Raw genomic sequence first — 55364 nt, 5'->3', positions numbered from 1 at the left:
AAACACTGACCCGCATCGCAAATGGCTGGCCAGCCTCTGATATCGAGCAGCTCATGCCGTGGAACTTCAGCGCAGACGCTATCGGCTAACCGCTTACATTGAAAGCGACCGGCAGAAACCGGAGGGCACACCCTTCGGCGTCACCGCCCAGGAGCGGCGCATCACATCGATTGGGTCCAATATCGAATTCGCAAAAAATGAACTGCAGACGGTTCAAGCCTATATTGACGTCGTTTACGCGGGAACAATCACGGTGATGGCGGATGATAGCAGCGAATTGCCAATCAACTCGCTCGCGCACCTTGGTAGCGTCCTGTCAAACTACGAGCAGATGCTGTTCGATCAGATCGCGAAGCTCGAATATGAGCAGGAGATGCTGCTCTTTCCACCAGACCAGGACGAGGAGTGCGAATATGGCGAAAATATCGGATAATCAAGACGCCTGAACCCACAATGAGCGACCTACCAACCGGCACCATCAATCGACGTGGGCGGTTTTCGCCAGGCTAATGCTCTTGCTCATGATCTACTTCACGGGCGCTGAAGAAGGAGCGACCTCGCATGTGTCTGGTTCCTACGTGCACGAATTCGTTCACGATGGTCGACATCTACTCGGCTTTCCCTGCCGCTGAAGACGCTAAAAAACAAACATCTATACCTTTGTCGAGCCGCCGGCCCGCTTCAGGTTTGGCGGCAGAAATTTGTCGATTTCGCCATCATTGAAACTGTATGTGGGGTGCCGATTTATAGATCGAGGCCAGAGCCGCCTGGTGCTGGTCGCGTTTGTCCGTCGTCTAATGCAAGGTTATCGCAGGCGAGCGCAGCGGTGGCATTGCGAACATGGAAATCTTCGCTCTCGACTGCGCCCTTTTCAAAATCGTCTCGAACAGCTTGGGCGGACCGGGCTTTCTCATGCACTATAGCCATCTTTTTGACGGGGTTGATCCACGACAAGTCGCCGCAGCCCTAAAGATTGGGCACACACTCGCGGATGCAGTTCAAGGCCAGTATATCGTTACCATGAATAGCGATGCCTTCTCTAAGCTGTCGTTTCCTTCGGAATTCAACGCAAGTGCAAAGTGCTTGCCGATCGTTTTAGATGACTCGGAATCCGGCGGCCTCTTCGGGTTCAGATTTGATTGACCTGTCGCCGAGCAACAAGCGCAACCGTTGACCGAACGGCCGTTGCACAAGCCCTCGCCTTACGTCTTGCCCGCAAGCCGCGCTTCTAAGCGAAATCCCTATCCCTTGGATAAAATCCCGTTTTGTTTGAATTGCGCCGCCTTCAAATGCAGTGTCGCAACGGCGTGCGAGCGGCGTCAAATGATTGAAAAACGATAGCAGCCCTAAGGCATGCGATTCGAAAATCGCAATAGCTTTCAATTTGCGGCGCAATCTCTTGGCTGCAAAATCGCAATTTGTTGGTTTCTACATGCTTTCTGTCCTCGAACGAAAGCCCGCCAACATTCGATCGTTCAAGAATTCTAATGACAGCTATAAGATCTATTCGCTTGATTGATGCGTGAACCACTCCCATATTAGCTCGCAAAGGTCGCGACCTTTCGGGCGTCAAAGAACCGAAAGGAACCTGGAAATGACGACGATTACCTACAGAGATAGCGGCAGGATGCGGAGCACGCTTCCGTCGAGCAGCGGTTTTGTGCAATTCGCCACCCGGATTGCCGATCGTTGGCAGCGGTGGCGCACCGAGCGCGAACTCGAGTCCCTTTCAGACGATATGCGCAAGGACCTGGGCTGGCCGGCCGCTGACGAAACCAATGATCCCAAGGCTACCCGATGATTGCGATATCTCATAAATTCTGAAGGCGACGCTCAATCATGACGAGTGTCGCCTTTCGGACATTTATGCATCTAAACGCGTATTTGGTTTTATCTTGATTACCACCCATATATATATTTGGTTGCTTCTGGAAATTGCTTACCCGCCTCGTCAGCTTTCTTTATAGCGACAATTTTAGTGAACTTGCACAAATATCCCTTTGCGGCCGCTATTATCTATGCCAGTGTCGCTATTAGACCATCTGTCCGGCGCATTTGACGCAAGGTTACGGGATGGTCCTGGAGGGTGGATTTTCCTGATATGAGCAAGACTCCGATTAAGACGCGTTCCCTGGTTTTCTTCCTCGTTCCCCATTTCACCATGCTGCCGTTTTCCGCTGCGGTCGAAACGCTGCGTATCGCAAACCGCATGCTTGGTTATTCCGCCTACACCTGGCGGCTCGCCTCGACCGACGGTCAGAAGGTCTATTCCTCCAGCGGCATCGGCCTAGAGGTCAACACGTCACTGGCCGACGAGCGCCGAAATCTCGGCGGTGAAAACCGGCCGAACATGGTGCTCGTCTGTTCCGGCATCTATGTCGAGGAGTTCCACAACAAGTCGGTCAATGCATGGCTGCGCGAGACCTATAATCGCGGCGTCGCGGTCGGCAGCCTCTGTACGGGGGCGCATGTGCTGGCGCAAGCCGGTCTCCTGAACGGGAAGCGCTGCGCCATTCACTGGGAAAACCTGCCTGGCTTCTCCGAGACCTTTCCACAGGCTGAAGTCTATGCCGATCTCTACGAAGTCGACAGCAATCTCTACACTTGCGCCGGTGGCACCGCTTCGCTCGACATGATGCTCAATCTGATCGGCCAGGATTTCGGCGAAAACCTCGTCAACCGCGTCTGCGAGCAGCAGCTGACCGACCGTGTCCGCAGCCCGCATGACCGCCAGCGCCTGCCGCTACGCGCCCGCCTCGGCGTCCAGAACGCCAAGGTGCTGTCGATCATCGAGCTGATGGAAAGCAATCTCGCCGAGCCGCTGTCGCTGCTCGAGATTGCCGACGATGCCGGCCTGTCGCGTCGCCAGATCGAGCGCCTGTTCCGCCAGGAAATGGGTCGCTCACCTGCCCGCTACTATCTTGAAATCCGCCTCGACCGCGCCCGTCACCTGCTGGTGCAGTCCTCGATGCCGGTCGTGGAAGTCGCTGTTGCCTGCGGCTTCGTTTCCGCGTCGCATTTCTCCAAGTGCTATCGCGAACTCTACAATCGTTCGCCGCAGCAAGAGCGCGCCGAACGCAAGCTCACCATGTCGTCCAACCGTACGGGCGTCGTCGTCTGATACTGGCCGATGAAGCGGCTATTCCGCCGCTTCATCCGTCATCTTGATGTCGGAATAGACCTGATTACGGCCCTTGTGCTTGGCCATGTACAAAAATTGGTCGGCGGCGTTGAGGTAGTTTTCGAACGCCTCATAGCCTTCAATTTCGGCGACGCCGATCGACACGGTCACCGACAGCTCCTCGTCATCTGCGTTCACTTTCAGGTTCGAAAGATTGACGCGTACCTCGTCGCAAACCGCGGTAGCGGCGCGTGAATCCATCTCGGTGAAAAGGATAGCGAACTCCTCGCCGCCAAGCCGGGACAGCAGGTTTTCGCTGCCTTCGAACAAGGAATGAAGCCGGCGGGCGACGGCCTTCAACACCTGATCGCCGATCTCGTGGCCATAGGTGTCGTTCAGATGCTTGAAATGATCGATGTCGAGGATCGCGACGGAGGTCGGCCGGTGATGGCGCAGGCATTCGTTCACGATCCGCGGGCCATGATCGTAGAAATAGCGTCTGTTATAGAGCCCGGTCAGATAATCGCTTGCTGCAGCGGCGCGCAATTGCTTGATCTGCATCAACGTTTCGACGTTGATCGCGATACGGCATTGCAGCTCTTCGGCCACGAACGGGCGATAGATGAAATCGCTGGCGCCGGCCTTTAGAAACATCGCCGACAGCAGCCGGTCGGTCGAAGAGGATATGCCGATGACCCGCATCCGATCCGAGCCGTAGCGATGGCGAATACGCCGGGTCAGTTCATAGCCATCCATATCGGGCATATGATGGTCGGTCACGACCACTTCAATGTCGCCATATTCGTCAAGGACAGCCAGGGCTTCGACGCCAGTACCCGCTTCGGCGACCTTAAACTGCTGTGCCTCCAGGAGTTCCACCAGCACGCGTCGCGCCGACGGCAGATCATCCACCACCAGCACCCGTGTGCTGCGATTGGAGATGGCACGCCGCACGGTGGAAACGAGAGTGTCGAGGGCGAACTCGTTGTCCTTCAGAACATAGTCGACAATGCTGCGCTCCATGATGCGGTTGCGCATGTCCATGTCGAAAGACGCCGTGAAGACGATGGTGGGAATATGGTGGGCGATGGCAACATCCAACGCCTCGCCATGGGGTGAATCCGGCAAATTGAGGTCGACCACCGCCATGGTGAAGCCATGCTCGCCGACTGCCAGCTCTTGATTCAATTGCTTCAGCGAGGCGCAGTGGGTGACGCTCAGACCGAGTTCGGTTTGGAAGCGATGAGACAGGACGGAAGAGAACATACGCGAATCTTCAACCAGAAGTATATTCTGGCCGCCACAGCGATGGCTATTGCCATCGCTGAGGAAATCCGCGCGAAACACCATTCCCCTTAAGTCCTCCCAGACCACACGGTACACACCGATCGTCGCTGCACGTTGTGAGCGAAACAACATCGCCCGTCAGTTCCATCGTGAACAGGATTCGTGAAGAAATTGGAACCATAGATTGCAGAAATCTTGCACAAAAGATGAATTATCCTCATATTTTGTATTTCTGAATATCGGTCGATCCCTCTTCCGGCACGTCAGGCGCTCAGCTTTAGCTGCCGCATCGACTGTATCTGCAGCAGCGTGTCGAGATTTTGGTTCACGCGGCAATAGAATTCTTCGTCAATGAACGGCCGCAGAATGAAATCATTGCCGCCCGCCTTGAGAAAGCGCGCCGATAACAGCCGGTTCGTGGAAGACGAGACACCGATGATGCGCAACTCATGCGAGCCTACGCTTGCACGGATACGGCGCGTCAATTCGAAACCGTCAATATCGGGCATGTTGTAATCGGTGACCATCAGGCCGATGTCGCGATTGGCCTTCAAGATCTCCAGCGCCTTGGTGCCGTTCTCGGCCACGCTGACGCGGAAATTATAGCGCTTCAGGCGGCTGGACAGCAGCGCACGTGCCGTGGCGCTGTCGTCGACGATCAGTACGTGATGCTGATGATTGGTAAGGAAGCGGCAGATCGATTCCGCCAGCAGATCGACCGCAAAGATATTGTCCTTTAAGATGTAGTCGACAATGTCCTTCGCGATCAGTTCATCGCGCATGCCTTCCTGAAACGTGCCGGTGAAGACGATCGTCGGAATGCTGAGATCGACCAGATATTCCAGTGCCTCGCCCTTTTCCGCGCCTGGCAGATTGATATTGGAGATCGCCAGCCGGATCGGCTCGGACGATTTATCATAGGCAAGCTGCAACTCATCGAAATTCCTGCAGATTTCGATGTCGATATCGAAGAGTTCTTTCAGCTTCGTGCTGATCATCGACGTGAAGACATTGGAATCCTCGGCGAGAAGAATGCGCGCTCCAGCAAGCGAGCCGCCGGAATATTGCATTCCCGAAATACCCAAAAATGGCATGATAAAACCTGCTAATAGAAAATCGTCCCCAGCTCAATTTTCTAAAGCAAAGCGCTTGAATTTTTATTAAGTGGACTGGTTTCCTATTCATGAAAAGGCGACCACCGGGTCGCCTCCTCGATACTTTGGCTGACATAACGAGGACGCCGACCTTTCTGTGGATTGACATGCGGGAAATCGCTTTTTTCGTATTTTCATGCGGCTCGGACGAGGATGGTTCACCATCCTCGTCCGTTGCCAGACAATGGATTTGTCGCGATCACCTTACTGGGCAGACGCCCTGCCGCGACGACGGCCAATGCTCTTAGTCTCCTGCGGTAATTCTTCTTCTGCCGGTGGAGCGATGTCCGGCACGACAGTTTCGCTTCCGACTTCCGGTCCATCCGCCGAATCGACGAGATTGGTGCTCGCCAGCAGATCGGTCTGCCTGCCTCGCCTACCGTCGCGAACGATGTGCAACTCCTGATGAGGATAGGGAATGGCAATCCCCTCCTCGCGAAAACGTTTCAGGATATCGATGCGCAGATTGTTGCGGATCTCCATGCCGTCGGACAGATCGGAGAGATAGAACCGCATCTCGAAATCGAGCGCGGACGGACCGATGCGCAGGAATTCGACATGCGGCTCCGGATTTCTGAGCACCTTCGGGATGGCGCGTACGAGCTCGAGCAGAATATCCATCACCTTCCGCGGATCGGAATCGAAACTGACGGAAATCGGGATTTCCGAGCGCGCCAGCCGGTTGCGGTGGGTCCAGTTGCCGACCGAGCCGTTGATCAGCTCCGAATTCGGCACGATGATCGACTGTTTGCGGAAGGTTTCGATCTCGGTCGCGCGCACCGAAATGCGCTTGACGATGCCTTCGGAGGTACCCGATACGATCCAGTCCCCGACCTTGAAGGGCCGCTCGACCAGAAGGATCAGGCCCGAGACGAAGTTCGACACGATATTCTGCAGGCCGAAACCAATACCGACCGAGAGAGCACTGGCGACGAGCGCCAGGCTCGACAGGTCGATGCCGGCCGCTGAAATCGAGATGATCGCCGCTACGGCGACGCCGAGATAGCCGATGCCGGTCTTGACCGAGTTGCGGACGCCCAAGTCCACCTGACCGCGCGCCATGACGTTGCTGTCCAGCCAGCGCTGGAACCAGCGCGTCACCAGATAGCCGCCCGCAAAGAGCAGCACGCCCGCGAAAATTCCGACCAGCGAAATCGACATATTGCCGATGCGGATCTCGGTGAACAGCCGATAGGCAAGCAGCTCCAGATCCTGGATGTGGAACCCCCAGGACAGCAGGATCAGCGGAATGCCCGTCAGAAGCGCGACCGCGTAGGTCGCAAGGCCTGCGCCAAGACCGGCCTGATCGAGCGCGACGTCACCGAGCTCGAAGCGGTTTTCGAGGAAACGTCCGATGGCCGTCTCGGCAAAAACGCCTTGCCGCGATACCGACTTGCCGAGCTGGAAGCCGAGATACATGGTCACCAGAACCGCGCTGGTGACGATCAACTGCGTTGCGATGAAGCGGGCCAGGCCGACATAGCCGATAAAAGCCGTGAAGATCAGCAATATGCCGAGCACCCGCAGGATGATCGCCATGCCATGCGGCCAGTGACGACCGGGAGCATCGGGGTCACCGTTCTTTGCGAGGATCGGCGAGCCGAAGGAAGCAGCAATCAGAATCAGCCCGATCAGCAGGGCCGCAAAGAAGCTCTTGGCCACCGTGACGACAACCGGAGAGCCCATGGATTCGCTAACACGGTCGAAAACGTAGTCAAGACCATTGACCACAGCCATGGCCTGCATGCACCAAGTCAGAGAGCGGGCTCCCTTGTTGGACAGTTTAACGAGGCGCCAATGCGGCCTGAAGGGCGCGAAAACGGCATTGGTTAGACGCCCGACGAAATAGACCAGTCCGATGAAGCCGAAGAGAGCAGCCAGTATCGGCGCAATGTCCGGCCGCAGCACGTTGAAATTGGACAGGAAAAAAAACGACGTCACGAGGAACGCGACGAGCGACAGCGTGCGGATCAACGTCGACCAGAAGGCGACCGAGAGGCGGCTAATATAGGGCGGATTTTCGATGTTCTCGTCCCGCACATAGTACCTGCGGAACAGCCGGTAGCCTCCGGAAAGGAAAATCAACGCCGCACCAAGCGACAGGAGGAGAGCGGTCAGGAGCGAACCAAGCTTGGCCTTAACAACGAAGCCGATCCAACTTGTCACGGCATCGCGGAATTCGATGCCCTCGTTACCCAGCGCAGCGCCCGCATCCTCGAACGTGCCGGCAGAGATTCCGGTACGCTTGAACAGCGTCTCGGCAAACAGTTTGCGACGCACTTCGATCAGCTGCATCGCGACACGGTTGGCCGCAGCAACCAGATTGTCGGCATCGACGCTCACAGCGCTGATTTGCGAACGTTCCGCGGCGAGACGGTCGCGCTCCTGGGTGACGATCGCCGCTTCCGGCGGCTGACCATCCTTGGGTGGCGGGCCGAGCTGCGTCAGGCGCGCATCGATCTCGGTGGAGCGCGGCTTCAGCCGCGTCGAAATTGCCGCTACGGAACGGCTGAGCTCATCCACCCGTCCGGAAAGCGCCACCAATGCGCTGTCATCAGCGCCGTCTTCCTTGGCTTCCGCCTCGATCGAGGCAAAGTCCTTCTTGGCCTTGCTGAGGTCGGCAACGGCGGCGTCCAGCAGACCATTGGCAAGCTGTGGCGACTGCGGCGCCTGACCAGAAGGCTGTTGTTGCGTTTGCTGAGCGGGCTGCGCTTGCTGCTGATTTTGCGCGAAGGCGTGCCCAGCCGCCAAAGGACCAGCCGCCACGGCGGCGCTCAATCCCAAAAGGAGCGCGGACAAAAATCGGAGACGGTGTTTCAGCAGGCGCAAGCAAAGCTCCTCGTCGCAGATAAACTCGCCGGCGGCTGATTAAACGGTTTTGCCGCACGAAAAAATGGAAAACGGGGTCTTCCCATACTGTAATAGCGAATTTCACATTCCCTACGCGTACGCCTTGTAAGGCAAAGAAAGGCGACACAAAGGCATTTATACCTTTATTCCTTCAGAATCCTGCTCCGGGTTGTGCAAGATAGTCTTCCTCGGCCCTCGTTGATGCGCGTCCAAGGATGGAGTTGCGATGCGGAAAGCGGCCATAGGCAGCAATAACGGCATGATGCCGGAGCGCATAGTCGATCTGTTCTTCGAGACCGAGCGCGCTGAAAAGAGAAACGGCCCGATCCTGTTCTGCAATGTCCTCCGCATGCTCGAACGGCAGGTAGAAGAATATCCGCCACTGTGCCGGTAAACCGCGATCCGCGCCGACCTCCACAGCGTCTTTCGCTTCCTGCAGCGCCAAACCATCTGTCGCAAAAGCAAGCGGTGTGCCGCGATAGATATTGCGGGCGAACTGATCGAGCACGATAACCGCTGCCAGGCGCCTTTCGGGCGTTGTCCGCCAATGATCGGGCACCCCCGCAGCCAATGCCAAATGCGTGTCGCGAAACCGACGGCACATCTCTTCGTCCAGAGCAGCGGTCGAGCGGAACCAATCCTCGTTCGTGCACTCCTCGAACCAGAAGCTCAAGACCTCTTCAGGTGTGCAAACAATCGGACTTGCGGCCATTCCTTCCCCCCGGTATCACCGTCGGGAAATAGGTCCATCGGCGACGAACGACAATGGCGAGACCGTTCGTTGCTCAGCTTTTTCGCAGAATCAGAATGAAAGCGACACCCCCGACCAGACCGGTGACAATGCCGATTGGCATGTCCTGCGGCGCCATGATCAATCGCGCGGCGATATCGGCCCAGATCAATGTCAGCGCTCCAAAGGCGGCGCTGAGCGGCACGACGCGGACGTTGTCGCCGCCGACGAACAGCCGGACGAAATGCGGCACCATCAGCCCGATAAAGCCGATCGCTCCCGAAAAGGCGACCATGACGCCCGTCAGCAGCGCCGTGACAACGAATAGCAGGAAACGGAATTGCCACACGGCAATGCCCAGCGTCGCTGCCGTCTCGTCACCCATGACAAGCGCATTCAGCTCCCGTGATTTTATGATCAGCACGACAAGGCAGACGAGGAGCACGCCGGTCGGATAGATCAGATGCTGCCACTGCGCCAGCCCGAGACCGCCGAGCATCCAGAAAACGACCGCATTTGCTGCCCTGGGGTCGCCGAAGAAAATCAATAGATTCCCGAGTGCGGTAAAGACAAAGGCGACGGCGACGCCTGACAGCACCAGCCGGTCGGCTGAACGTGAGCGCGTCAGCCTGGTCACCAGCGCCACGGCGGCCGTTGCGAGCAGCGCGCCGGCGAAAGACAATAACGGCACGGTCAACTGCCCGAGGACGAGCCCCGTGTGCAAGAGAGCCAGGATCGCACCGAAAGCGGCGCCTGAAGAAACGCCGAGAAGATGTGGATCAGCCAGCGGATTTCTGGTCAGCGCCTGAAGGACCGCGCCGCTGACCGCAAGTCCGGCGCCCACCAGCACGGCCAGAATGACACGCGGGAAGCGCACGTCCCAAACGATGCTCTCCAGTCCGCCTGACCACGTGACCGGAAACAAGCCGGCGTGCAGCTTGTTGGCGACGATCGACCAGACGGTCGCAAATGGAATGGGTGCTGCGCCGAACGAAACGCCAGCGGTGATCGACATGGCGAAGAAGGCAGCAAGGAGAAGAATAAGGTTCGGAAGGCCAAGGCGCATGCGAAAATCCAAGAGACAAACCGATCCGTCCAGTGATCGACTGGACGGATCGGCATCATCGTTCGTTACATCGCTTCCGGATGAAAAGCCTTCGCCAGCGTGGCGACGGCCTCGATGTTGCGCGGTCCTGGTGTGGCCTCGACATAGGGGAGCACGACGAAGCGGTCGTTCTTCACGGCGTCGATACTCTTGAAGGCCGGATTGCCCTTCAGAAATGCGATCTTCTGGGCGGCGATGACTTCCCCGTAGTCGACAATGACAATGACTTCCGGGTTCTTCTCGATGACCGGTTCCCAGGAGACCTCTGTCCAGCTCTTTTCGACATCGTCCATGATGTTTGTGCCGCCAGCCGCTTCGATCATTGCCGTCGGGATGCCATAGCGGCCTGAGGTAAAAGGTTTCTCCTCGCCGGAATCATAGACGAAGACGCGTGTCGGACGCTCGGCGTGGTTGATCTTCGACTGGATGTCGCCGAGCTGCTTGCGATAGCCGGCAACCAAGGCCTCGGCCCTATCCTCGACACGGAAAATCCTGCCGAGGTTCAGCAGGTCGGCGAACATATCGTCCATGGTCGGCTTGTTCTTCTGCATGACGAAGACGCAGGATTCGGTGAGCTCATAGACCTTGATCCCAAATGGCGCCAAAGTCTCCGGCGTCACTTCGCCGCCCACTTTCATACCGTAGTTCCAGCCGGCGAAATAAAAATCGGCATTGGCGCCGAGCAGCACCTCCTTGGTCGGATATTTCGGCGACAGTTCCGGCATTTCCTTGATACCGTTGCGCAGGGTCTCATCCAGCGTCTTCCAGCCGGAAACGCCGGTATATCCCACCATGCGGTCCTGCAGCTTCAGTGCCAGCATCATTTCGGTGAGGTTTACATCGTTGGAAACGGCGCGCTCCGGCGCCTTGTCGAAGGTGACGTCGCGATTGCAGCTACGCACGGTGACGGGTTCGGCCAAAGCAGCGACGGCAAAGAGCGTGCCGGTTAAAAAGGCGGTAGCGGGCAAGGACATGCGCAAAGACATGAAGGGCTCCAAAATTATCGAAGAGAAAAAGTAAAACGGTGGTCGCCGATTTCCTGGCGGCTGGCTTCGACGCGAAAAGCCGACGAGATGCGCTCGGGGGTTAAAATTTCGGTTGGCAGGCCATGACCGGTCAGACGTCCGGAAGCAAGCACCGCAACATGCGTCGCAAAATCGGCGGCGAGATTGATGTCGTGCAAGGTAGTAATGATCGTCCGGCCGAGGCCTTTCAACAACTCCAATATCTCCAGTTGATGGCGGATATCGAGGTGATTGGTGGGCTCGTCGAGGATGATCAGCTCTGGTTCCTGTGCCAGGGCGCGGGCGATCAATACCCGCTGTTTCTCGCCGCCCGAAAGTGACGAAAATTGCCGGAGCGCCAGATCCTTGAGCTCCAGGCGGGCAAGTGCTGCCGCAGTTGTCGCATGATCCTCTTCGCTCCAACGCGCCATCCCCTTGCGATGGGGAATGCGGCCCATCATCACCACGTCACGGACGCTGAAGGGGAAATCGCCCGGGCTCTCCTGCAGGACGACGGCGATACGTCGTGCCGCCTCGCGCGGGCCGATCGACCAGAGATCGATGCCGTCGAGACGCACCATTCCGCGTTGCGGCCGGACACCACGATAGAGGCATCGCAGCACGGTCGATTTGCCCGCCCCATTCGGGCCGATAATCGCCAGCCGATCACCAGCTTTGACGGATAGGCTGATGTCTTCGACGATCGGCTTGCCCCTATGCGGCCCCCAGGTGACGCCGTCAGCTTCCAGTCGCACGCATTTTTCCAGCATGATCCGCGCCCTATTGCAAAAGTGTTGCTTGGCGTTCGGCCGAAACGATGGCGGCCGGAATGCGCGCCAAAGTCTTGCCGCCAAGCGCTCTTGGACGTTCGCCTTCGCGCGTCATGCCATCGGGACGATCACGATAAAGCTCGGCGAAGGAGACGAGCGCGCCGATATCGGCCTTTCCGCCGATGTCGCCGAAGAGGTAGGTCGCCTTCGCCGTTGCCTGGAAGGCGACCGTGCAGGGTCGATCACAGCCGGCCATGCAAACGCTGCCTTGCAAGCTGAAGTCGTCTGAAAGTGCCGCGCCCGCCTTTGCGATGGCGGCCTGTAGATGCTTCAGCAGATCGAGACCGGGACGGCATGGCGCGCCGGTGTGGCGGCAATCCGTGCACACGGTGATCCGATGCGTCTGGTCGTTTGTGTTGTCCATGAAATGCCTCCCCGAGATCTCGCCGGAGGCAAAGTCAATATAGGGCCTGCGGACGCAAATGCGCCCTTGCCCAACCACTGAATTTCCATCGGAACACCCCGTCCGTTGCGGTTGACGTTATCGATGGCAGGTCTCCTGGCTCGCGGGTCACAACCCGTTCGCACCTTCCCGGCATGACGCCAGTGGCATATCGCGAACGCGCTCTCCGCTTACAGTTGCGGGGGCAGCCACGGTTTTGGCCCCTGATGGGTAATCCGCACCGTGTTCCCTTTTCAGCCGCCCACCGGATGATTCCGGCGGCAGCACCATCGGCATCGTTCATCTCACAGAAAATCGAAACGGGCAATGCCGGTGTCATCAATGTCTGCACTTGTCCCCTAGTCCCAACTTGCAACAACCAATGCAAGATCGTTATGTTATTACATTACATATTTCAACCCAAAAATTCGGAATTTACCGCGGACAGCAAGCTGCGTTTACGAGAGCCAAGGTGAATGTCGAGCGCGACACCTCCTGTCAGACCGCTTTGCACTCTGGATAAAACCGCGTCGCTACACCTTCGGCGGCAGCATAGGCCTGCGTGACGATCTCCGGTACGAGATCGATATCCGGCAAGCTTCCGAGTCCGAGTGGGCCGATGGCAAAAAGCCCTTCGGTCGTGCGGCCATCGACGGAAAGCGCGCCCGTTGCTTCGACAGCCAGGCCGAGGCCGAGTTCGTCCGGTGTGGCGAGGCCTGCGCTGATCAGGCTCCGCATCAATGGCGTGTCGAGATCAGGCTCCTGGCAGCGACAGTCGATCACTTCATCGGCATAGATCTGCTCCGCGCCCTGCTGACCGGCCGGCTTCAGTGCAAGTCCGGTCGGAGTCCGCCGCAGGAACTGTCCGCGACGCAGCAGCGTATTGCCTTCCGCCAGCTCCTGTTTCAGGCGGACATGGAGCGCTTCCGGCAGGCGATTGCGGTGGCTGTCGTAAAGCGCACGCAGATGGCGGTTGAATTGCTGCTTTTGTCCCGCCGGCAGCGAGCGCCAGAGCGAGCGCGCATGTTTACGCAGGCCGTTCATGACGGACTGCCAGCTTTGCCCACTCGCCTCGGCACTCTCGCAAGCTCGCCGGATAAAGCGCACGATCTCGCTGAGACGACCAGGCATTGCCTCTGCCGGAAAGACCGGATCGGCATTGCTGCGGGTATGGCTTTGCGGCAGAAAGCCGTTTTTTGAGACGATGGTGATCTGCCCGCCATAACCATTGTCGCGCATCTGCAGCAGCCGGTCGACGACGCGCAGACCGCTGCCGAGCAATACCTTATGCGGACGCGACACCAGGCGGCGGGCGCGGACAGCCGAAGGCGTCGCCACGGATTCACCACTTTGTGGCTCGCGATCGGACATGCCGTAACCGGTCGCCAGGATCACCGTATCGAACAGCAGATTGGAAGCGCCGGCGCTTTCCACCAGAAAGCGGTCGCCGTGGCTGCGGCGAAGGCCGACAACCGTTTCGGCGCTGACTTGCACGGCAATGTCGCGCCGTAAGGACAATGCCTCGGAAAAGCGCTGATAGACATAATCGCTGAAAATGCTCTTCGGCACGAAAATCTGCAGGAAACCTGGAATTGCCGCCGGCACCGCGCTGCGGAACGTTGCATTGCTGCAGAGCCAATCATTGAAATCGTCAGGATCGCCAGCTGAAACCGAGAGATCGCGTACACGGCTGTTCAGGATTTCGCTGCTGCGGCCGGAAGCCAAGGCCTGACCACCGCTGACACTAGAATTGGGATCGAAAAGCTGCAGATGAAACGGTGTCCGCACCGTCTTCATCAAGGCGATCGCCATCATCATGCCCGAAAAGCCGCGGCCGATGACGGCGATGCGCGGCATCGCATAGGCCTGTGCCGAGGCACTTGCCTTGCCCGAAAATAGTCCCTGAACCGTCATATCAACTCCTGAGGCAAGAGGTGGTCGATCATGCATTTCTAGATACTTTTGCTTGTGAACCGCACGTGTCGCGGCCATCAAACCCTGGCCGCCAAAGCGCCGCCCGTCCGTAAACGCACACGGGCCGCCCTGGTTCTTGAACCCGGAGCATCGTTTCGGTTTCGGTATTCCACCTGAAAGCCGGATGCTCCGGGCGGGTTCCGCCTCAAGCGAGAAACCCAGTTCCCTTCGACAACTTATCGCCTTGGGCCAAATGAGGCCTGCAAGATCCAATTGCTGCTATTGTCTACTTATTTAGTCGTATATGAAAGCGCGAAAATGCGCCGGTAGCAAGCGCTTTCTTGCGACCGGTGTTTTGATGGCAGTTGATGCTTAAGACAACGCCGCGCACGAGATGTTCTGCAATTGCGGTCTCACCGGCCCGGCTTGCTGATTTTCGACCCTCTTGGCGAAGGCCGAAAACAATTGGTAGCCCTGCTCCCATCGGCCAAAACCACTGGCGATATTGATGTGGCCGGCAAGGCCGAGATCATGAAATTCGCCGCCCCATCGTGCCGCATGCTGGCGAAGTTCTGTGAAATCCATATAGGGATCGTCGCGGCTGCCGACGACAAGGCTCGGAAATGGCAGGGTTCTTGTGGGCATAGCGCCGAAATCGATGGCGCCGGGATGCAATCTCTCCGTTCCAACGAGATCGCAGGGCGCGACGAGAAAGGCGCCCTTCACATGCCGCGCGGCAGGACGATTGGCGAGATTGGCTGCAAGGAGGCACCCAAGACTATGAGCAACAAGCCAGGCCTCTCCCGCCCGTTCCAACTCGATTTCCAGCGTTGTCAGCCAATTCTTGAGGACCGGTCGCGACCAGGAAGCCTGACGGACGATCGTCGCCAAGGCGGTCTCGCGCGCCCAATGACGCTGCCAATGACCCTCAGCGGAGCCATTCAAACCGGGAAGGATCAGTGTCGCGACCATGGCGCTCTCCTGGATGGCAAGCGATGGCTGCAGCGAGCCGCACGCTTACAATTTTTCCATTCAACGCCTATTATGGCCGGGACCGAAATCGGGATAAGCAAAGAAAATCTAATGTATAGTACATCTATAGAATTTACGAGCTTATCGGTTTCATACAGCTAAGTCACTGATATGCCGTCCGCTGATGGAGTGATGGATGGGAACGGTTTCGCAGTTGCACGAGCGCACTAGGCCGCTCGCACATCGCATTCAAAGCGACGAGGAAGCGCTGGAGATCGCGCGATCGCTGGCCGCCAGTTTTGCCCAGCAGGCAAGCGATCGCGATATAAACCGCGTGCTGCCCTACGAGGAGCTGGAGGCCCTGTCGCAATCCGGATTGCTTGGCATCACCGCTCCAGCCGAATATGACGGCCTCGACATCTCCAATTCCGTTCTCGCCGAAATTGTCGCAATCCTCGCCGAAGCGGACCCTTCGATCGCCCAGATTCCGCAGAACCATTTCTACATACTCGAAGCATTGCGCATCAATGGCAGCGAAGAGCAGAAGAATTTCTTCTTCACCAGGGCACTAGCCGGCGACCGTTTCGGCAATGCGTTCTCCGAGGTTGGCACGAAAACCGCCGGTCAATACAATACCCGCTTGACGCCGGACGGACTTGGCCATCGCATCAATGGCCGCAAATTCTATTCAACCGGCGTGCTTTTCGCCGACTGGATCGCCATTTTTGCGCTCAACGCTTGGGACGAGCTCACAATGTCTCTGGTCCCACGCGACGCAGAAGGCATCCAGGTCATCGATGACTGGGACGGTTTCGGTCAGCGCACATCTGGCAGCGGCACGACCATCCTGCACAATGTCTACGTCAACGCCGACGCTGTTGTCTCGCATCACAAGGGCTTCGAGCGGGCGACAACCATCGGCTCGGTCGGTCAAATCATCCATGCCGCCATTGATCTCGGCATTGCTCGAGCTGCCTTCGCGCAGACCGTGGAATTTGTGAAGACCAGTGCCCGCCCCTGGATGGACAGCGGCGTCGAGCACGCGGCAGATGATCCTCTGACCATCGCTAGGATCGGCCAGATCGCCGTTCGCATCGAGGCCGCCGCCGCGATGCTCGAACGCGCCGGCAAAAAGATCGATATCGCCCAGGTCAATCCGACGGAAGATCACGTGATCGAAGCCACGATTGCCGTGGCGGCCTTAAAGACATTGACGACGGAAATAGCCATCGAAGCCGCAAACACGCTGTTCGAGCTCGCCGGCACCTCTTCCACGCGCATCGGCCTCAATCTCGACCGACACTGGCGCAACGCCCGCACCCATACGCTTCACGACCCGCTACGCTGGAAATATCATATCGTCGGCAACTATTATCTCAACGGCGTGGCGCCGCCGAAGAACTGGACGCTCTAAAAATGCAAACCGCCGGCTCGAGACCGGCGGTAACGTCCAGAACGTTCAAAAAGACAGCTCAGCCGATATTCGAAGCGCGAACATCTTCCTGTTCTTCGATCTCCAATCCCGGTCCGCCTCCGGCGACGAACTGTTCCAACGTCATATTGTCGAGGATGGCCGCGATCGCGTCGCGGACTTCCGTCATGGAGCGGCGCACATGACAGTGCTCCGGATCGGCGCAATCGTCGCAGGCTTCATAGGCCGTGCGGCTGGCGCAGCGGATCGGCGCAAGCGGACCATCGAGCGTGCGGATGACATGGCCGATTCGGATGTCGGAGGCAGGACGCGACAGTGAATAACCGCCGCCCGGTCCCTTCTTCGAGCGCAGAACGCCGGCATTGCGCAGTTCCAAGAGGATGGTGTCGAGGAATTTCTTAGGGATATTGTTGCGGGACGCAATGTCGTTGATGAACGCAGTCTGGCCCGGCCCGAGGCGTGCCAAATCCACCAGCGCTTTCAACCCGTATTTTCCTTTTTTCGTGAGCATCGCTGTCCGCTTTACTGCAAGGTCTGTTGTTGGGAGGCCGGCATGATTTGGTCAAGCTACGACCGGCCGGTCCTGTTCGGCACGGACCACGGAAGTAACGCCGTCGCCCCGTATGAACAAGACAATAACTCACAAATTGTATAGTTTATATGAGTAAATTTAGGCAATTGTACCGCCCAAGCAACGATTTTGCAGTTTTCTATGGCTTTGCGCCCATATCGCTGTCGAGTTTCGGCCTTTCGTGTTTGCGCCTGGCGTGGTCGGTTAAAGCAGATGCCACCTGCTCGGCGACGAAGACCGCATGCTCGACGACCTCGGGCAGGCCCATAAGTTCGCCGAACGTGCCACGCGCCAAGGGCCCGGAAATGAACAATGATGGCGCCACCTTACCGTCGGCTCCAAGTGCCATTGACGCCGTGTTGCAGGCAAGGCCGAGTCCGGTGGCATCGATGGCAAGATAGCCGGCATCTGCAAGGGCCCCGATCCAGCTTTGCGAGTTCAAGATACCGCGGTGACCCGGCCCGGTCGTGACCACTACCGCATCGAATTTACGATCGAGGCTCTTGCCCGAACGGCTGAGGTGAAGGGTGCAGCCGATCATCCCGTCCTTGACCTCTACCGAGGCGACAGAGGCCGCGAGCACCTCCAGCCGGCCGGCGCTGATCGCCTCCTCACTGATCGCTTCCACCTGCGGCGCAACGCGGAAACGGTGTACATCCCAGAAGGGCCGCAAATGCCGCACGACACGCCGGCGCTCGTCGACCGGCATTGCCCGCCATAAATCCCCTCCCTGCATGCGTACCTGATCGATGACCGCATGCCAGGTCCACCCCTCGCCTTCCGCTTCGCGAATGGCGCAACGCACGCGACGCAGAAGGTCGAGCGCTCTCCGTGACGGGTGACTGACGAAATCGCCGAACAATTCCTGCTTCAGCCGCGCATGCCCACGCGAGCGCAGACCGTGTCGGGAAATGGCGGTGATCGGTCCCTTGTGACCGCGCAGAGCGAGGGAGGCGATGACGTCGGCAGAGGTCAGGCCATTTCCGACCACAAGCACATTGTCGTCGGCGCGGATGGCATCGAGCGCATCTGGCCGCGTTGGGTCCGCGACAAATCGCGGATGGCCCGCAAGTGCATTTTGAAGCGGTTGCGGCGGCTGGGGCGATGGATGGCTTGTGGCAATGACGAGGATGTCCGCCTCAAGGCGCCGCCCCGCCTCGCCCGCAATGACCCAGCGCCCATCCAGACGCCGGACATCTTCAACTCTCTCGGCAATGTGGGTGACGGCGCCGCTATCGACGAAGGGCTGCACCATGGTGTTGATATAGTCACCAAAAACCGCGCGCCGCGGAAACAGGCCGCCATTTTCCGCGACGGCCGTCTGATCACCCGCCAACACATCGTCTTCCTGTAGCCAGCGCTGGAAATGTTCGACATCGTCCGGCAGCAGGCTCATCTTCGCAGCCGGCACGTTGATGCGGTGCGCTGGATCCTGGGTATCGTAGGCAAGCCCTTTTCCGAGGCTTGCGCGCGGCTCGAAAATGAAGAGCTGACCGGGCTGCAGCGACTGATATTGCAGAAGGTGAAAGGCAACCGCTGTTCCCGAGACGCCGCCGCCAATGATTGCGATGATTGGCCGATCACGCGATTGATCTTGAGAATAAGTGGTCATCGCCAATTCCTTCCAGATCGATCGATTACGCTGTGGCTCCCAGCCGTCGTTCGTGCCTGCCCTAACGGCACAGCAATATACTCTATAAATTTTATTGACAATAGAAAGCGCTTCACAGCGAGCGGTTCCCGAAAAACAGGCGGCCGCAATTCAAGCCGACATCGCCTTTGCAAACAAAGACTTGTTTGTGCCCCGCACAACGGTGCTATTGCACCGCAGGATGTAAAAATCTTGGCATGCACCAAACAAAAGCACATACTGAAAATTGTTCTGGTTCATGTTCTCTGGGAGGAGAAACAACATGGAACTACTGCATCTGCTAACTCCCTTCGACTACACGCTGATCCTGGTTCTCGCAGCCATATTCGTCTTCAGCGTCATGGAAGGCGGCGGGCATAAAAGGCATTAGATAAGCGCCGACTTACTCGGCGCAATGCATCTGAAATGCAACGATGATGAGTTGAAAGTCGTGTGCGATTCATCGCCACTCCTGCCATTTTTTCCCAGCAAATTTTAACGCCCCTGCCCGCGTCTTGCACCACCTCAAAAGGATGTTTCACTACGGATCGCGCGAAATTCTGCGCCGCGGTGCGAACCTCTATTTTCGTGGGCAACAGACGGCCCCATTTTATTGCAGCCACATTTGACACGGGAAAGTGTGGGCCGCGCTGATGAAGAAAAAGCCCGGAACGGGTCCGCGCTCCTGATTAGGCAGCTTTAGGAACAAGATGATAAGGTTGTATGAGGCAATCAGCCGGGATATCCCATTCCTTATGCAGTTTGTGGATCATTTCGATTGTGAGAGCACGCTTCTTGTTCAGTACCTCGGATGCTCGTGAACGCGATCCGAAAAGCTCGGCGAGATCCTTTTGCGTGCGGCCCGACATTTCCATATGAGCCTTGATCAGTTCAATGGGTTCCGGCGCTTCAATGGCATAGTGCTTGTCCTCGTAAGCCTCGATGAGGCATCAAGCGCCACCACAGCCTCTTGTCGCCGAGGCCAGCGGAACTTGTCTTCGGTCAGCGCTTTCAAAATTAGCACAAAGCCTGATCGATCAAAAAAAAGCAATTTCATCCGGGTTCTGCGACGATTGCAGAAGGCAAACACCGCCCGCTCGAACGGGTTGAGGCCCATCGACTGCTCGACCAAAATCGCCAGGCTGTTGATCCCGGCCCTAAAGTCGATCGGTTCCCGGTGAAGATAGACGCGCAGATCATCAGCCAGCCGGAACATCGCAACGCCCCAACGCTTCGATCATTGCCGACAGAACCTGCGCATCCGCATCTTCAAGCTCAAGCCGCACGCCGTTCGGTAGCGATGCCTTCAAGCGCATTCGTGGCGATGTCGGAGCCGACGGGGCCGGCGGTCGTCCAGTCGGCGATGCCGCAACCACCGGAACGAAGGCCAGAGGCGCGCTGTTCGCCATACCCGACAACTTTCTCTCCGCCGACCGCTCCCGGCGAAGCTTGACCCAGTTGCGCAGCTGATTGGCATTGATCCCATATGCGAGCGCCAGGCCTGCAATCGATATCCCCGGCTCAAGGGCCGCATCGATCAAACGCTCCTTTTCGACAGGATCAAACCGCCGCTTTCCGTTGCGAAGAACCTTCGTCACCCGAAGCGACCCCGATGAGCCCACGCCAGTCAATGTCATTATGTCCACAGTCTCCGTTGTGGACACAGAATCAATCAAGGCGCTCCCAATGAACAGGTGCAGGGATTTGCGCGCTTACTCTCGATCGCCAGCGAACTCAGCAAGACCCGCAACGACATGATCCGCATGGGACGAAAGCCATTCGAAAATGATCGGAGCCAACTTTGCTATGAGCGATGACGATGGACCCACGACGACTGGACTGCCGCGTAAGCCATAGTCATCATAGTTGCCTGATGGCCCAAAAGCAGAACATCAGGTCTTATCGGTGCCTGCGCCTGTCCAATTTGCAGGTTGGAAGGTCACGGAGACCGGGGTTAGCGTTTTGAGGCAGTGATCGCTACCGCTGGCGTTGAACGTGACCGCAAAGCCGACGAAAGCCAATCCGGGCGTGGGTGGCCATGGATTCTGTGGAGCGGCCTTGTGGGGTGTGCGCGGCCAAGTGGCTATCAACCCCTTGTTCGTCGTGACGGTAAGCTGGTTGATTAGAGCGCCGGCAGTGACGGAGACCGTTGCCACCCGTTCACCCTCCTCGGGTTGAAGCGGCCAGGATTTCGCGGATCCGCCTTCCTGCCGTCCGAGCAGAATCGGGTCGGAGAGATTGGTGTACTTCATCTGCACATAGTTGACCTCGGCGCCGCCGTCGATTGTCAGGGCCTCAAGAACATTGCCGCCCAAGATGATGGACGAATCCACATAGGTGGCGGCATCGCCGGGTCCGCTTGAGCCTCCCCACAGCGGCGGGGTCTGGGGGCTCATGAAATAATTGAGCATCGGCACACCGTAGCTGAGGGAGCCAGGCGGGATGGCACCCGGGTTGCTCGGCGGATCAAGAGGATTCAGGGTCAGTTCCTGGATCTGATTGACAAGTTCTTGCCAGTCCGTGGACATCGCCTGAGCCCATGTGCCAATCGTGCTAATTGTCCCGATTTTCGTGTCGCCAGCATATCCGTATGCGTCATAGATCGCGACAACTGCATTGACCTGATCGATGCGCGCCTGGAGCTTGTCAGCCCATGGCGCGAGTTGTGCGTACGTTATGCGATTGGCCGGAAGCTCGGTCTCTTTGATGAGGGGCAGAAATCCGTTGATGTTCTCGTAGGGGAGGCCGCCATAGGCGATGATCCAACCGGAATTTTGCGCGGTGGTCCGCGTTACCATAGTAGCAATCTGGCCCACATCTAAAAGGTTGCTTGCGTCGAGGCCGGACGAGGAGATGTCAAGGCCGAATGATTGCCCAACGAACAGGCTGCGCGTGCTGATCTGCTCGAGCTTGCTCTGCTGGGCTGTTGTGAAGCCGGCCGACGCGCTACCGTCCTCCTCGATGATCTTGCCGCTGATCTGCGCCTTGACCGCCTCCTGTTCATCGAGGCTCATCGAATAGAAGACGTAGCACGCGACATATTCCGAGGCGCTAGTGATGGAGTTGACCCAGCTATCTCCATTGCTGGTCACAAAGCTTAGCAGCTCGCCCTTCGTCGTTGGCATACTCACGGACGGAAGGAGATTGACCTGCGATGTCACGGACAAGCTCGCAGTCTCTTTGCGATAGATCGCGATGACGACGCTGAACTGGGTAATGTGCAGGCTGTTGAGGAACGATGCCTTGGCGTCGGCGGAGTCGACGAGGAATTCATTGACCGAGGCCGTGGCCGACACTTCGAAGAAGGTCGCGAGGGAGGTAAAATCCGTCAGCACTGTGCATCTGTCGATCGAGTCCGTGAAGGTCGGACTTGGCTCGTCGCCGCCGACCGCGGTCTGCAGGCCTGCTCCGGAGAACGAGCTGTAGCCTTGGAACAAGACCGTTGGTGGGGCAGGAAGCGAAGGTTGGACAGGAGGCGGCGGCGCCAACGCGACGGCGCTGCGGCGGATCATGTAAGCTTGGTTCGGGCTCGCGAGCAGAATCTTTTGCTTCTCAATCAGCCCCACCTGGCCCACAATATAGCTGTTGCCGTCTGCAGAAACCGCGCCGTTCACAACCATGTATGCACCGAACGTTCCGCGCTCTGTGTACGGGACAATCAAATAGAAATTGGTCGGCAAAGGTGGGCTCGTGCCGGCTTGCCAAGTCTGGAGTTGCAGCGCATTGCAGATCGCGACACCCAGGTTGTACGCAAGTTTAGAGCGCTTGACGGGCAACTGTGGCGCAATCACCGCGATATTAGCTTCTGCGGCAGGGGAGTATATTAAATTTAAAGGCATTGGCGTCCCTCAAGTTATGAATAACCGCGCTCAGTGTATCTGAGGCGGCGTGTTCCGATTGATTATTTCTTGAGATGCTAATGTAATAGCGATAGACCAGACCTATAAAGCAGACAAGGGGCTGCTCGGGTAAATTGTACAATTTCTGCCCGGCTGCGGCTTAAAGTGCCCGAAATAGGTAGAGTGAATGTGACGAGTCTATGACAAGGAGACCATGTAATGCGCGCCTAGGTGGTGTGATTTATGATCTGTTCCGCTCAGTTGCGCAGCTCCCCAGTCACTAACGTCGGGAATGATGTCAGCGGTCCACATGGCGCAGACGCCAACCACGTTCATGGCGGCGATGTCGCGCGCCGGCCGTCGCGCCACCGTGACATCACTGCCTGAAGAAAATACCCGCCTCTTCCGCCGCAGCCAGGAACGCCGTTCGCGCCGCGTCGATTGAAACTTTTCCATCGCGAGCATTGATTAGCGATTGCTTGGCGGCCTTAAATGCTTTCCCTCCTCGCTTCCCCGACCATTCGAAAAGCATAAATTCTGCTGCCCGTTCCGTGCTGGTGATCGTGACCAATCGAGGAGGCTTGGCGCCTTCTATCGTCACAGAATGATCCCACCGTTGCTGTCCCATGTTCGTTTCCTCCCATGGCGATAACTGAAATGTTGAGGACTCGTTCCGATGGTTCGGGATGAAGCGAAACGACATGATCCGGTACATCATCAAAGACTGGCTGGAGACAAACGCCTATCTGCCGGTGCGGGAGCTGGACGAGGATGGCGAGGTGGATGGTACGGCCTAGCAGGGATGGTTTGGTGCCAGATGAGCCTGCCACCACTTGTCGTGCGGCTTCACGGTGGCTTGGCGAGCCGCACGCGCTTTTAAACCGAGCCGGCGTCCGAACCGTATGTCCTGGTTATCGGGATCTGCCGGATTTGCATGTTCACTTGACTTCGCGCCGGCCTCTGGCACCGTGGGGTGTCTTTAAGAATTGGCGGATCTATGACCCCCGAATGCTTTTCCGAATGTCTTCTTCGCAGACTGACGGACGCCGATCAATCTGGCCAGCGCCCTGCGACTTGTCATGGGTAGAAGCGCTGGAGGCCGTGAATGCCGAAATACCGGCTGGATTGGCGGCGTGGCCGGAAACACTCGCGCTGTGCCACGAGGCCGCTGTGTCCCGACTACATATCGTTGTCGTGGGCACGACTGATTTCGACGGAGACGAGCCTGGAAAACGAACGTGGTTTCGTAAACGGCAGGTCGCAAACCTCAAACGGAGGGATTTGAGATGAATGATGATTTTCGCGTAAGGCTTATCAAAATCAGGGACGAAAAGATCGCCCATCGCGATGAACTATTGGAAATGAAGATCCGAGCCGCGAGCGAAAAAAGGGGCAACAGTGATATCGACATTGACGGTATGATCGCCCACGAACAGCTTGCAATCGATAACCTCGACGATGCGATCGCCCGCCTCAACTGAAAGTAATCATCCGCTGCCATTCGGCGAAATCCAGCCATCGACATTCGCGCGAGCTCTGGCATACTGATTTATTCTTTTGCGACCTTGCCGGCACTCTGCGCGGTCAACGATTTTTGCCGGAAGCTTCAAACGCCCTGGCCACTCTCAACCTACTATCCCAATTCGCCAGGAACTCGCCGGCGTTCTCTGGTGGTGCCTGAGTATTTCAGTATTTCCGCTCATTGGTCTTATCGCGAAGGACTTCCACACCCCTGCCCGCGGCCCGCTGCAGCGCATGAATGATCGTGCCCTCGCAGTTGAAACCCACGAAAACTGGATGGAGGCCAATCGATACATCAACATGGACGATCTACGAGAGCACAAGAAGCTCGCTATGCGCCAAGCCGCATGACCGCCCAATTTGCTGAACTTGACGCACATAACCATCGCTGTGTCAGTCAGCATTTATCATACCCCCACTGCCGCACCACCTACCCCCACCGTCACCCCCAAACTCGTGGGATTGGGTGAACGAAGATGGCAACGCATGAAAACAAAGGAAGGCAAGAAGCCCTGAGTTTCAAGGGGCTTTCCGGCAATTCATGAACTAACATGGGAAAGATAAATGGTGGGTGATGTAGGGCTCGAACCTACGACCCGCTGATTAAGAGTCAGCTGCTCTACCAACTGAGCTAATCACCCGTAACCGCTCGCTGGCGGTGTGACCGGGCATATAAATAGGATCGGTTTGATTGTCTAGCGGCCAAATGAATTTTCTTTGGCTATTCATCAAAAAAATTTTGAAGAGCGACAAAAACCCACAAAATCAAAGCTCAAGAATTCCTTTCGCAACGCACACAGCCTGGCCGCCAATGCGGGCGTTGGCGATATCGCCGCCATCGATGTCGATATGGAGATGGATAAAGGACGGGCGCCCCATCTCCACTCCCTGCTCGACGATGACCGGATGATGGCCATCCGGCAGCCGGTCGAAGTGGTTGATGGCGCCGGAAAGTGCGGCCACGGCCGAGCCGGTTGCCGGGTCCTCAACAATGCCCATCCCCACCGGGAACATCCGGGCGTGGAACTTGGCTGTATGGTTGACCGCACCGCGGCAATAAATAAATGCGGAGGCAAGCGCGCCGTCGACGAAAGGCACGGTCTTTTCCCAGAGCTGCGGATCGAACTCCATTCGTTCGGCCGCCCCGACATCATGAACCGGCACCAGCAGGAACGGGACGCCGGCGCTCCAGATCGACGGTATGTGATTCTCGAAGCCGATGTCGGTGATCTTCAAACTGAGCGCGTTGGCGATATCGCCACGGTCGAGCGGCAGCATGATTTGCTGCGATTTCCGCGGCAGGTCGAACTCGGCAAAGCTCGCCTTTTCCTGGCGGAGCCGGACAGCACAACGCACCGGTCCTACGCGCTCGTCCAGCACCGAAACCAGGTCGACATCGCCGCCATGGGTGGCATGCGCCCGTTCCGCCAGCGCGATCGCCGTGCCGACGGTCGGGTGGCCGGCGAAGGGCAACTCGCGACCGGGCGTGAAGATGCGCAGGCTCGCCGTATAGGTCGGATTCTGCGGCGGCAGCACGAACACCGTTTCGGGGAGGTTCATCTCCTTGGCGATGTCTTGCATCGCCTGGTCGCTCAGGCCTTCTGCGTCGAAAATAACGGCCAGCGGATTGCCCGCGAGCTTTCTGTCGGTGAATACATCATAGACACTGAAGCTGCGGGCCACCCCTGCCTCCATCACATCACTCTGGACCGTACAACCAGGCTCAATCATACATAACGGCAACACATTTGAGCGCAAGCTAAAGCTATTCGTGGCGATCGAAGAACCATGCAAGAATGGGCGGCATGGCCGAACTATAGTGATGCGCAGCAGGATCGGCCGAGCGGATGGCAACCGCGCCGTCGATCTCCTTCTCCTCGTCCACCAGCATATGGGCCTTGATCCGCTCGAGCATTTCGTCGGCTGTCCAGGGAAAGCGGAAGACACGAAACAAGGTGAGGGAGAGGTTTGCATGCGTGGCATGATAGCCCGGCTCCGCGGCCGCGTCGTGAAGGTCGAGCCCGGTTTCCTCCATGACTTCGCGCCGCATGTTGCCCTCGATATCGCAGCGTCCGTCAACGATGTCGTTTTCATCCATCGACCCCGCGGCGCAATAGACCTGGCCGGGATTGGCCGTGTGCTGAGCCATGCGGATGGCGATGACCGCGCCGTCGGAGGAAACGGCAACCGGGAAGGCGAAGACATGGAAACCGCCTTGTCTCTGCCTTTGTTTGCGCCACCAGAGGAATGTCGAGAACGGCGTAATATAGGCCTCGCCTTCCACGGCCTGCTCGCTCACCGAAAGACGATGCTGAAAGATCATCCGGCCATCGTAAAGTGCGGGATTGGCGGCGATCTCCTTCTTCCAATTCTCCTGCGCCGCCTTGGCCTCGCTGAGATGAAAGGGATGATCGCCGGCAATCACCGTGAGATCGATTCGGGCGACCGGAAATACGGTATTTTCCGGCGGCCAATCGGCCTTGTCGTTTTGCAGTTTGAAAGCGGGGGTCATAATAGATCCAATGTCATGACGACGGGGCAATGATCGGAAGCCTTCGGCCTGTCCCAACCGGTGCGCGGATAACGTTCTACCTCTTGGCCGGGCGGAAATATGGTGCGAAAGGGCTGGCCGGCGCGAACGATGTCAGGCGTGCGCGTCGCATTGGCCTGCGCCAGGGCCGGAGACAGCCAGATATAGTCGAGCTGGCAGAGCCACTGCTCCTGCGGCCCGCGGGCGTGATAAAGCGTCCAGCGGTCCAACACATCGCGCCGGCGCATGATGTTTTCGACGAAGCCGTCTTCACTAAAAACGTCGAGAGCACTGGTCTCTTCATCCTGATGTTTGAAGCGATAGCCCGTGCGGCGCGTGCCGATGACGTCGACGCGCTCCTGATAATCGTTCATATCGCCGCAAATGGCGAAATTCTTCCTCGCGGTCTGACCGGCGCCAAAACGGTTCTCGATGATGCGGCGTACAGCAAGGGTCTCGGCGCGGCGAACGGGCATGGTCGATTGGCGCCCATCTAGGCCCTCTCGCATCGGCCCCATCGACTTCAGATGCAAGACATACAAGGAAAACGGCACGCCGCCGATGGCCAAATCAAGCTCGAGGCAATCGCGCTTGAAGATCTTGTCGTCCTGGTGCAACCCAAGCGCGCCGAGCTCATCGTTGAAAAGATCGAAATCGCGATATGTCACCATGGCGTGACTTCTGATGTCCTTCAAGACGATCGGCTGACCGTCGCGTGTCTCCTCGCGCATCATCACCGCGACATCGATACCCCTGGCGTCATTGCCTTCGATCAGGAATTTCTGCCGGTAACCATTGCCGACCATGCGGTAGAGATAGCCGTATTCGAAGGCCTGCAGCGCCGCCATGTTATCGACTTCCTGCAGGCAAATGATGTCGGCATCCGCATCGGCGATCGCAAGCGCCGTCATCTGCCTCGTGTCGTCGGTTGCGGCGACCACACGCGCCGCTTCGAGCTGCTGGTAGATGGCTTCGTTTTGAACATCGAACAGTTTCAGCACGCGGTCCTGGCGCAACTGATTGCGAAAACCGGTGTAGTCAAAACGCGTCAACAAGTTTTCGACATTGAAGGTAGCAAGGCGCAGCGACATCTAGCGTTCCGGTTTATTGAGATATGAGCCGGCTGTCCGAATCAATTGGTCTTGGCGGTGACGGTCGATTTGAACTTGCCCATGAGATAGGGGCCGGAAAGAACGGGGCCGTATTTCGGTTCCTCCCCCGGCAAAAGGCACGACGGCAGGCAGGCGATCTCGGCCAGCCAGTTCGGCTGATGGAAAAACGCCAGCGACTGTCGTCGTTGCATGCCGCCCTCTTCCGGTGGCGGATTGACGACACGATGCACGGTGGAGACCCAACGATCATTGGTCCAAAGCGCCATCAAATCACCGATATTGATGACAAAAGCACCCGGTACCGGCGGCACCGGCGTCCATTGGCCGTCCGGCGCCATGATCTCCAGCCCCTTGGACCCGGGTTGCGGCAAAAGGATCGTCAGGCTGCCATAATCGGTATGAGCGCCGGCGCGTAATTGGCCTGGCTGTGGCGCAACACGCTGCTCCGGATAGTTCAGCGCCCGCAGCGCACTGATCGGTGCATCGACATAACTGTCGAAGAAATGCTCATCGAGCCCAAGGGCTGTGGCAAAGACGCGCATGATCCGCGCCGCCAGATCCTCCATTGAACGGTAATAAGCCTTCCAAGCGTCGGCAAAGCCTTCCGGACCATCCGGCCAGATCGTGGCGGCATAGCAGAAGCCGAGCGCTTCCGGATCGGTCATCCCGGCCGGTACAGCAAGCGGCCCGCCGTTGAAACTCTCCTTGAGGTCTGGCGGCGTGTCGACGTTGCGCGATTTCGCCAGCGCCTCGGTACCCGGGCCGAGGTAGCCGTAGGGATAGCCGGGATAAGGCGCTTTTGCCCGTTGCTTGACATCGGCGGGTCGATCAAAAAAAGCGTGCGTCTTGGCCCACACGGCTGCAATCACAGCCTCGTCGACACCATGATTGGCAATCGCCAGAAAGCCGGTCGAACGGCAGATTTCATCGACTTCAGCACCAAGCCGCCTCTTTCCCTCATCGTCGGCTGCCTCGAAAGCGGCGAGATCGAAAATCGGGAAGTTTTGATCGGACATGGCGCGACTCCCATTCGTGATATGGGGCAAATCAAGCACAGGTGGGGGCTGCGAACAACCGTATTGTCTTGTCCCAACCGCGCCGATCACAGCCGCCATGCCGTCCGAACGGCGACCGGATAGACATCGCCCGGTTTCACCGTCTCGCGGCTATATGCCCTCAATATCTGACCGTCCGGCAGCGACAGCTTAAGCGCGTAGCGTTCGCCTTCATAGAGGACCGAGTCCACCCTGCAGGAAATGCCATCGGCATCGGCAACAACGTCCTCTGGCCGCACGAGGATGTCCGCATACGCGGTCTTGCTCCCCTGCTCTCTCCAAATCGTCTTCAGCGCAGACCAATCGATAAGCCGCGGCTTACCGTCCGGTATGGCAAGCGACAGGATCGCGCCCTGCCCCACCAATCCGCCGACCAGCCGGCCCTCCGGCCGCGCATAGATGTCCGCCGGCGCCGCGACCTGCAGCAACCGTCCCTCGGACATCACGGCGACGTCGCTCGCCAGAGCCATCGCCTCGCTCTGATCATGGGTGACATAGACCATGGTGGCGCCAGAGCGCTGGTGGAATTCGCGAAAGGTCTCCTCCATCTCCTTCTTCAGGTGGCGGTCGAGATTGGCGAGAGGCTCGTCCAGCAGGACGACATCGGGCGATGTCACCAGGCAGCGCGCCAGTGCCACACGCTGACGCTGCCCACCGGAAAGATCGGCGGGCCGCCGTTCGGCGTAGTCTTCCAGCCGTACGGTCGACAGCGCCTCGTGCACCTTCTGGCGATAGCGCTCGCCGGAGATGCCGCGCACCTTGAGGGGATAACCCACATTGTCGGCAACGTTCATATGCGGCCAGAGCGCGTAGGACTGGAATACCATCGCCATGTTGCGCCGCTCCGGCGGCAACATATTCGCGGCATCGGCAAGCAAGCGTTCGCCAAGATGGATCGAGCCATCCGTCGGCTGCTCGAATCCGGCGATCATTCTAAGTACGGTCGTCTTGCCGCAACCGGATGGTCCGAGCAACGCCAGGAACCCGCCTTCGCGGACTTCCAGCGACAGCGCCTTGACAGCCAGCCGGCCGCCCGTGCCGAAATCCTTGCTGACGTGATTGAGAATCAGCTTCGCCACGGCACCACTCCTTTCGGCAGACGCTTGGCCAGGATTTCCAAAAGCAGCATCATGGTGACGACCATCGCGATGACGATGACCGACATCGCAGAGGCAAGATCGGCGCTGCCGCCATCATCGAGGTTATAGATGACGACGCCGAGCGTCTGCGTGCCCGCCGACCACAACAAAGCGGAAACGGTCAGCTCATTGCAGGCGATGAGGAAGACCAGGATGACCGAGGCCCCCGCCGCCGGCGCGATCAGCGGCACGATGATATCGGCAAGGCGACGGAAGAAACCGGCGCCCGACAGACGCGCGGCCTCCTCCAGCGCCGGATCGAGCTGCAGGAAGGCGCTCATCACCGGCTTGAGGCTGACGGCAAAATAGGCCGAGAAATAGGCGAGCAGAATGATCCAGATCGTACCGTAGAGCGTGATGTTGAGGACGGGCAATGGTGCGGCGAAAACCAGGATGAAACAGACGGCAACGATGATCCCCGGCAGCGAATAGGGTATCTCGATCAATCCGCCGACGATCCGGCTCAGCATGTCCTTGCGCCGCGTCAGCGCGTAAGCGGAAAGGACGGTCAGCGCGAGCAGACCAAGTGCCGTCATCCCGGCAAGGAACAAGGAATTGGAAAAAGCGACGCGCGTCACTGCCTGCCGAAACAGGATTTCGGTGAAGGCATGCATCGATGCCGTCTTGAAGGTCAGCGGCACACCATAGGCAGGCACCAGCGCGCCGGCGACCAGCGCGAAAAAGGGCGCGACCAGCATGAGGAACAGGATCGCCCAAAGCAGTGGCATGGCGGCAAGACGCCAGCGGCCGAGCGCGAATGCGGCAGAGGCGCCGGAAAGGCCGATGACGCGATAATCCCGCCCCTTCAGCGCCTTGCCCTGCACCGCGAGGCCTGCGACCGAAATCACTGCGATCATCGCCGACAGCACGGCGATATCCCCGAAGGTACGTGGGCCAAAACTGGAGAATTTAGTGAAGATCAGGGTCGACAGCGTGAAGATCGAGGCAGGAATGCCGAGGATAGCCGGTATGCCGAAATTGCCGATCGAAGAGACGAAGGCAATGGCCGCGCCGGCAATGACACCAGGCAGTGACAGCGGCAGGGTAATGTCTCGAAACACACGAAATCCCGAGGCGCCCGAAAGCCTGGCCGCTTCGACACCATCGCGCGGCAAGGCCATCAGGCCGGCTCGTAGCGCCAGATAGACCAGCGGCGCGTGCTGCACGCCATAGAGAAGCGCAATGCCGAAAATGGAATAAAGCGGCTGTGGCGAGCCGAGCGGCGGGGCAATGTGCAGCGCCTTCAACAGGGGGCTGGACGGACCGGACATCTGCACCCAGGCGAGCGCGGTCACCTGCGGCGGGATCATCATCGGCAGGACGAAGAGAAAGCCAAGCGGTCCCCGGCCCGGAATGTCGGTCAAAGTCAGCAGGAAGGCGAAGAGGCAGCCGAGCAGCACGGAAATGACCGTACCGAGTAGGGCCGTCTCGATCGTATACCAGGCCGCGCGCCAGAGGGCAGGATCGGTAATCAGTTCCCAGGCACCGCCCCGCAGCAGTGCCTCGATGCCAGCCATTGCCAATCGCGCCAGTGGCAGCACGCTGAGCAGCATCACGACAATTACGACAAAAGGAAACAGCCAGGCTGGCTGGCTGTTTGCCTTACGCACATATCCGTACATCGACCGTCCAGATTGGATCACTTCGATCCGTAATAGGAAGAGAAGGTCTTCAGATCCTGGTCGGTATTCTTCAGAGCTTCGGCCGCATTCAACGGCAAAACCTTGATGCTGTCACGCGCCGGGAAACCGGCGGGCAACTGCATGCCGTTGCGGGCCGGGATATAGCCGAGCTTCAGGAAGCCCTGCTGGCCTTTTTCGGACAGAGCGTAGTCGACGAACTTCTTGGCGGCGTCGACATGCTTGGCGCTGACGAGTATGCCAACGGGCTCGGTCACGGCCGAAACACCTTCGGTCGGGAAAACGAATTCCAGCGGCGCGCCCTTGGCCTTTTCGCGGATCGGCATGTAGTCGACGATCATGCCGTAGGCCTTTTCACCAGAGGCGACGGCCTTCAGCACTGCGCCATTGCCGCCGGAGGCAGTTGCGCCGTTGGCGGCGAGGTTCTTGTAGAAGTCCCAGCCGAGGCTGCCAGCGCCTGCAAGCGTCTGCGCGTGAATGAGAGCCGCACCCGAAGCGAGCGGGCTCGGCATGGCAACGAGACCCTTGGCTTCCGGCTTGGTAAGATCCTTCCAGCTCGTCGGCTTCATCGAGGCGGCCGTGTTGTAGACGATGCCGGTGGTGATCAGCTTGGTGGAATAGTAATAGCCGTCGGCGTCATAGAGAGCCGGATCGTAGTTCACAGCTTCCGGCGATTTGTAGGCCATCAGTTTGCCGGCTTCCTTGAGGCGCTCCAGCGTCACGGTGTCGGCGATCAGGAGGACGTCGGCCACCGGAGCGCCGGCCTGGATTTCAGCCTGCAGCTTGGCAATGATCTGCGGGGTGCCGTCGCGAACCCAATCGACTTTGATGCCGGGATTGGCGGCCATGAAACCATCGACGGTCGCCTGTGCATCCTCGTTCGGCTGGCTGGTGTAGAGGACGAGATCGGCGGCAAGGGCGGAGCCGGAGAAAAGGACGACGGCCAGCAGGCCGGCGAGAGCGGAAACAAACGTCTTCATAAAGCGTCCTCGGCTGGGTGAATAGAAGGGTTCCTTAGCCGTGGCGGTTAACATGATTGTGACAATCCGCAATCATGGACCGAACCGTTCATACTATCATTCGACCTTGACGGCCGACGCCCCGCTCTATCTCTTAGCGGACGAATTTCAGACCTGATTTTGGAGGGTAAATCTATGGAATATCGTCTGCTTGGCCGCTCCGGCCTCAAGGTTTCAACCATCACCATGGGCACGATGACTTTCGGCGGCGTCGGCTGGGCGAAGACCGTCGGCGATCTCGGCGTCAGCGAGGCGAAACGGTTCGTCGACATCTGCCTCGATGCCGGCGTCAACCTGATCGACACCGCGGATGTCTACTCGCAAGGCGCTTCCGAAGAAATCCTCGGCGAGATCATCGGCGGCCCGCGCAAGAATGGCGTGCTAATCGCCACCAAGGCCCGCTTCCCGATGGGCCAGGGCGTCAATGATGCCGGCTCATCTCGCCAGCATCTGATCCAGGCTTGCGAAGCCAGCCTGAAGCGCATGAAGACCGATGTCATCGATCTCTATCAGCTGCATGAATGGGACGGCCAGACACCGCTCGAAGAAACGATGGAGGCGCTCGACACGCTCATCCGTCAGGGCAAGGTGCGTTATATCGGCTGCTCGAATTTTTCCGGCTGGCACATCATGAAGGCGCTCGGCGTCAGCGAGCGCGAGAAGCGCGAACGCTTCGTCAGCCAGCAGATCCACTATACGCTGGAAGCGCGTGACGCCGAATACGAACTGCTGCCGATCAGCCTCGACCAGGGCCTCGGCGTCCTCGTCTGGAGCCCGATCGCCGGCGGCCTCCTCTCCGGCAAGCATCGCCGCAATCAGGCGACGCCTGAAGGCACCCGCCAGTTCGCGGGCTGGACGGAACCGCCGATCCGTGACGAAAACCGCCTATGGAACATCGTCGATACGCTGGTGGAAATCGCAGATGGCCGTGGCGTTTCGGCCGCGCAAGTGGCGCTCGCCTGGCTTATCGGCCGCAGGGGCGTAACCTCCGTCATCATCGGCGGCCGCACGGAGGCGCAATTCAGGGATAATCTCTCCAGCGCCGAACTGAAGCTGACGGAAGCAGAGCGCAAGCGCCTCGACGACGTCAGCCTGCAGCCTTTACTGTACCCCTACTGGCACCAGCGCAATACCGCGAGCGACCGGCTCAGCGATGCCGACCTCTCGCTGATTGCGCCGCATTTGGCGAAGTAAGAAACTGCTTCTCAGCCTTGAGCGGCAAGCGAAAGACATCGCTTACGGTGCAACGCCCCTCAACCGAGCTTCGCTCTCGACCTTCTCCCCGACGGGGAGAAGGTAAAAGCTAAGCCGCCATCGCCCCGATCTCGCCGGCAATCAGCTTGCCGAGCCGCGAGATCCCCTCATCGATCATCTGGTCGTTGGCGCAGGAGAAACTGACGCGGAAGGTGTTCGGGCCGGAGCCGTCGGCGAAGAAGGCCTGGCCAGGCACGAAGGCAACCTTCGCCGTCTCCAGCGATTTTGCCAGCAGCTTTGCCCCGTCCATGCCCTTCGGCAGGGTGATCCAGACGAACATGCCGCCCTCGGGCTTCGTCCAGCTCGTCCCCGCGGGCATGTATTTCGCAAGCGCCGCCAGCATGCAGTCGCGGCGATGGCTGTAGGTCTTGCGGATCTTGGCGACCTGCGCGTCGAAGCCGCGTTCGGCGACCTGATGGATAGCAATCTGGTTGATGGTCGAGGAATGCAGGTCGGCCGCCTGCTTCATCAGCACCAATTTGCGAATGACCTGCGCATTGGCAACGACGAAGCCGACACGAAGACCCGGCGCGAGGGTCTTGGAAAAGCTGCCGCAATAGATCGTCCGCGTGTCGTTGATGTTGCCCTTGCGCGCAATTTCCAGCGCCAGGATCGGCGGGATCGCCTCGCCGTCATAACGCAGCGATTGATAGGCGGCGTCTTCGATGATGGCGATATCCAGCTCATCGGCGAGATCGATCAGCTTTTCGCGTGAGGTGAGATCGACGGTTTCACCGGTCGGATTGGCAAAATCGGCGGAGAGATAGGCGAACTTCACCTTGCCACCGGCCTGCTCGGCGCTCGCGCGGTAGGAGGCCGGCGTGCGGTTGCCGTTCGGGGTGAGCTGATCATAAGTCGGCTCATAGGCATTGAAGGCCTGCAGCGCGCCGAGATAGGTCGGCGCGGTGACCAGTGCCGTATCCTTAGGCGACAAGAATAGCTTGCCCAGATAATCGAGACCCTGTTGCGAACCGGAGACGATGAAGACGTTCTCAAGCTCGCAGGGAATGCCAAGTGCGGCCATCTGGCCGACCAGCCATTCGCGCAGCGGCTTGTAGCCTTCGCTGACCGAATATTGCAGCGCCGCATTGACCGCGGGGCCGGAAAAGATGTCCGCATAGGCCTGCTTGAATTCCGGGTCCGGAAACAGCGCCGGATCGGGAATGCCGCCGGCAAACGAGATGATGTCCGGACGCTCCAGCAGTTTCAGCAACTCGCGGATTTCGGAGGCGCGCATACGGCTCGAGCGCGTCGCAAAGATATTTTCCCAATTCAACATGGGGCTTCCTCGTAATTTTTAGTCTTTGCGCCACAAGATCACGCAACAAACGATAAGTCAATAATGCTGACCTATTTTGTTTGTAGCGGTGACATTCTCAAGGAGATTTGTAGTCAAAGGGGTTGAGAACAATGGCGGGAAAGGCCGAAAAATCGACGATGTCGCGCGTAACGATCGTGAGATTATGAACTGATGCAGTCGCCGCTATCATTGCATCGGCAATCAGCGTCGGCGATTTGCGATGAATGAACCGCGCCCATAAAACCATGCACGCCGCATCCAGGGGAATGACCCGGATCCCGAGCTGCAAACTGTCCAGCCAGCTCGTGAGTTCTTTTGCCTTTCGCGGATCGGTTTCTCCAGCCAACAAAATACCGCGCCGGATCTCGCCGATGGTGATGGACGAAATCGCAAGATCGTCACTCCGAACGCTATCTATCCAGGCCAGTACCGCGCCATGGGGCTTTGCCCTGCGCAATTCCGATACCACACTCGTATCAAGCAGGTACAAGTGTCAATCCTCACGGAGATTGACGTCCCGCCAGACCCCATTCCTTGCCAGACGGGATGTCGAGTTCGAATCTCGGCTCCGGCGCGAGCAGCACGTCCTTGGCGGATGGCTTGGCCCGCTTGTTCAGCGCTTCCCACTCAGACACGGAAACAGGCACAGCTTTAGGTTCGCCTCTCTTTGAAACGAGCTGCGGTCATTCCTCCAATGAGGCATCAAGCGCCGGAGCTTTCACCCCGGCCTCTCTCAATCACACTAACGGACGCGTTTAGTTGACAGCCTTGTCGACCAGCTTGTTCTTGCCGATCCAAGGCATCATGCCGCGGAGCTTCGCGCCGACTTCTTCGATCTGGTGGCTGTCATTGTTGCGGCGGATGCCCTTGAAGCGGGCGGCGCCCGAACGGTATTCCTGCATCCATTCCGAGGTGAACTTGCCGGTCTGGATGTCCTTTAGGACACGCTTCATCTCAGCCTTGGTTTCGGCGGTGATGATGCGCGGACCGGAGACGTATTCGCCCCATTCAGCGGTGTTCGAGATCGAGTAGTTCATGTTGGCGATGCCGCCTTCATAGATCAGGTCGACGATCAGCTTCACTTCGTGCAGGCACTCGAAATAGGCCATTTCCGGAGCGTAGCCTGCCTCGACCAGCGTTTCGAAGCCAGCGCGGATGAGCTCGACGAGACCGCCGCAGAGAACGACCTGTTCACCGAAGAGGTCGGTTTCGCATTCTTCGCGGAAATTGGTTTCGATGATGCCGGAACGGCCGCCGCCGACGCCGCAGGCGTAGGACAGAGCGAGTTCAAGGGCATTGCCGGAAGCGTTCTGGTGAACGGCAACGAGGCAGGGAACGCCGCCGCCCTTCTGGTATTCGCCGCGAACTGTGTGGCCCGGGCCCTTCGGAGCGATCATGACGACGTCGACCGAAGCCTTCGGCTCGATGAGGCCGAAGTGAACGTTGAGGCCGTGCGCGAAAGCGATCGCAGCGCCGTCGCGGATGTTCGGAGCGATGTCGGCCTTGTAGATGTCGGCCTGCAGCTCGTCCGGGGTCGCCATCATCATCAGGTCGGCCCAGGCGGCAGCTTCTGCAACGGTCATGACCTTGAAGCCATCGGCTTCGGCCTTCTTGACGGTCGGCGAACCGGCCTTCAGCGCAATCGCTACATTCTGCGCACCGCTGTCTTTCAGGTTCAGTGCATGGGCGCGGCCCTGCGAACCATAACCGATAACGGCGACCTTCTTCGACTTGATGAGGTTGAGATCGGCATCACGATCGTAATAGACGCGCATTGTTTGTCCTTCCCTTTGCTTGTCTGATGTTGGGTAAATTCTTCAAACGGTTGCTACTGCTTCCGCCAAAACCTTATCCGTGCCGTAAAGCCGGAGGAAGGCGCTGACCGCCTTCTCCGCCTGGCGGCTGGTATCCTTCAAACCAGGCTCGCCGAGCAGCATGCGCACATGCAGATCGGAAACAATGAGCCCATAAAGCGTATGATAGGCCTCGTCGGCATTCATGAAGCGCAGCAGCCCTGCCCGCTTGCCGGCGTCGATCAGCGCCATGGCACGACGGTCGATCTGCCGGCGGCCACGCTCGAGCAGAAGCTTGCCGAGCTTAGAGCCGTCGCGGTTCGATTGGCCGATCGCCAGACGGTTCAGCGCCAGCGACACGTCGCCGGCCAGGACCTCCAGAAGGTCGCGGGCGAAAATGACGAGATGGTCATGCAGGCTCGCCGCCGTCAGACGCTCACCGTTGCGCTCGAATGTGCGCACCTTGCTCGCCTGGTAGGCAATCATCGCCGACAGCAGACCGTCGCGATCGCCAAACCATTTGTAGAGACTTTCCTTGGAGCAATTGGCGGCACGCGCGACGCCCGACGTCGTCAGCGCCTTTTCGCCGCCATCGACGAGTAGACGCAGCGCCTGTTCCAGAACGGCGTTCTGGCGGGGCGAGAACTCGCTCGACTGTCCTGCTTCGCTGGGCACGATGGCCACTCCCAAATGCGTACCGTACGGTACGGTTCGCGATGGGTTATGACTGAGGGCGAAGCAGGCGTCAAGCGGAATTCGTTGCTGCACCGCGTCAATAAGATGAACGGATTATTTTGCAGCGACCGGTCTGCGGATCCCGTCGACGTCCTTCGCCGGCGGCAGGCCGTAGAGACGGCTATATTCGCGGCTGAACTGCGACGGGCTCTGATAGCCGACGCGATGGCCGGCTGTGCCGACGTCCAACTGCTCGATGATCATCAAGCGCCGCGCCTCGTGCAGACGGAGCTGCTTCTGATATTGCATCGGCGTCATTGCCGTCACCGCCTTGAAATGATGATGTAGCGAGGAGGCGCTCATGCCGACGCGCTCCGCCAGCTCCTCTATGCGTAGCGGCTGGACGTAATTGCCGCGAATCCAAGCCACTGCCCGGGCCACTCGGTTGCTCTGGCTCTCTGCCATTACGACCTGTAGCAGCCGAGGACCGTTCGGACCGGTCAGCAGGCGATAAAGGATCTCCTGCTCGATCAACGGCGCCATGGCGAGGATATCCTCAGGCCGATCTAGCAATCTGAGAAGCCGTAGCGAGGCATCGAGCAACTCCGGCGATGCGGTGTTGACCGCGAGCCCGCGCATAGGTTCCGCCGTAACCGCCTGGCGCGGAATATTGACGCGCGCTAACAGCTCATTCAGTCGTTCACTGTCGAGCACCATGGCAAAGCAAAGATAGGGAGTGTCATTGCGGACATTGGTTACCTGTGTCGATACAGGCAGGTCCAGGGCTGTCAAAATATACTCGCCGGCACCGTAATGGTACGTTTCGGCGCCAACGGTCAGGCTCTTTCGCCCTTGAACCACGACGGCATAAGAGGGCCGATAAGCCCCATGTTGCCACACGGTCTCAGTCGACTGCCGGTACAGATTGAGACCGTCAATTGGCGTGCGGTGTTCTCCCTCTCCCGTGGCAAAACGAGCAATGATCGACGCGAGTTCCTGATTGGGATTGAAGGGCAGTGTCATATGCAACCAACTGTTTTGGGGGCCTTGTCGAAGCTTATCTAGGTGGCTGCCGATCCATGTGAAAGGGCGTTCGTCATTCAGTTTCGCAGGATTGTACACAAAGCTTGCAGGATCGCTCTAACGCCCTTGTCCGGTTCCGGTGCATAAGTCGGCCGTCCAACTTTCCATCCCTCCCAAAGCCTATCCGAACAAAAGGAAGTCTCCCATGGCTATTGCAAAGGGCTATGCCGCAACCGACGCGTCCAAGCCGCTTACCCCCTTCACCTTCGAACGCCGCGAGCCGAACGAGGATGATGTCGTCATCGCCGTCAAATATTGCGGCGTCTGCCATTCCGACATCCATCAGGCCCGCAACGAATGGGGCGGTTCAAAATACCCGATGGTCCCGGGCCACGAAGTCGCCGGCCTGGTCACGGCTGTCGGTTCCAAGGTAGCGAAGTTCAAGGTCGGCGACCGCGTCGGGGTCGGCTGCTTCGTCAATTCCTGCACGACCTGCGCAACGCGCGACCTGGAGTATGAACACTATATGCCGGGCCTGGTCCAGACCTACAACGACGTCGAAGCCGACGGCGAAACGCCGACCTATGGCGGCTATTCCGACTCGATTGTCGTCAAGGAAGGCTATGTGCTGTCCTTCCCCGACAATATCCCGCTGGATTCGGGCGCTCCGTTGCTGTGCGCCGGCATCACGCTCTACTCGCCGCTGCGCCACTGGAAGGCCGGTCCCGGCAAGAAGGTTGCCATCGTCGGCATGGGTGGTCTCGGCCATATGGGCGTGAAGCTCGCTCATGCCATGGGCGCTGACGTGACGGTTCTGAGCCAGACATTGTCGAAAAAAGAAGACGGCTTCAAGCTCGGCGCCAACCACTATTACGCCACCAGCGACGCCGAAACCTTCAAGACGCTTGCAGGCAGCTTCGACCTGATCATCAACACGGTCGGCACCGCCATCGACTGGAATGCCTACCTCAATCTCCTGAAATACGACGGCAGCATGGTGCTCGTCGGCGTTCCCGAACATGCCGTACCGGTTCACGCCTTCTCGCTCATCCCCGGCCGCCGTAGCCTTTCCGGTTCCATGATCGGCTCGATCAAGGAAACCCAGGAAATGCTCGACTTCTGCGGCGAGCACAACATCGTCGCCGAGATCGAGAAGATCAACATCCAGGAAATCAACGAAGCCTATGAACGCGTTCTGAAGAGCGACGTTCGCTATCGTTTCGTCATCGACATCGCGTCTCTGGCCTAAGCCTGAAAAGGGCGGCGTCCTGCAGAGCGCCGCCCTTTTTATTCCTCACGCATGGTTTCCCTCTGCGTGATCAGCCGGGCGCTGTGCTGACGGCTGACATAGATCCACAGCCAGCTCCAGGCGACCGCAAAGCGCCAGCGCGTCCCGATCAGGAAATAGATATGAGCGAGGCCCCAGACCCACCAGGCAATCCAGCCCCTGAGCTTGATCCAGCCGAAATCGATGATCGCAGCACTTTTGCCGATCGTCGCAAGACTTCCCTGATGATGGTAGTGAAAAGGCCCTGGCGCCGGCTGACCCGACAGCTTTGCCCTTATCACCTTGGCGACGTAAGCGCCCTGCTGCTTGGCGGCTGGCGCGATACCCGGCACGAGCGTGCCATCGTCGCGCATCACCGCCGCCGTGTCGCCGATGATAAAGATATCCGGCTTGCCAGGCGCCCTCAATTCCTTATCGACCACCACGCGATCGGCCCGATCGGCCGGAACGCCTAGCCACTTGGCCGCCGGCGAAGCCTGCACGCCGGCGGCCCAGACGATCGTGCGTGTCGGCACGAAGGTGTCGCCGATCGTTACGCCCTGCGCGGAGCACGACGTAACGGCCTTGCCGGTGAGGACTTCGACACCTAGCTTTTCCAGCGCCCTGTGAGCATAGGCCGACAGCCCCTCGTCAAAACTTGCGAGAACGCGCGGGCCGGCTTCGACGAGGATGATCCTGGCTTTGGTGGTATCGATATTGCGAAACTCTTTCGGAAGGGTCGTTTTGGCCAGCTCCGAGATGATGCCCGCCAGCTCGACGCCGGTCGGACCCGCCCCGACTATGGTGAACGTCAACAAAGCATCACGGATAGCGGCATCGCTCTCCAGCTCGGCCTGCTCGAAGGCCAGCAGAAGGCGGCGGCGGATCGTCGTTGCGTCCTCCAGCGTCTTCAACCCCGGCGCCACCGGTTCCCATTCGTCATGTCCGAAATAGGCATGGGTCGCGCCCGTCGCCAGCACAAGCGTGTCATATGCTATCGTCTCGCCGCCTTTCAGCGTCAGCCTATGTGCCTGGCTGTCAACGTCGACGACTTCCGCCAGCAGTGTCGTTACCTCCGGCCGATCGCGAAAAAAGCTTCGGATCGGCCAGGCGATTTCGGAGGTGGCGAGCAAGGTGGTTGCGACTTGATAGAGCAGCGGCTGGAACAGGTGATGGTTACGCCGGTCGATCAGCGTGATTCGGACCGGAGCTCCCTTGAGGTCGTTGACGAGCTGCAAGCCGCCAAACCCACCCCCGACGACGACAACGTGATGATCCTGCACGACGACACCCCGCATCTGTTTTACCTCAGCAAACGTAGGGTTGAGAACAATGGCCCACAATCACCTTTTATGCATGGCACCCGTGCTGGCACGCGCGCAATGACCGGAATTTGGTAATATATGCCACAGATGGCTGCTTTGGGGGCCAAGCGGACCTTAGCCGCCCCATCATGTTACACTGTTCCACAAACGAGATCGCTTCACTATTCGGCATAGCTGACCGGGATCGTCACGCCGCTTTTCAGTACTTCCATGGAGATCGACGCTGAAACGTCGAAGAGCTCCACTCGGCGCACGATCTTCTTATAGATGACGTCATAGTGCTCGACGCGCGGCAACACGATTTTCAGGATGTAATCGTGATTGCCCGTTAACCGATGCGCCTCAACGATTTCGGGAATGTCGCTGATTGCCTTGCGAAAGGTTTCGATCCATTCGTCGGCATGATGCGCAGTCTTGATCAGCGCATAGAGCGTCGTCGGCACGCCCATCTTCTCGCGGTCCAGCACGACGATGCGCCTAGCTATATGGCCGCTCTCTTCAAGCCGTTGGATACGCCGTGAGCAGGCTGAAACCGAAAGTGCAACCCGGTCGGCAAGGTCCGTCACCGAAATGCCGGCATCGGTTTGCAAAAGATCGAGAATCTTCCGGTCGCGTTCGTCAAGCATTGGCGCCCATCTCCATGGTGACGCGGAAATTTTGCGCACTATCGCATATATGTGCAAAATATTGCAACAGACATGAAAAGAACGACAAAGATTGCAAACACGAGGCGGGTGAAATGTCTCAATATTCTGCTATTCCTAATCAACAACGGAGACCAGCAGCATGCGCACTATCGGCCTGATTGGCGGTATGAGTTTCGAGAGTTCGGCAGTTTATTATCGCCTTATCAATGAGATGGTTCGCGACCGACTGGGAGGCCTCGCCTCGGCTGAAGTGCTGATGTATTCCGTCAATTTCGAAGAGATCGTCGCTCTTCAGAAGGCCGGACGCTGGGACGACGCGGCTGCGCGACTCGGCGATGCCGCACTTCGCCTGCAAATCGCCGGCGCCGAATGCGTGCTGATCTGCACCAACACCATGCATCTGATCGCCCAAGAAGTCGCCGCTCGTGTCTCCATCCCGCTCATCCACATCATCGACGAGACAGCCGCCGCGCTGAAGGCCGCCGGCCGCGTCAAGCCACTGCTGCTTGCCACGCGTTATACGATGGAGCACGGCTTCTACACCGACCGCATGGCCGGCAACGGCGTCTCCGTCATGGTGCCGGGCGCTGAGGACCGAACCGTCACCCACGACATCATCTTCAACGAACTCTGCGCCGGCATCGTCAAGGACCAGTCGCGCCGGCAACTGATGGCGATCATCGAGCGCGCCAAAGCTGACGGCGCCGATAGCGTCATCCTCGGCTGCACCGAGATCTGCTTGATCCTCGACCCGAACGCGCTCACTCTGCCGGGCTTCGACACGACGGCGATCCACGCACGGAGCGCCGTCGATTTCGCCCTCGGCAACGAAAAGGCGGCCGCTAGCCGGGCCGCTTGATCAAGCCAACTTTACTTGACTTAGTCCAATAAATAATGGACATCGTCTCCTATATTTTAGGAGTGATGTCCATGCTTGATACTAAAGAATTCACGACCATCGACGCGGTCCGCGACTTTAATCGCTTCTATACCAATTTCCTCGGCGTCCTGAACAAAGCCTATCTCGACAGCCCTTACGCCCTGACCGATGTCCGCGTGCTGTTCGAGATTGGTTCCCGTGGCGGCGTCGCCGCCTCGGCACTCACCCGTGAACTGCATCTCGATCCCGCCTATCTCAGCCGCATTCTGAAGCGCTTTCGCCAAGACGGCCTGATCGAAAGCAAGCCCGACCCTGACGATCTGCGCAGCCAGATCATCACTGTCACCGACAAGGGACAAGGGCAGTTCCATGAATTCGTCCGCCGCTCCCGCGCTGAGGTTGCCGGGCATTTCGATGCGCTGGCTATCGGTGAGCCAGAACGTGTCGTCGAGGCGATGCAGACAATTCAAGCCGTACTCAACTCAAATGCCAGTCCCATGCAGGCTGCGATCATCCGCGCCCATCGTCCCGGCGATATCGGTTGGATCGTTGAGAGCCAGGCTCGCTTCTATAGCGAAGAATTCGGTTGGGATATGCGTTTCGAAGGCTTGGTCGCCGAGGTCGCCGGCAAGTTCCTCTCCAATTTTAATCCCGAGAAGGATCGATGCTGGATCGCCGAACGGGGCGGACTGAATGTCGGCTCCGTCATGGTTGCCGACGGCGGCGACGGGGTCGCAAAGCTCCGATTGCTTTATGTCGACAAGACAGCACGAGGTCTCGGCTTAGGCAAGCTGCTAGTCGGCGAATGCATCCGCTTTGCCCGCAGCGCCGGTTACCGCCAGCTTTCGCTATGGACAAACGACATCCTCGACACCGCCAGGGGTATCTACCTTCAGGCAGGTTTCCGGCTCGTCTCAGAGGAAAAGCATCGCATGTTTGGCCCTGAATTGAATGGCCAGACGTGGGTTCTCGATCTCTGAACCAGGTTGCGCAGCATCAAGTCTTGCTGCATCGCAAAAATTCCGCTTGATTTGGAAACGATCATTTCCTAAAACAGTCTGCATGACGACAGGCACACTGGACATTTCCCCGAAGCTCCGCGGTCGCCCGCGCCAATTCGACGTGGACGCGGCGCTCGATGCGGCGCTGCGGGTCTTTTCCGAGCGTGGTTACTATGCCGCCTCGATCAGCGAATTGACCGAGGCCATGGGGCTGACCGCAGGCAGCGTCTACAAGGCGTTCGGCGACAAGCGCGGCGTGTTCCTGGCCGTGTTCGATCACTATCGCAATGTCCGCCAGCCACTGATTGATCAATCTCTTGCCAAGGCCCCAAACGCTTATGAAAAGCTGCGTTCATTGCTGGCGTTCTTCGCAGACGCTTCATGCGGCGAAATCGGCCGCAGAGGCTGCCTCGTGGTCGGTAGCGCGATCGAGCTTGCGCTTTTCGACAAGGAACTCGCCAGCCGTGTGAGGGCGGCTTTCGATTTCGACGAGCGGCGCATCAAGGACCTCATCCTTCTAGGTCAGGCGGATGGATCGGTGGCAAAGCATGTCGACCCTGAAAGCACCGCCTCAGCCTTGCTTGCCCTGACCAAAGGCATGCGCGTGATCGGAAAGACCGGCCGCAAAACCGAACATATGCTCGCCGTCGCCGAGGCGGCCATGAAACTGCTGAACTGATTTTTCACAAGAATTTGGGGGATCGCCTCCCCTGCCCGCATCAAGGATCAAGACATGCCCGCGACCGCCGCTGCCAGACGGGAGAGCGCTTCGCTCCCCGAAAAGACCATTTCGCCGCTGATGACCTTCATGTTTGCCGCCGCTTGCGGGCTGGTGGCAGCCAATCTCTACTATGGCCAACCGTTGGCCGGCCCAATTAGCCAGGCGCTCGGCTTCACGCCGGCCGCAACCGGTCTGATCGTGACACTGACGCAGATCGGTTATGGCCTTGGTCTCTTGCTGATCGTACCGCTCGGCGATCTCGTAGAAAACCGCAGGCTGGTGCTGACGCTGATCGGCCTTTCGGCCGTAGCGCTTATCGGCGCCGCCTTCGCCTGGTCACCATCGCTTTTCCTGCTTGCCTCACTCTGCATCGGCATTGCCTCCGTTGCAGTCCAGGTCCTGGTGCCGTTCGCGGCCCATATGGCGCCGGATGCCAGCCGCGGCGCGGTTGTCGGCAATGTCATGAGCGGGCTTCTCTGCGGCATCATGCTGGCCCGGCCGGCAGCAAGCTTCCTGTCGGAGCTCTCTTCCTGGCATGCGGTCTATATCCTCTCGGCCGGCGTCATGATCGGGCTTGCGGTTATCCTCCGCGCCGTTCTGCCGACCAGGGTTCCTCACACCAAGCTGCATTATGGCCAACTGCTCTCGTCGATGGGCCATCTCGCACTCCGCACGCCAGTGCTGCAGCGTCGCGCCCTCTATCAAGCCTGCATGTTCGGCGCCTTCAGTCTGTTCTGGACGACGACGCCGTTGCTGCTCGCAAGCCCGGCCTTCGGCCTGACCCAGAACGGTATTGCGCTCTTCGCGCTCGCTGGCGCCGCCGGCGCGGTCGCTTCGCCGATTGCCGGCCGTGTCGCCGATCGTGGCTGGACGAAGCTTGCCACCACCTTCGCCATGGTGCTCGCTATCCTCGCCCTCGTCATCGCTCACGCCTCCGGCAGCGGCTCGCTGCTGGCGCTTGCGACATTGACGCTCTCCGGCATCCTGCTTGATTTCGGCGTGCAGACCAATCTCGTGCTCGGCCAGCGCGCCATCTTTGCGCTGAGCGCCGAACATCGCAGCCGCCTGAACGGTCTCTATATGGCGACATTCTTTGCCGGCGGCGCGCTCGGCTCGGCAATTGGCGGCTGGGCCTATGCCACCGGCGGGTGGAATCTCGCGTCATGGATCGGCGTCGGCTTCCCGGTCGTGGCGCTGCTCGTCTTCCTGACCGAGCGACAGAAGTGACAAAGCGGCCGGCGTCGCCAGGGTCAGAGGTGGCCGCGCTCAGTCCCGCGATTGATCGAAACGGACGCGTGCAGCGCGCACGGCGTCGTGGTTGGCTTCAGCCCAGTTCAGGAGCTGCGCCAGCGGCCCGTAGAGCGAACGACCGAGATCGGTCATGCTATACTCGACGCTGGGCGGTTTGGTCGGAAACACCTCGCGATCGATATAGCCGTCGCGCTCAAGGTCGCGCAGCGTCTGGGTCAACATGCGCTGCGAAATATCGGGCACCATGCGCCGCAGCTCACCAAAACGGTAAGGGCGCTGCGCCAAGGCTTCCAGCAGCAGCACCGACCACTTGCCACCGATCTGTGAGATCAAATCCCGCACCGGGCAATTGGTGAAATCGAGTTTGCTGATATCGACGACGCGCAACGGAGCCTCTGTGCTGCGCAAATTGACGACGGTACGGGCGCTCATGACGGGTCGGTTCCCTTTTGGTAACGTAGAGCCAAAAAACTGCCTTCTTTACAGTTCGAAGTCAATTCCTATTCTAGTGCTAGTCTCTTTTTGAGAGCGGCAAAAACCTCCGCAAATCCGCGGCGGTAGAACAAGGATAAAGACATGAGCAGCACCCTTCTCGTCACCGGCGCCGCGGGCCACCTTGGCCAACGCGTCATTCATCACCTGCTGGAGACATACAAGGTTGCGCCCGGCCGCATCATTGCCGCCACCCGCAGCCCGGAGAAGCTGGCAAGCCTCGCCGCCAAGGGCGTTGTTACCCGCATCGCCGATTTTGATGACGCCGCCACTCTGCCTGCAGCCTTTGCCGGCGTTGACCGCCTGGCTATCATCAGCACCGATGCGCTCGCTGTCCCCGGTCAGCGCCTGAGGCAGCACACGGCGGCCGTCGAGGCTGCCAAGCAGGCTGGCGTTAGCCACATCCTTTACACCTCCATGCCAGCCCCGGAAAACTCGCTCGTCAGCTTCGCACCCGACCATCTCGGCACAGAAAACGCCATCAAGGCCAGCGGCCTCGGCTACACGATCCTGCGCAACGCCTGGTACTTCGACAACTATTTGATGGGTCTGCCGCACAGCCTCGAAGTCGGCAAGTGGTACACCGCGACCGGTGGCGGTCGCATCAGCAACATCAGTCGCGAAGATTGCGCCCTAGCTATGGCCGCCGCCTTGGTTTCCGACACGACGGATAGCGCCACCTACACGCTGACGGGTTCGACCGCTATCACCATCGAGGACGTCGCGAGCGTCGTCAGCAGGATTACTGGTCGTCCGCTGGACGTCGTGCAGGTCAATGACGAACAGTTCGCCGCTGGACTGACTGGCGCCGGCTTGCCGAAATTCGTGGTCGACATGCTCGTCTCTGCCGACGCCAATATCCGCGCCGGCAATTTCAACATCCTCACGAACGACTTCAACAAGCTGACCGGCAAGGAGCCGCAGACGCTGCGCAGCTTCGTCGAGGAACACAAGGCCGCCTTGCTCGGCTGAGTTTTTGAGATGGTCAGGCAGGGCTTGCTTTGCCGCCCCTTCGAACATGCCCTTTCCCGCCAGGCGGGAAAGGGAACTTTCACGCTAATTCTATAAACTCGTCGCCATGTGCAGTCTTGGTTCGCGTGCGTGCGGCAGCTTGCTGATGGTGAGGTCACCGTGATCGGCATGGGCATCCTCAACAACGCGGCGACCGACGACTGAGTAAGCCACAGCTGCGGCTAACGGCATCGATTGCATGACACCGGTTCTGGTTGCAGTCCCTCCCCTGGCGAGCGCGCAGAAAGATGGGTGACGGGCTGGGCCTGATCTCCGTCGACGACAGCCTTGCCTGACCGGCCCAACCTTCCTGTTAAACCGCCTGCCCGCAAGCCCGGCGGAAGCGCCGTACAGTCTCAGCCATCCCGTATTCCAGCGCATCGGCGGTCAGGCCATGGCCGATTGAAGTTTCTGCAAGTGCCGGAATGCGCTTGATAAGTGCCGGCAGGTTGGCGACTGTCAGATCATGACCGGCATTGACCGCAAGTCCATTGGCGAGCGCAGCATCTGCCGTCTTGCCCAAAGCTTCGAGAATGACCGCGGCCCGCTCAGGCGCGTCATAACAGCCGCCGTAAGGCCCGGTATAAAGCTCGATGCGGTCGGCTCCAACCTCCTTGGCGATCTTCACGGCATCGGCATCGCCGTCGCCATCGGCAAACAGCGAAACGCGGCAGCCGATCTTCTTGTACCTTTCAACAACGTCGACCAGCAGTTTGCGGTTCTTGCGGAAATCCCAACCGTGATCCGAGGTCGCCTGCGACGGATCGTCGGGCACCAGCGTCACCTGCTCCGGTTCGACGCCGGCGCAAAGGTCGAAGAACTCATCGGTCGGATAACCCTCGATATTGAACTCTGCTTGCGGGAACTCATCGTCGATCAGCGCCCGGATAGCGGGCAGATCGGAGAAGCGGACGTGCCGCTGATCGGGCCGCGGATGCACCGTCAGGCCGCTGGCGCCGGCGGCAAGAGCAATCCGTCCGAGCCCGGTTACACTTGGCCAGGGAAGGTCGCGCCGGTTACGCAGCATGGCGATGGCGTTGAGGTTCACGGAGAGCTTGGCGGGCATGATCGAAATCCATGATTTTTAAAGAGGATAATACCCTCCGTTTTATGCGATTGCACGCCGCAAGACCAACGAGATTCGAACATCGACTCATGCAAAAGATTGATGGTCTTCCCCTCTTTTTAACGCCCCATCCCACCGACGATACGCCCTTCGGGCAACTTATAATTTCGCCGAAACCGGTTAGCGTCATTGTGTCGGGTGCCCGATTTCGGTCATCCCGGGGGAACGAGGGAGCTCAAGCTCACCCAAAGTAAATTTGTCCTTATGAAACCTAAGAATTTTCATCGGCGACATCTGCGTTTGTTGGTCGCGTCATTGTGAAAACGAGTTGGGCGTAGCAGCGGCCTCCTCCTTCAACCACACAAAACGAATAGACACTCAATCACGGCGTGGGGCGCCGGGACAAAAAAGGGATGGACAGAATTATGGAGGGACTTATGTCTGACGGTTCCAAACGTCCGTTTGCTTCCGCCAATCTTATATCGGAGGCGCACGCCAAGTACCGGTTCCTGCCGGAGTCAGCACTTCCTTCCAACCTGCCGGAAGGGGCGGTCGCCATTGCGGATATGGCAAGCGCTTTCGGCGTCACCCACAGGACACTGCACTTCTACGAGGAAAAGCGGCTGATCTCGGCCGATCGCCATGGGCTCATGCGAATCTACGGCACCGACGATGTGCTGCGCATGGCGGTCATCACCGTCTGCCGCGAAACCGGCATGTCGATCGCCGTGATCCAGGACGTCATGGAAAAGCTCGATGAGGCGGAAACGCCTAACCATGCCGAGATCGTCTTCCGCACTGCCCTCAACCACCGCAAACGCGAACTCATTGTTGAAATGTCGGCCTTAAACCGGCAGATGCAGAAAGTCGCCGATCTCCTCGACTATGCCAACACCGCCGAGCCTCCCGAGACCCACGGCGACGATTTCTGATCTCGACAGCTGCATCGCCTATTGCGCGGCGCAACAACCATCCCCATCGACCATAAAAAAGTGAAAGACTTTTAGCGGACGATCGTCAGCCTCTCGGCCGCGCGCGTGATCGCCGTATAGAGCCAGCGCTCGCGGGTGTCGCGGAACGCCCAGCTTTCATCGAACAGCACTACATTGTTCCACTGCGAACCCTGCGCCTTATGCACGGTCAGCGCATAGCCATAATCGAATTCATCGTAGCGCTTGCGTGTCTGCCAGGGGATTTCGCCCTCGACATCCTCGAAGGCCTGCTTCAAAAGCTTGATCTTCGCCGCACCCCGATCCATGTCGTCATCTTCCGGCCGTACGAGCAGATTGATGCCAGGCTTGGTGGTCTCCCTGGAAGAGGTCATCACCTGCCAGAGCGAGCCATTGAGTAAGCCCTTGGCCGGATCGTTGCGTAGGCAGACCAGCTTATCGCCGGATTGCGGATATTCGGTCGTAAACCCTTTGAGCTCGCGCAGACGCTGATTGTAACGTCGCCGGGTGCGGTTGGTGCCGACCAGCACTTGGTCGGCCTCCAGCACCAGCGGCTGTGTGACCTCGTTCTTCGAAATCACCTGCGCCGTGCCGTAATCGCCGTGTATGATGTCCTTGCCCTCACGCACAAGCATCGCGAGCTGAATGATCGGATTGTCTCGTGCCTGGCGATGAATATCCGTCAACAGATAATCCGGCTCCTCGTTGGTGAAGAAACCGCCGCCTGAGACCGGCGGCAACTGACCGGGATCGCCGAGCACGAGGATCGGTGTACCGAAGCTCATCAGGTCCTTGCCAAGCGCTTCATCCACCATCGAACATTCGTCGACGATGATCAGCGCCGCCTTGGCGACCGGACTCTGCCTGTTGATGGCAAACATCGGCGCGATCGATGTCTTGCCGGTCTCTTCGTCCTCGACAGCCTCCTCGCCGCGCGGCCGATAGATCAGGGAATGGATGGTCTTGGCATTGCTGGCGCCTCGCGAGCGCAGCACCTGCGCCGCCTTGCCGGTGAAGGCGGCAAACAGCACATCGCCATCGACATGCTCGGCAAAATGCCGCGCAAGCGTTGTCTTGCCCGTACCGGCATAGCCGAACAGGCGGAACAGCGGCGAGCGTCCCTCTTTCAGCCAGTTGGCAACGGCCTTGAGCGCTTCGTCTTGTTGCGGCGCAAATTGCATGGGGCGACTTGGCAGGATTCGGCCGGCAGAAGCAAGCGGTAAAAAAAACGGGATTTATCGGGAATAAAATCGAGGCAATCCGTGTCTCATCTCCGGCAACGCAAAAACGTGGGGCCTGGACCATTTGTGTCTACCACTTCGAGGAGAAAAATCATGAAAGCCGCAAAATTTTTGCCGATCCTGATCATGGCGTCGGCTGCTGCGACATCGGTCTTTGCCGCCCCGGTAAAGACCGCTGAAAGCGCCAAGGGCAAGGTTCTCACCGGCGAAAACGGCATGACGCTCTACACCTTCAAGAACGACAGGAAGGATACCTCCAATTGCAACGACGATTGCGCCAAGGCATGGCCCCCGCTGATGGCCGATAGCAATGCCAAGGCGGAAGACGCATATTCAATCATCACCCGCAAGGACGGGAAGAAACAATGGGCAAAGGACGGCATGCCGCTCTATTTCTTTATCAAGGATGCCAAGGCAGGCGACGTTGCCGGCGATGGCTTTAAGGGCGTCTGGGATGCCGCACGGCCCTGATCGGACCAACCGGGATGCGGGGGAAACCTCCCCCGCGCCCGACAGCTTCGAGGCCGAGGTGCTGGCGCTCCTTCCCTCTCTGAGGCGCTATTCGCGCAGCCTCACTCGCTCCGATGCCGATGGCGAAGACCTTCTTCACGATTGCGTGGAAAAGGTGCTGGCGCGGCGTGGTCAGTGGCGTGGACTGAACCTGCGTGGCTGGGTGCTTACCATCATGACCAATCTCTACCGAAACGGTCTGCGCCAGCAAGGTGGCCGCAACTTTGTCGATCTTGACGACAGCACCGATCTGCCGGCGGCCGAGAGCAACGACGATCCTTTGGAACGCTCGCAATTGGAAGCGGCGCTGGACAGCCTTGGGGAGGATTACCGCGCCGTGCTGATGCTGGTCGTGGTCGAGGGCTACAGCTATCAGGACGTCGCCACGACGCTGGATATTCCTGTCGGCACCGTCATGTCGCGCCTGTCGCGAGCGCGCCGGAAAATGACCAGCCTGATGAATGCCGATAACGTCATTAGGCTTCGGAGACCGAAATGAACGAAACGAACCCGACCGTGACCGAAGCGGATCTCAACGCCTTTGCCGACGGGCTGCTGCCGCCGGACGAACGCGCCCGGGTCGAGGCCTGGCTTGCCGAAAATCCAGAGCAAGCGAATATGGTCGCGGCCTGGCAGGCGCAAAATGCCAGCATCAGGGAAATGTTTGCGCCATACGAAACCTCGAGGGAAGGCGACCGCGACCTGGTAATGCCCATCGCTGCGCCGGTGCCGGCCGCAACGTCGCGTCGGCTTTTGTGGCTGTCGACGGCCGCAGCATCCCTGGCTATCTTCCTGGTAGGCGCCGCCGTCGGCCATTTCGGCCCGCCCCTTCTGATGCAGCCTGAACTTCGCCTGACCGGCATCGAAGCCCTGCCGCGGCAGGCGCAATCGGCCTTCACCGTCTATGCCAGCGATGTCCGCCATCCTGTCGAGGTCGGTGCGGATCAGGAGGCACATCTCGCCACCTGGCTCGGCAAGCGCATGAATGTCGCCGAACTCAAGGTGCCGAGCTTGCAGAGGCTCGGTTTCCAGCTCGTCGGCGGCCGGCTGCTGCCGATCAACGGCACACCGGGCGCGCTCTTTATGTATGAGAATGCGGCCGGACAGCGCCTGACCGTGCTCGTTGGCACCAACAAGGAAAACACCACGACGAGCTTCCGCTTCGCCAGCGCCGGTTCGGTCGAAACCTTCTACTGGATCGACGGCCGTCTCGGCTACGCGGTCACCGGCGAGATCTCACGCGACATGCTGAGGCAAGTGGCCGACGAATGCTATAAGCAGTTCTCTTCCTAAAGCGCGTGGCGATCCTTCGGATTGGCTCCTTGCGCTTTAGGTCCTTGGTATGCTGATGTCGTTGTCGCAAAACCGCTGCACAGTTTTGCGCGACATGCTTTAGTTAGAACCGCTCAGTGCCAGCGCTCCGGGTCATTCTCCAGCAAGATCGGCTTGCCGTGCGGCGTTGCTTCCGCGGCGCGCTGCCAGCTCTTTTGTAGATCGAGTATCATGCCGGCATCGGCGACACCGCGGCTGATCAGCAGGCCGGAAAGTGCCGCCACCCAGCAGTCGAAATAATCACTGCCGTCTTCGGCCCGGCCAGGCCTGTGCAATTCGGCAGAAAGCTGCTCTGCCCATTCGCTCCAACTGAACAAGCCCTTTTCGTGCAGATGCACAGTGATCGCAAAAGCTTCAGCTGCCCAGGGCTCGGGGAAGACCGGCTCCCCATCGGCGGATTTCGGCAGCAGCGGCGATTGCGAAAGCGACGACACCGTCTCAGAGGCGCTCAAGATAGCTCTCCCAGGCATCGATGGAGACGGTCAGCGCGGGATCCGCGCCCTCGCCCCAGATCTCCGCTGCGTCGAAGACGACCGTATAGATCCATTGCGGGTTCTCGCCTTTGCCGTGCGCGTTGTCATCGGGGAAGACGAACGAGCCCTGCACGGCTTCGACCACGCCGGTCTTGGCTCGCGCGTAGCGAGGCAAACGGGTATGCCCTGTCGGATTGATATTCTTCGTCCGCACGCGATCACCGGCTGCAAAAAGCGGCGCCGCAACGACCGGTCGATCGCAGGGGCCGCCCTTGGCAAGAGCGCCGGCGACCATATCGGCCTTCAGGACGCGCTTCGGCACGGCTCCTTGCCGGAGCGAATGGCCGGATCGCAGCTCCTCGTGCGTCGCAAAACCATGCCGTTCCAGCAGCATCTCAAGCCCGCGTGTCCAGATCTCGTAATAGCTGGCGGCAAGATATTCTGCCGGAGGGATATTTTCGCGCGCGTGTCGGCTTTCATCGATGCTCCAGGCGCCGAACGCGCCGCAGGAGAGTGTGATGCCGAGCGCGCGCTTCTCCCATTGCGCATGGAAGATCGGTTCATTCGGCTCCGGGGCCACCGGACCGAAACCCATCTGCCCGCCAAGATCGTGAGGACCGTTCATATCGAAACCTCCGGAGCCTTGGCGATCGCCGTGCCGATCATGGCATCGCGGCTGACGAGATCGGCCAGGGCTGCCTCGCTCATGCCTTCCGTTCCAGCCGGACGTTCCGGGATGACGAGATAACGCAGCTCCGCCGTCGAATCCCAGACTCGAATATTCTTGCCCTCCGGCAGCGTCAGACCGAATTCGGCCAACACGCCGCGCGGATCGATGACGGCGCGGGAACGATAGGCCGGCGCCTTATACCAGACCGGCGGCAGGCCGAGCACCGACCAAGGATAGCAGGAGCAAAGCGTGCACACGACCAGATTATGCGTTTGCGACGTATTGAACACCGCCCGCATATGCTCGCCCTGCCGGCCGGTGAAGCCGAGGCTGGCAATCGCCGCTGTGGCATCACGTTTCAGCCAATCGGCAAATTTCGGATCGCTCCAGGCTTTCGCCACCACCTGCGCGCCGTTGCGCGGCCCGACCTTGCTCTCATAGGTCTCGACAATGACATCGATCGCAGCCGGATCGATCAGACCCTTTTGCGTCAACAACGTCTCCAGCGCTTTCACGCGCGCCTGCATATCGGAATAGTGGTTGTCATGATCATGGTGATGGTGGTCGTCATGATCGTGCATGATGAATCTCCCGTCGAATGAGCCTCAAACCTAAGCCTTTGCCCCACTGCCGCCAAGCGCCTTCTTTGCCGACAACAACCGCAATGAAATGCCGCAACCCCTCCTTTTATTCGTGCATTTGGCTAGTCTGCCACCATGAAGATTTTGATTCTCGGCGCAACTGGTTTCATTGGCTCAGCAATCGCGGCCCGATTACGCAAAGACGGTCACAGGGTCACCGGCCTTGCCCGCAATCACGGTCGGCTGCTCGTAAAACAGTTGACCTTTAGAAAGTGAGCGGCTGCTGCGACGGGTCCATTCTATGGGCACGCGCGACCACAGAGATCACGGCTTCTGCCGCACCGTCACCTGTAGTTTCAACAGCGACGCCAGACCCAACTCTATCGCTTTGGTGGGAATGGTACCGACTACACCGTGAAGCAATGCGGTTGGGACGGCTTCAAGCGCGACTCGAAACCAGACTATTCTCGATCGCCCGTAACCCGCAAGTGGATCTGTTCATCGACGGCCATGAGGCGCGGATTACTGTCTGGAGCGATACGGAAATTGACCACTGGCTTCGCCGCATTTTATCTTCCCGGAGCAATCCGGCATGAGGAGAGGCGCGATTGTTAGTGCCCAGCTACGCATTGGACCAAGATAAGTTGTTTCACGGCGGAGCTTATCCGTTGCGGCTTGATGGCTTCGATACTGTCGCGAAAGCAACGGTCGTGTCGGTTGAGATCGGATCCAAAGCCAGCGAGCAACAGCGCGAGCACATCAAAAAGGCGGCAGACTCGCGGGGCTGGCTGCTCTTGTAGTCGGCACTAACGATCATACGTTGCGTTCGGAATGCTTGGTCGACTGGAGGTATATGAAGCCTCTACCCGAGTTTTGCGACCTTATGTAGATCCTATGAGGAGGGTGGATAGCAATCAGAGCCGTGGCAAGGTGAGGTTGCTTAACCCACAAACACCCTACCTTGTAGGCAAGCATGCCCGTTGCAGCTCACCGATCCGAAGCGCGGACCACTATCCGGACTGATCTTGGCGCAATCTTCGTCTCATTGGAACTCAGCCAATCGA

The 55364-nt window shown here is 58.8% G+C and carries 54 protein-coding genes, 1 tRNA gene, 7 pseudogenes and 1 riboswitch; of the genes and pseudogenes, 23 read left to right on the top strand and 39 right to left on the bottom strand.

Annotation, left to right across the window (positions count from 1 at the left end):
• The 6 genes and pseudogenes from PY650_RS27395 to PY650_RS27370 form a co-directional block, all read left to right on the top strand.
• The coding region (locus tag PY650_RS27395; protein WP_285882758.1) for a transposase domain-containing protein at positions 1–89 on the top strand (89 nt) is incomplete at its 5' end.
• Positions 59–433, top strand: coding sequence for a hypothetical protein (locus tag PY650_RS27390; RefSeq protein WP_285882747.1), 375 nt, complete (start codon positions 59–61; stop codon positions 431–433). The genes PY650_RS27395 and PY650_RS27390, both read left to right, overlap by 31 nt.
• A gap of 55 nt (positions 434–488) precedes the next feature.
• Positions 489–632 (top strand): annotated as a pseudogene (locus tag PY650_RS27385) (CbtB domain-containing protein); the annotation flags it as partial.
• A gap of 175 nt (positions 633–807) precedes the next feature.
• Entirely contained in the window at positions 808–1143 is a 336-nt protein-coding gene (locus PY650_RS27380; protein WP_285882756.1) for a DUF2326 domain-containing protein, read from the top strand.
• 451 nt (positions 1144–1594) lie between these two features.
• On the top strand, positions 1595–1801 hold the full coding sequence (locus tag PY650_RS27375; RefSeq protein WP_285882745.1) for a DUF1127 domain-containing protein: 207 nt from the start codon (positions 1595–1597) through the stop codon (positions 1799–1801).
• Positions 1802–2101: 300 nt separating this feature from the next.
• A complete protein-coding gene (locus PY650_RS27370; protein WP_285882743.1) occupies positions 2102–3121 on the top strand; it encodes a GlxA family transcriptional regulator in 1020 nt (339 codons plus the stop codon).
• 18 nt (positions 3122–3139) lie between these two features.
• Here the strand turns inward: PY650_RS27370 and PY650_RS27365 are convergent, their stop codons facing one another.
• The 10 genes from PY650_RS27365 to PY650_RS27320 all read right to left on the bottom strand — a co-directional run bounded on the left by PY650_RS27365 (position 3140) and on the right by PY650_RS27320 (position 15349).
• Positions 3140–4471: a diguanylate cyclase gene (locus PY650_RS27365; RefSeq protein ID WP_285882754.1), complete on the bottom strand. Its 1332-nt coding sequence runs from the start codon at positions 4469–4471 to the stop codon at positions 3140–3142.
• A 200-nt stretch (positions 4472–4671) separates the two neighbouring features.
• Entirely contained in the window at positions 4672–5502 is an 831-nt protein-coding gene (locus PY650_RS27360; RefSeq protein ID WP_285882741.1) for a response regulator, read from the bottom strand.
• Between the two features lie 264 nt (positions 5503–5766).
• On the bottom strand, positions 5767–8391 hold the full coding sequence (locus PY650_RS27355; protein ID WP_285882739.1) for a mechanosensitive ion channel family protein: 2625 nt from the start codon (positions 8389–8391) through the stop codon (positions 5767–5769).
• A gap of 172 nt (positions 8392–8563) precedes the next feature.
• Complete coding sequence (locus PY650_RS27350) at positions 8564–9124, bottom strand: DUF924 family protein (protein WP_285882737.1); 561 nt, start codon at positions 9122–9124, stop codon at positions 8564–8566.
• A 73-nt stretch (positions 9125–9197) separates the two neighbouring features.
• The gene (locus tag PY650_RS27345) at positions 9198–10208 is read right to left on the bottom strand and encodes a FecCD family ABC transporter permease (RefSeq protein ID WP_285882735.1); all 1011 of its coding nucleotides are present in this window, start codon (positions 10206–10208) and stop codon (positions 9198–9200) included.
• 65 nt (positions 10209–10273) lie between these two features.
• Positions 10274–11233, bottom strand: coding sequence for an ABC transporter substrate-binding protein (locus tag PY650_RS27340; protein WP_285882733.1), 960 nt, complete (start codon positions 11231–11233; stop codon positions 10274–10276).
• A gap of 14 nt (positions 11234–11247) precedes the next feature.
• Positions 11248–12021, bottom strand: coding sequence for an ABC transporter ATP-binding protein (locus PY650_RS27335; RefSeq protein WP_285882731.1), 774 nt, complete (start codon positions 12019–12021; stop codon positions 11248–11250).
• 10 nt (positions 12022–12031) lie between these two features.
• A complete protein-coding gene (locus PY650_RS27330; protein ID WP_285882729.1) occupies positions 12032–12445 on the bottom strand; it encodes a DUF1636 domain-containing protein in 414 nt (137 codons plus the stop codon).
• 108 nt (positions 12446–12553) lie between these two features.
• A riboswitch (cobalamin riboswitch) is annotated at positions 12554–12770 on the bottom strand.
• Positions 12771–12961: 191 nt separating this feature from the next.
• Entirely contained in the window at positions 12962–14377 is a 1416-nt protein-coding gene (locus PY650_RS27325) for an FAD/NAD(P)-binding protein (RefSeq protein ID WP_285882728.1), read from the bottom strand.
• A 372-nt stretch (positions 14378–14749) separates the two neighbouring features.
• Positions 14750–15349, bottom strand: coding sequence for an RBBP9/YdeN family alpha/beta hydrolase (locus tag PY650_RS27320; RefSeq protein ID WP_285882727.1), 600 nt, complete (start codon positions 15347–15349; stop codon positions 14750–14752).
• 196 nt (positions 15350–15545) lie between these two features.
• Between PY650_RS27320 and PY650_RS27315 the strand changes: the two genes are divergently transcribed.
• Positions 15546–16763: an SfnB family sulfur acquisition oxidoreductase gene (locus tag PY650_RS27315; protein ID WP_285882726.1), complete on the top strand. Its 1218-nt coding sequence runs from the start codon at positions 15546–15548 to the stop codon at positions 16761–16763.
• A 58-nt stretch (positions 16764–16821) separates the two neighbouring features.
• On the opposite strand, the gene PY650_RS27310 is transcribed toward PY650_RS27315, so the two are convergent.
• The 7 genes and pseudogenes from PY650_RS27310 to PY650_RS27280 form a co-directional block, all read right to left on the bottom strand.
• Positions 16822–17292: an RrF2 family transcriptional regulator gene (locus PY650_RS27310; RefSeq protein ID WP_285882725.1), complete on the bottom strand. Its 471-nt coding sequence runs from the start codon at positions 17290–17292 to the stop codon at positions 16822–16824.
• 199 nt (positions 17293–17491) lie between these two features.
• A complete protein-coding gene (locus PY650_RS27305) occupies positions 17492–18964 on the bottom strand; it encodes an FAD/NAD(P)-binding protein (protein ID WP_285882724.1) in 1473 nt (490 codons plus the stop codon).
• Positions 18965–19671: 707 nt separating this feature from the next.
• Positions 19672–19929: pseudogene (locus PY650_RS27300) on the bottom strand (helix-turn-helix domain-containing protein); the annotation flags it as partial.
• On the bottom strand, positions 19869–20198 hold the full coding sequence (tnpB, locus tag PY650_RS27295) for an IS66 family insertion sequence element accessory protein TnpB (protein WP_285882723.1): 330 nt from the start codon (positions 20196–20198) through the stop codon (positions 19869–19871). The pseudogene PY650_RS27300 and the gene tnpB, both read right to left, overlap by 61 nt.
• On the bottom strand, positions 20182–20619 hold the full coding sequence (gene tnpA / locus PY650_RS27290; protein ID WP_285882722.1) for an IS66-like element accessory protein TnpA: 438 nt from the start codon (positions 20617–20619) through the stop codon (positions 20182–20184). The genes tnpB and tnpA overlap by 17 nt, the downstream gene beginning before the upstream one ends.
• Positions 20620–20874: 255 nt before the next feature.
• The gene (locus PY650_RS27285) at positions 20875–22821 is read right to left on the bottom strand and encodes a jacalin family lectin (protein WP_285882721.1); all 1947 of its coding nucleotides are present in this window, start codon (positions 22819–22821) and stop codon (positions 20875–20877) included.
• Positions 22822–23197: 376 nt separating this feature from the next.
• Entirely contained in the window at positions 23198–23449 is a 252-nt protein-coding gene (locus PY650_RS27280; RefSeq protein WP_285882720.1) for a DUF982 domain-containing protein, read from the bottom strand.
• Positions 23450–23501: 52 nt separating this feature from the next.
• Here PY650_RS27280 and PY650_RS27275 point away from each other — a divergent pair.
• The 3 genes and pseudogenes from PY650_RS27275 to PY650_RS27265 form a co-directional block, all read left to right on the top strand.
• Positions 23502–23618: pseudogene (locus PY650_RS27275) on the top strand (CopG family transcriptional regulator); the annotation flags it as partial.
• Positions 23619–23818: 200 nt separating this feature from the next.
• A pseudogene (locus PY650_RS27270) lies at positions 23819–24029 on the top strand (hypothetical protein).
• A 78-nt stretch (positions 24030–24107) separates the two neighbouring features.
• Positions 24108–24302 carry a hypothetical protein gene (locus PY650_RS27265; RefSeq protein WP_285882719.1) on the top strand — a complete coding sequence of 65 codons (195 nt, stop codon included), beginning with the start codon at positions 24108–24110 and terminating at the stop codon, positions 24300–24302.
• 605 nt (positions 24303–24907) lie between these two features.
• Here PY650_RS27265 and PY650_RS27260 read toward each other — a convergent pair.
• From PY650_RS27260 to PY650_RS27225, 8 genes are all read right to left on the bottom strand, one after another.
• Positions 24908–24983 (bottom strand) — tRNA-Lys (locus PY650_RS27260).
• Positions 24984–25107: 124 nt separating this feature from the next.
• Positions 25108–26025, bottom strand: a complete 918-nt coding sequence (locus PY650_RS27255; RefSeq protein ID WP_285882752.1) for a PhzF family phenazine biosynthesis protein — start codon at positions 26023–26025, stop codon at positions 25108–25110.
• An 82-nt stretch (positions 26026–26107) separates the two neighbouring features.
• Positions 26108–26854, bottom strand: a complete 747-nt coding sequence (locus PY650_RS27250) for an NUDIX hydrolase (protein WP_285882718.1) — start codon at positions 26852–26854, stop codon at positions 26108–26110.
• Positions 26851–27963, bottom strand: a complete 1113-nt coding sequence (locus PY650_RS27245; RefSeq protein WP_285882717.1) for an endonuclease/exonuclease/phosphatase family protein — start codon at positions 27961–27963, stop codon at positions 26851–26853. Before PY650_RS27245 ends, PY650_RS27250 begins: the two co-directional genes overlap by 4 nt.
• Positions 27964–28004: 41 nt before the next feature.
• Positions 28005–29000, bottom strand: coding sequence for an isopenicillin N synthase family dioxygenase (locus PY650_RS27240; protein ID WP_285882716.1), 996 nt, complete (start codon positions 28998–29000; stop codon positions 28005–28007).
• An 86-nt stretch (positions 29001–29086) separates the two neighbouring features.
• Positions 29087–30118, bottom strand: a complete 1032-nt coding sequence (locus PY650_RS27235) for an ABC transporter ATP-binding protein (RefSeq protein ID WP_285882715.1) — start codon at positions 30116–30118, stop codon at positions 29087–29089.
• Positions 30106–31800 (bottom strand): ABC transporter permease, encoded by a 1695-nt coding sequence (locus PY650_RS27230; protein ID WP_285882714.1) that lies wholly within the window; start codon positions 31798–31800, stop codon positions 30106–30108. Before PY650_RS27230 ends, PY650_RS27235 begins: the two co-directional genes overlap by 13 nt.
• 17 nt (positions 31801–31817) lie before the next feature.
• Positions 31818–32798 (bottom strand): ABC transporter substrate-binding protein, encoded by a 981-nt coding sequence (locus PY650_RS27225; protein ID WP_285882713.1) that lies wholly within the window; start codon positions 32796–32798, stop codon positions 31818–31820.
• Positions 32799–32972: 174 nt separating this feature from the next.
• Here PY650_RS27225 and PY650_RS27220 point away from each other — a divergent pair, with 174 nt between their 5' ends.
• Positions 32973–34031: an aldo/keto reductase gene (locus PY650_RS27220; protein WP_285882712.1), complete on the top strand. Its 1059-nt coding sequence runs from the start codon at positions 32973–32975 to the stop codon at positions 34029–34031.
• A 109-nt stretch (positions 34032–34140) separates the two neighbouring features.
• Here the strand turns inward: PY650_RS27220 and PY650_RS27215 are convergent, their stop codons facing one another.
• From PY650_RS27215 to PY650_RS27190, 6 genes and pseudogenes are all read right to left on the bottom strand, one after another.
• Positions 34141–35370 carry an aminotransferase-like domain-containing protein gene (locus tag PY650_RS27215; protein ID WP_285882711.1) on the bottom strand — a complete coding sequence of 410 codons (1230 nt, stop codon included), beginning with the start codon at positions 35368–35370 and terminating at the stop codon, positions 34141–34143.
• A gap of 97 nt (positions 35371–35467) precedes the next feature.
• Positions 35468–35881, bottom strand: a complete 414-nt coding sequence (locus PY650_RS27210) for a type II toxin-antitoxin system VapC family toxin (RefSeq protein ID WP_285882710.1) — start codon at positions 35879–35881, stop codon at positions 35468–35470.
• Positions 35882–35891: 10 nt separating this feature from the next.
• A pseudogene (locus PY650_RS27205) lies at positions 35892–36062 on the bottom strand (hypothetical protein); the annotation flags it as partial.
• Between the two features lie 84 nt (positions 36063–36146).
• The gene (gene ilvC / locus PY650_RS27200; RefSeq protein ID WP_133705579.1) at positions 36147–37166 is read right to left on the bottom strand and encodes a ketol-acid reductoisomerase; all 1020 of its coding nucleotides are present in this window, start codon (positions 37164–37166) and stop codon (positions 36147–36149) included.
• A gap of 42 nt (positions 37167–37208) precedes the next feature.
• Positions 37209–37859, bottom strand: coding sequence for a TetR/AcrR family transcriptional regulator (locus PY650_RS27195; protein ID WP_285882709.1), 651 nt, complete (start codon positions 37857–37859; stop codon positions 37209–37211).
• A gap of 114 nt (positions 37860–37973) precedes the next feature.
• Positions 37974–38882, bottom strand: coding sequence for an AraC family transcriptional regulator (locus tag PY650_RS27190; protein ID WP_285882708.1), 909 nt, complete (start codon positions 38880–38882; stop codon positions 37974–37976).
• 205 nt (positions 38883–39087) lie between these two features.
• On the opposite strand from PY650_RS27190, the gene PY650_RS27185 reads away from it, so the two are divergent.
• Positions 39088–40131 (top strand): NAD(P)-dependent alcohol dehydrogenase, encoded by a 1044-nt coding sequence (locus tag PY650_RS27185; protein ID WP_285882707.1) that lies wholly within the window; start codon positions 39088–39090, stop codon positions 40129–40131.
• Positions 40132–40169: 38 nt separating this feature from the next.
• Here PY650_RS27185 and PY650_RS27180 read toward each other — a convergent pair whose 3' ends face one another.
• Together PY650_RS27180 and PY650_RS27175 are read right to left on the bottom strand one after the other, a co-directional pair.
• Positions 40170–41432 carry an NAD(P)/FAD-dependent oxidoreductase gene (locus PY650_RS27180; RefSeq protein ID WP_285882749.1) on the bottom strand — a complete coding sequence of 421 codons (1263 nt, stop codon included), beginning with the start codon at positions 41430–41432 and terminating at the stop codon, positions 40170–40172.
• A gap of 203 nt (positions 41433–41635) precedes the next feature.
• Positions 41636–42100 (bottom strand): Lrp/AsnC family transcriptional regulator, encoded by a 465-nt coding sequence (locus tag PY650_RS27175; protein WP_285882706.1) that lies wholly within the window; start codon positions 42098–42100, stop codon positions 41636–41638.
• Between the two features lie 160 nt (positions 42101–42260).
• On the opposite strand from PY650_RS27175, the gene PY650_RS27170 reads away from it, so the two are divergent.
• The 4 genes from PY650_RS27170 (at position 42261) to PY650_RS27155 (ending at position 45950) form a co-directional block, all read left to right on the top strand.
• A complete protein-coding gene (locus PY650_RS27170; RefSeq protein WP_285882705.1) occupies positions 42261–42980 on the top strand; it encodes an aspartate/glutamate racemase family protein in 720 nt (239 codons plus the stop codon).
• Between the two features lie 71 nt (positions 42981–43051).
• Positions 43052–43981, top strand: a complete 930-nt coding sequence (locus tag PY650_RS27165; RefSeq protein WP_285882704.1) for a bifunctional helix-turn-helix transcriptional regulator/GNAT family N-acetyltransferase — start codon at positions 43052–43054, stop codon at positions 43979–43981.
• An 82-nt stretch (positions 43982–44063) separates the two neighbouring features.
• The gene (locus PY650_RS27160; RefSeq protein ID WP_285882702.1) at positions 44064–44681 is read left to right on the top strand and encodes a TetR/AcrR family transcriptional regulator; all 618 of its coding nucleotides are present in this window, start codon (positions 44064–44066) and stop codon (positions 44679–44681) included.
• Between the two features lie 54 nt (positions 44682–44735).
• The gene (locus PY650_RS27155; RefSeq protein WP_285882701.1) at positions 44736–45950 is read left to right on the top strand and encodes an MFS transporter; all 1215 of its coding nucleotides are present in this window, start codon (positions 44736–44738) and stop codon (positions 45948–45950) included.
• Positions 45951–45989: 39 nt separating this feature from the next.
• Here the strand turns inward: PY650_RS27155 and PY650_RS27150 are convergent, their stop codons facing one another.
• Entirely contained in the window at positions 45990–46406 is a 417-nt protein-coding gene (locus PY650_RS27150; protein ID WP_285882700.1) for a winged helix-turn-helix transcriptional regulator, read from the bottom strand.
• A 144-nt stretch (positions 46407–46550) separates the two neighbouring features.
• Between PY650_RS27150 and PY650_RS27145 the strand changes: the two genes are divergently transcribed.
• The gene (locus PY650_RS27145; protein WP_285882699.1) at positions 46551–47438 is read left to right on the top strand and encodes an SDR family oxidoreductase; all 888 of its coding nucleotides are present in this window, start codon (positions 46551–46553) and stop codon (positions 47436–47438) included.
• A gap of 352 nt (positions 47439–47790) precedes the next feature.
• Here the strand turns inward: PY650_RS27145 and PY650_RS27140 are convergent, their stop codons facing one another.
• Complete coding sequence (locus PY650_RS27140; protein ID WP_285882698.1) at positions 47791–48543, bottom strand: pyridoxine 5'-phosphate synthase; 753 nt, start codon at positions 48541–48543, stop codon at positions 47791–47793.
• Between the two features lie 437 nt (positions 48544–48980).
• Between PY650_RS27140 and PY650_RS27135 the strand changes: the two are divergent.
• Positions 48981–49451: pseudogene (locus PY650_RS27135) on the top strand (MerR family transcriptional regulator); the annotation flags it as partial.
• A 95-nt stretch (positions 49452–49546) separates the two neighbouring features.
• On the opposite strand, the gene PY650_RS27130 reads toward PY650_RS27135, so the two are convergent.
• On the bottom strand, positions 49547–50674 hold the full coding sequence (locus tag PY650_RS27130; RefSeq protein WP_285882696.1) for an ATP-dependent DNA helicase: 1128 nt from the start codon (positions 50672–50674) through the stop codon (positions 49547–49549).
• 153 nt (positions 50675–50827) lie between these two features.
• Between PY650_RS27130 and PY650_RS27125 the strand changes: the two genes are divergently transcribed.
• From PY650_RS27125 to PY650_RS27115, 3 genes are read left to right on the top strand one after another with little or no spacing between them, the layout of a single operon-like run.
• Positions 50828–51205: a COG4315 family predicted lipoprotein gene (locus tag PY650_RS27125; protein WP_285882695.1), complete on the top strand. Its 378-nt coding sequence runs from the start codon at positions 50828–50830 to the stop codon at positions 51203–51205.
• A complete protein-coding gene (locus PY650_RS27120) occupies positions 51189–51743 on the top strand; it encodes an RNA polymerase sigma factor (RefSeq protein WP_285882694.1) in 555 nt (184 codons plus the stop codon). The genes PY650_RS27125 and PY650_RS27120 overlap by 17 nt, the downstream gene beginning before the upstream one ends.
• Complete coding sequence (locus PY650_RS27115) at positions 51740–52537, top strand: anti-sigma factor family protein (protein ID WP_285882693.1); 798 nt, start codon at positions 51740–51742, stop codon at positions 52535–52537. Before PY650_RS27120 ends, PY650_RS27115 begins: the two co-directional genes overlap by 4 nt.
• A gap of 113 nt (positions 52538–52650) precedes the next feature.
• On the opposite strand, the gene PY650_RS27110 is transcribed toward PY650_RS27115, so the two are convergent.
• The 3 genes from PY650_RS27110 to nthA are packed head-to-tail and all read right to left on the bottom strand — an operon-like array spanning position 52651 to position 54300.
• Positions 52651–53028 (bottom strand): nitrile hydratase accessory protein, encoded by a 378-nt coding sequence (locus tag PY650_RS27110; protein WP_285882692.1) that lies wholly within the window; start codon positions 53026–53028, stop codon positions 52651–52653.
• Positions 53015–53674: a nitrile hydratase subunit beta gene (gene nthB / locus PY650_RS27105; protein ID WP_285882691.1), complete on the bottom strand. Its 660-nt coding sequence runs from the start codon at positions 53672–53674 to the stop codon at positions 53015–53017. Before nthB ends, PY650_RS27110 begins: the two co-directional genes overlap by 14 nt.
• Positions 53671–54300: a nitrile hydratase subunit alpha gene (gene nthA, locus PY650_RS27100; protein WP_285882690.1), complete on the bottom strand. Its 630-nt coding sequence runs from the start codon at positions 54298–54300 to the stop codon at positions 53671–53673. The genes nthB and nthA overlap by 4 nt, the downstream gene beginning before the upstream one ends.
• A 135-nt stretch (positions 54301–54435) precedes the next feature.
• Between nthA and PY650_RS27095 the strand changes: the two are divergent.
• Together PY650_RS27095 and PY650_RS27090 are read left to right on the top strand one after the other, a co-directional pair.
• Positions 54436–54558 (top strand): annotated as a pseudogene (locus PY650_RS27095) (NAD-dependent epimerase/dehydratase family protein); the annotation flags it as partial.
• Between the two features lie 350 nt (positions 54559–54908).
• Positions 54909–55100 carry a hypothetical protein gene (locus tag PY650_RS27090; protein ID WP_285882689.1) on the top strand — a complete coding sequence of 64 codons (192 nt, stop codon included), beginning with the start codon at positions 54909–54911 and terminating at the stop codon, positions 55098–55100.
• The last annotated feature ends 264 nt before the right edge of the window (positions 55101–55364 follow it).

Origin of the sequence: Martinezella calliandrae (assembly GCF_030272695.1) — a bacterium.
Taxonomy (GTDB): Bacteria; Pseudomonadota; Alphaproteobacteria; order Rhizobiales; family Rhizobiaceae; genus Rhizobium; species Rhizobium calliandrae.
The sequence above is the reverse complement of the archived record's forward strand: the minus strand, read 5'-3'. Positions and strand labels throughout refer to the sequence as shown.

What these genes read in the sequence shown, in the direction of transcription:
- PY650_RS27375 (WP_285882745.1), top strand. Translation starts at nt 1,595, where the DNA reads ATGACGACGATTACCTACAGAGATAGCGGCAGGATGCGGAGCACGCTT.
- PY650_RS27370 (WP_285882743.1), top strand. Translation starts at nt 2,102, where the DNA reads ATGAGCAAGACTCCGATTAAGACGCGTTCCCTGGTTTTCTTCCTCGTT.
- PY650_RS27365 (WP_285882754.1), bottom strand. Translation starts at nt 4,471, where the DNA reads ATGGTGTTTCGCGCGGATTTCCTCAGCGATGGCAATAGCCATCGCTGT.
- PY650_RS27360 (WP_285882741.1), bottom strand. Translation starts at nt 5,502, where the DNA reads ATGCCATTTTTGGGTATTTCGGGAATGCAATATTCCGGCGGCTCGCTT.
- PY650_RS27350 (WP_285882737.1), bottom strand. Translation starts at nt 9,124, where the DNA reads ATGGCCGCAAGTCCGATTGTTTGCACACCTGAAGAGGTCTTGAGCTTC.
- PY650_RS27345 (WP_285882735.1), bottom strand. Translation starts at nt 10,208, where the DNA reads ATGCGCCTTGGCCTTCCGAACCTTATTCTTCTCCTTGCTGCCTTCTTC.
- PY650_RS27340 (WP_285882733.1), bottom strand. Translation starts at nt 11,233, where the DNA reads ATGTCTTTGCGCATGTCCTTGCCCGCTACCGCCTTTTTAACCGGCACG.
- PY650_RS27335 (WP_285882731.1), bottom strand. Translation starts at nt 12,021, where the DNA reads ATGCTGGAAAAATGCGTGCGACTGGAAGCTGACGGCGTCACCTGGGGG.
- PY650_RS27330 (WP_285882729.1), bottom strand. Translation starts at nt 12,445, where the DNA reads ATGGACAACACAAACGACCAGACGCATCGGATCACCGTGTGCACGGAT.
- PY650_RS27325 (WP_285882728.1), bottom strand. Translation starts at nt 14,377, where the DNA reads ATGACGGTTCAGGGACTATTTTCGGGCAAGGCAAGTGCCTCGGCACAG.
- PY650_RS27320 (WP_285882727.1), bottom strand. Translation starts at nt 15,349, where the DNA reads ATGGTCGCGACACTGATCCTTCCCGGTTTGAATGGCTCCGCTGAGGGT.
- PY650_RS27315 (WP_285882726.1), top strand. Translation starts at nt 15,546, where the DNA reads ATGGGAACGGTTTCGCAGTTGCACGAGCGCACTAGGCCGCTCGCACAT.
- PY650_RS27310 (WP_285882725.1), bottom strand. Translation starts at nt 17,292, where the DNA reads ATGCTCACGAAAAAAGGAAAATACGGGTTGAAAGCGCTGGTGGATTTG.
- PY650_RS27305 (WP_285882724.1), bottom strand. Translation starts at nt 18,964, where the DNA reads ATGACCACTTATTCTCAAGATCAATCGCGTGATCGGCCAATCATCGCA.
- tnpB (WP_285882723.1), bottom strand. Translation starts at nt 20,198, where the DNA reads ATGTTCCGGCTGGCTGATGATCTGCGCGTCTATCTTCACCGGGAACCG.
- tnpA (WP_285882722.1), bottom strand. Translation starts at nt 20,619, where the DNA reads ATGACATTGACTGGCGTGGGCTCATCGGGGTCGCTTCGGGTGACGAAG.
- PY650_RS27285 (WP_285882721.1), bottom strand. Translation starts at nt 22,821, where the DNA reads ATGCCTTTAAATTTAATATACTCCCCTGCCGCAGAAGCTAATATCGCG.
- PY650_RS27280 (WP_285882720.1), bottom strand. Translation starts at nt 23,449, where the DNA reads ATGGGACAGCAACGGTGGGATCATTCTGTGACGATAGAAGGCGCCAAG.
- PY650_RS27265 (WP_285882719.1), top strand. Translation starts at nt 24,108, where the DNA reads ATGAATGATGATTTTCGCGTAAGGCTTATCAAAATCAGGGACGAAAAG.
- PY650_RS27250 (WP_285882718.1), bottom strand. Translation starts at nt 26,854, where the DNA reads ATGACCCCCGCTTTCAAACTGCAAAACGACAAGGCCGATTGGCCGCCG.
- PY650_RS27245 (WP_285882717.1), bottom strand. Translation starts at nt 27,963, where the DNA reads ATGTCGCTGCGCCTTGCTACCTTCAATGTCGAAAACTTGTTGACGCGT.
- PY650_RS27240 (WP_285882716.1), bottom strand. Translation starts at nt 29,000, where the DNA reads ATGTCCGATCAAAACTTCCCGATTTTCGATCTCGCCGCTTTCGAGGCA.
- PY650_RS27230 (WP_285882714.1), bottom strand. Translation starts at nt 31,800, where the DNA reads ATGTACGGATATGTGCGTAAGGCAAACAGCCAGCCAGCCTGGCTGTTT.
- PY650_RS27225 (WP_285882713.1), bottom strand. Translation starts at nt 32,798, where the DNA reads ATGAAGACGTTTGTTTCCGCTCTCGCCGGCCTGCTGGCCGTCGTCCTT.
- PY650_RS27220 (WP_285882712.1), top strand. Translation starts at nt 32,973, where the DNA reads ATGGAATATCGTCTGCTTGGCCGCTCCGGCCTCAAGGTTTCAACCATC.
- PY650_RS27215 (WP_285882711.1), bottom strand. Translation starts at nt 35,370, where the DNA reads ATGTTGAATTGGGAAAATATCTTTGCGACGCGCTCGAGCCGTATGCGC.
- ilvC (WP_133705579.1), bottom strand. Translation starts at nt 37,166, where the DNA reads ATGCGCGTCTATTACGATCGTGATGCCGATCTCAACCTCATCAAGTCG.
- PY650_RS27190 (WP_285882708.1), bottom strand. Translation starts at nt 38,882, where the DNA reads ATGACACTGCCCTTCAATCCCAATCAGGAACTCGCGTCGATCATTGCT.
- PY650_RS27185 (WP_285882707.1), top strand. Translation starts at nt 39,088, where the DNA reads ATGGCTATTGCAAAGGGCTATGCCGCAACCGACGCGTCCAAGCCGCTT.
- PY650_RS27175 (WP_285882706.1), bottom strand. Translation starts at nt 42,100, where the DNA reads ATGCTTGACGAACGCGACCGGAAGATTCTCGATCTTTTGCAAACCGAT.
- PY650_RS27170 (WP_285882705.1), top strand. Translation starts at nt 42,261, where the DNA reads ATGCGCACTATCGGCCTGATTGGCGGTATGAGTTTCGAGAGTTCGGCA.
- PY650_RS27165 (WP_285882704.1), top strand. Translation starts at nt 43,052, where the DNA reads ATGCTTGATACTAAAGAATTCACGACCATCGACGCGGTCCGCGACTTT.
- PY650_RS27160 (WP_285882702.1), top strand. Translation starts at nt 44,064, where the DNA reads ATGACGACAGGCACACTGGACATTTCCCCGAAGCTCCGCGGTCGCCCG.
- PY650_RS27155 (WP_285882701.1), top strand. Translation starts at nt 44,736, where the DNA reads ATGCCCGCGACCGCCGCTGCCAGACGGGAGAGCGCTTCGCTCCCCGAA.
- PY650_RS27150 (WP_285882700.1), bottom strand. Translation starts at nt 46,406, where the DNA reads ATGAGCGCCCGTACCGTCGTCAATTTGCGCAGCACAGAGGCTCCGTTG.
- PY650_RS27145 (WP_285882699.1), top strand. Translation starts at nt 46,551, where the DNA reads ATGAGCAGCACCCTTCTCGTCACCGGCGCCGCGGGCCACCTTGGCCAA.
- PY650_RS27140 (WP_285882698.1), bottom strand. Translation starts at nt 48,543, where the DNA reads ATGCCCGCCAAGCTCTCCGTGAACCTCAACGCCATCGCCATGCTGCGT.
- PY650_RS27130 (WP_285882696.1), bottom strand. Translation starts at nt 50,674, where the DNA reads ATGCAATTTGCGCCGCAACAAGACGAAGCGCTCAAGGCCGTTGCCAAC.
- PY650_RS27125 (WP_285882695.1), top strand. Translation starts at nt 50,828, where the DNA reads ATGAAAGCCGCAAAATTTTTGCCGATCCTGATCATGGCGTCGGCTGCT.
- PY650_RS27120 (WP_285882694.1), top strand. Translation starts at nt 51,189, where the DNA reads ATGCCGCACGGCCCTGATCGGACCAACCGGGATGCGGGGGAAACCTCC.
- PY650_RS27115 (WP_285882693.1), top strand. Translation starts at nt 51,740, where the DNA reads ATGAACGAAACGAACCCGACCGTGACCGAAGCGGATCTCAACGCCTTT.
- nthB (WP_285882691.1), bottom strand. Translation starts at nt 53,674, where the DNA reads ATGAACGGTCCTCACGATCTTGGCGGGCAGATGGGTTTCGGTCCGGTG.
- nthA (WP_285882690.1), bottom strand. Translation starts at nt 54,300, where the DNA reads ATGCACGATCATGACGACCACCATCACCATGATCATGACAACCACTAT.